The sequence below is a fragment of the Stutzerimonas sp. C6.4V genome (assembly GCF_058536345.1).
In genome coordinates this window covers 594,021-650,252 of the sequence record NZ_JBZUBM010000001.1, presented here as the reverse complement: position 1 = coordinate 650,252, position 56,232 = coordinate 594,021, and the positions used below count along the sequence as shown (strand labels likewise).

Sequence of the window (56,232 nt, the reverse complement as noted above, 5' to 3'; positions counted from 1 at the left end):
GTCATCGACCCGGGCCTTGTGCTTGTTCAGCGTCTCCTGTTTCGACAGATTGCCCTGGATCAGCACCCGCCTTCGCCATTCGCGCTCCAGTCCATCGAAGACGTCCTGCATCTGCTTGCGCGACGAGAACAGCACCAGCGTGCCACGTGAGCCTTCGACCAGGTGCGGTAGATCTCGCACAATCGCAGCGGTGTGCGCGGCTGCATCACGCGGATCGGCGTTGAGATTGGGAACCCGCAGCACGCCGGCGTCGGCATGATGGAACGGGCTCGGCACAACCGCCGTCACCGCACAGCGGGGCAACCCAGCCCGCATCCGGTAACGGTCGAAGCTGTTCAGTGCCGTGAGGGTTGCAGAGGTCACCAGCGCGCCATAGCAGACGTTCCACAGGTTTCGCCGCAATGTCTCGGCGGCGAGAATCGGGCTGGCGTTGACCTCGATATCGAACAGCGCTCCGCCGTCGGCCAGGGTCAGCCAGCGTGCCATGGGCGGGCTGTCCTCCGGATCATCGACGGTAAACGCTGTCCACAATTCCCAGTTGCCTTGCGCGCGGGTGAGCAGACTGCCGAACAGTGGATACCATTCCTCCGCCTGATGGCTGGCGATGCCGACACCCGCCTCGCCATCCATGGCCTCCTTGAGCAGCTCTGCCAGACGCGTGAACAGATCTGTCAGTCTGGCAAAACCTTTCTTCAGCTCGACGCCAAGTTCGATCAGGTGCTCCGGCACGACACCGCCGACAAACCGGTGGCGTGGCCTCTCCCTGCCCTCCATGTCTTCGCCAGCCTTGAAGTCGGCCAGTTGCTCGCAGGCGCTGAACATGAACTGCTGCTGGCTTCGCAAATCGCGAGCGATTTCAGGAACGGCCTCGATCAGGCGCCCCAGGTCACCTGGCAGAGGATGTTGCGCTAGTAGCTTGGTCAGGTTCTTTTCTACTTGCGCGAGCCAGTCAGCAGTAGAGCGCAGCCGTGTGAAGTGGGCAAAATGGCCGATGGCCTTGTCCGGAAGGTGGTGCCCTTCATCGAACACATAAAGTGTGTCGCGCGGGTCAGGCAGGACAGCACCGCCACCGAGGGCAAGATCGGCAAGCACCATGTCATGGTTGGTGACGATGACGTCGACCTTGGTCATCCCTTCCCGCGCCTTGTAGAACGCACATTGCTGGAAGTTTGGGCAATGCCGTCCGGTGCACTGGCTATGGTCTGTCGTCAGCCTTGCCCAATCAGGATCGGCAAGCTCTTCGGGCCAGCTGTCGCGATCTCCGTCCCAGCGATTGCCGGCAAGCTTTTCGATCATGCTGCCAAACAGCTTCTGGCTGCGCTCATCCACATCGAGGCGAAACCCCTCTTCCTCGAAAAGCTGAGCCGTAGCGCTTTGCGCCTGGCCTTCCTGCAACAGTACATCGAGTTTGGACAAGCAGAGGTAGCGACCACGACCCTTGGCCAGCGCAAAAGAAAAACTCAGCCCGCTGTTGCGCATCAGGTCCGGCAGATCCTTGTGGACGATCTGCTCCTGCAACGCGACAGTTGCAGTGGCGATGACCAGGCGCTTGCCGGCAGCCTTGGCCGTCGGAATGGCCGCCAGGCTGTAGGCGACCGTCTTGCCGGTGCCGGTGCCCGCCTCGACAGCCACCACAGCGGGCTCCCCGTCGCGGCGCCCTTCGTCGTCGGCCTTTATCGCACCGAGAACTTTCGCGATTTCCGCAATCATCAGGCGCTGGCCATAACGAGGTTTCAACCCCTTGGCCTCGAGAAAGCTTGAATAGGCGCCCTGGATCTGGGTCTTGAGTTCGGTGCTAAGCATGGGCGCGAGCTGTATATATTTTCAGTATTCCGAGCGGGTGGCTATGATAACGCGCGCTCAGCCATCCGCCACCGGAGATTTCCTAGATGACCCCTTTCGCTCTGCTCTACTCGCTTCACGTACTGGCCTCTGTGGTCTGGGTGGGCGGTATGTTCTTCGCCTGGATGGTGCTGCGCCCCGCCGCCGTTTCGGGACTTCAGGCGCCTGAGCGGCTGACGCTTTGGGTCGAAGTATTTCGCCGGTTCTTTGCGTGGGTCTGGGCGACGCTTCTGGTTCTGCCGATAAGCGGTATCGGCATGTGGCACATCAAATTCGGCAGCATGGAGGCTGCACCGCGCTACGTGCACGTCATGGCGGGTTTGTTCGTAGTGATGCTGGCACTTTTTCTTCGCATCCAGCTGTTGCATCTGCCGCCGCTGAAGCGCGCCGTTGCGGCGCAGAACTGGCCGGATGGTGGTGCCGCTCTCGGACAGATCCGAAAGCTGGTTGGCGTGAATCTATTGCTGGGGATGGCTGTAGTGGTTCTGGCGAGCGCTCGTCCCTTGTTCTGATAACCGCGAAAAAACCGGGCTGTCGCCCGGTTCATTTGTTTCCAACCAGCCGTTAAGGACGAGCTTCGACCGAAGCCTCAACGCGACGGTTGATGGCTCGACCCAGCTCAGTCGAGTTGTCAGCGACTGGCCGCGACTCACCGTAGCCAATGGCTTCTAGACGGTTGGCCTCGACACCGTAGCGCTCAACCAGTGCGTCACGAACCGCCTGGGCCCGGCGCTGGGAAAGGCGCTGGTTGTAGGCATCGGTACCAACAGAGTCGGTATGGCCTTCCACGGTCGTCGAAGTTTGCCCGTACTGCTTCATGAAATCGGCAAGTACTTCGATATCGTCGTAGGCGTCCTCACGGACGGTAGCCTTGTCGAAGTCGAACTTCACGTCCAGCTCGACCCGTACCGCTTCCAGGACTGGCTCAGGCTCGGGCTCGGTCACCGGTGCTGGCTCCACGGTCTCTACCACGGCCACCGTTTCCTGCTCGGTACCGTTAGCCCAGCAATACGCCGCAGCCATACCGCCACCAATCAACGCGCCATAACCGGTATAGGTGCTGCTTTCAATCGCACCCAGCGCGGCACCGGTTACACCGCCGACAGCCGCACAGCTGGGCCAATCCTGCTTCTGCACCCCTGCACAGCCTGCCAGAAAGGTGGTCATTACAATCACGGGTACTGCTGTCCGTAAGCTACTCATCGGTAAAGCCTCCTAAAGTGGGATCGGCCAGAGCGCCATGCGGACGAGCATAAGCGACTCCAGTTATATCGAGACTAGGCCGGCACGCGTCGCCGCGCTAGTCTTTACGCTTTGGCCAGGCAACTTGGCACTGCTCGAACCCGTGCTCTGCGCCTGACAATGAGGATCCCGGCTTGATCGCAACCTTCTCACCCGAAAGTCCACAACAGGCACTAGCCGTGCTTCTGCAGCAATATGCTCCGGCACGGCTGCTGCACGTTGGCTATAGTGACTTGCCTGCCGTCGATGCCTTCTCCCGCAGCCACCCTGGCAGCGAGGTCACTCGAGCGCAAACTGCCCCGCTCCCCGATGGCCTGACGAGTCGCCGGTACGACCTTGCACTGATAGCCGATTGCCTGGAACAGCTGCCCAAGCGAGACGGCCTGCAGCTGCTGGGCGGACTCCGCAACCTCAATGCCAGTCGCATGGCGGTTCTGGTTGATCTGGATGCTTGCGACTGGCAGGCGACGGATTTTTACGCCCTGGCCCTGCAGGTCAGTGCTCGGTTTGAACGTGACGAACAGACCTTGACCCTCTTCACCTACGACCTGCTGGATTACAAGCAGGTTCCGGACTGGCTTAATGCGAAGTTCTGGGCCAATCCGCAGATGTTTGGCAAATACTGGTGGTGACTCGACCGTGATCAGCGAACCCTTCCAAGCGACCAGCTGCCCGTGCGGTAGTGGGAACCTGCTTTCGCAGTGCTGTGGCCGGTATCACGCCGGGCTTCCAGCCCCGAGCGCAGAGCAGCTGATGCGCTCACGCTATAGCGCCTATGTGCTGGGTCTGGTTGATTACCTGCGAGCAACGACCCTGCCCGCCCAGCAAGATGCTCTGGATCTGCAGTCGATGAGGGACTGGAGCGTGACAAGTACCTGGCTAGGGTTGGAGGTCGAAAGCAGCCAGCTGCTGGGTGGCCAGCCGGAGCATGCGTTGGTCAGCTTTACGGCCCGCTGGCATGATCGGGCGGGTGAGCATGCTCAGCACGAGCGTTCAGCGTTCGTGCAGCAAGACGGGCGCTGGTACTTCATCGACCCGACCGTCCCGCTTAAAGCCAGCCGTAACGACCCTTGTCCCTGTGGCAGCGGCCAGAAATTCAAGAAGTGCTGTAGCGTCTATATATGAAAAAGGCCGGCAGGCGCATCGCGCCAACCGGCCTGGCTTTGTCACTGACTACCTATTTCTCGACAAAGGCTCGTTCGATCAGGTAATGCCCCGGATCACCCATCCGCGGCGAAGCCTTGAGTCCAAAACTGTCCAGTACTTCACTGGTTTCAGACAGCATGCTTGGACTCCCACAGATCATGGCGCGGTCGTCCGCGGGATTGATCGGCGGCAAGCCGATGTCGGCGAACAGTTTGCCACTGCGCATCAGATCGGTCAGCCGCCCCTGATTCCTGAATGGCTCTCGAGTAACCGTCGGGTAGTAAATCAGCTTTTCCTTCACCGCTTCGCCAAAGAACTCGTTCTGTGGCAGATGCTCGGTAATGAATTCCTGATAGGCCACCTCGTTCACGTAGCGCACGCCGTGAACCAGTATGACCTTATCGAAGCGCTCGTAGGTTTCCGGGTCCTGGATCACGCTCATGAACGGCGCCAGACCGGTTCCCGTACTCAAGAGATAGAGATGCTTGCCTGGCAGCAGGTCGCCCAGCACCAGGGTGCCGGTTGGCTTGCGGCTGACCATCAAGGAGTCGCCTTCCTTGAGGTGCTGCAGCCGTGACGTCAAGGGTCCGTCCTGAACTTTGATGCTGAAGAACTCGAGATGCTCCTCGTAGTTGGGGCTGGCAATGCTGTACGCACGCATCAGGGGTCGCCCCTCGACTTCCAGGCCGATCATCACGAACTGGCCATTTTCAAAGCGCAGGCCCGGGTTGCGGGTGGTCTTGAAACTGAACAGCGTGTCGTTCCAGTGATGCACACTGAGGACTCGCTCGACGTTCAGGTTGCTCATGTAGGTGTTCCCCTTCTAGCGCGCGTTCCGCGCGTCGACATTTGCGGCAGTGTATAGTCACCGTTAATATCCGTTAAACGAATATTAACGATATATGTTATCGGTTATATAGATATGCATTTCACTTTACGCCAGCTTCAGGTGTTCGTCGCGTTCGCGCGCCATGAAAGCGTCTCACGTGCTGCGGAGAGTCTCGCCTTGTCACAATCGGCGACCAGTACATCCCTGGCCGAGCTCGAACGACAATCCGGTTGCCAACTGTTCGACCGCGCCGGCAAGCGGTTGTGGCTGAATGCAATGGGTCACCTTCTATTGCCTCAGGCGGTTGGCCTGCTAGACCAGGCCAAAGCCATAGAGGACCTGCTGGCGGGCAAGACCGGGTTCGGCTCACTCAGCGTCGGCGCGACGCTCACCATAGGCAACTATCTGGCAACCCTGCTGATAGGCAGCTTTATGCAACGCCATCCGGAATGCAGGGTAAAGCTCCACGTCCAGAACACCGCACATATTGTCCAGCAGGTTGCGCAACATGAACTTGATCTAGGTCTGATCGAGGGAGATTGCCGCCACCCCGATATCGAAGTGTCGCCCTGGATCGAGGACGAGCTGGTAGTGTTCTGCGCTCCCCAGCATCCGCTCGCCGGCCGGAAGGATGTGAGCCTGGATGCGCTTTTGCGCGAAGCCTGGATCCTTCGAGAGCAAGGATCGGGGACTCGGCTGACGTTTGATCATGCCATGCGCCATCATCCGGCAAAGCTCAACATTCGGCTTGAACTGGAACACACCGAAGCGATCAAGCGGGCAGTCGAATCGGGACTGGGGATCAGTTGCATCTCGCGCCTGGCTCTGCGCGACGCGTTCCGCCGGGGCAGCCTCGTGGCAGTCGAAACACCCGAACTGGACCTGACCCGACAGTTCTACTTCATCTGGCACTCGCTGAAATACCGGACCGCCGCGATGCGTGAATTTATTGAGCAGTGTCGCGCGTTGACTGCAGGCGTTCGCCGCAGCGACCAGATCGTATTGCCGACCATCGCCTGATAAGGCGCCTCAACCGACTGGAATGGAACCCATCTGCTGCAATAACAACGCCGCCTGGGTGCGCGTACGTACGCCCAGTTTGCGGAAGATCGCCGTCACGTGTGCCTTGATGGTCGCCTCGGAGACGTTCAGCTCGTAGGCGATCTGCTTGTTCAACAGGCCATCACAGACCATCGTCAGGACGCGGAACTGCTGGGGTGTAAGACTGGCGAGGCCCTCGCTGGCGGCTTTGGCCTCCGGGCTCACATAAGCCACGTCCTGAATGTTGCTGGGCCACCAGGCATCGCCGTCGAGCACTGCCCGCACGGCTTGCTGAATGGTTTCCAACGAACTGGACTTGGGAATGAAACCACTGGCACCGAACTCCCGTGAGCGGGCAACCACGGCAGCATCCTCCTGAGCCGAGATCATGACCACCGGCAACTGCGGGTACTGTCCCCGGAGCAGCACCAGCCCGGAAAAGCCGTACGCGCCCGGCATGTTCAGATCCAACAGGACCAGATCCCACTCTGACGTCTGATTAAGGAGCGCCTCCAGCTCGGCGATGCTGGCTGCTTCCGACAACCGAACGCCGTCGCCCAGCCCAAGCGTCAAGGCTTGCTGTAACGCGCTGCGAAAAAGGGGGTGATCATCGGCAATGAGGATTTCGTAAGCAGCCATGGGCAGACCTATAGTTTTTATTGGCGCTTGCATCGGCAGAGCCGATCCCGACGACGTCGGCAAGAACCCGAACCATAGCTCGGGGCCGATGTGATGATATCGCGCCACCACCCGAATTTCGATCGCCGGCCTACAAAAAGAGCGGCGCAAGCATGGCGCCCATGCAAAAGGTGGTCAAGCACGTCGGTTTGGTGCAAAGTTTCCGGCTGCCCTCCGCCGAGCATCCTCCATGCGTAACCAAGCCCTTCGCGCCGACTTTCTGATGCTACTGACCGCCATGATATGGGGGTCCGGCTTCGTCGCTCAGCGAATTGGCATGGACTATATCGGGCCCTATCTGTTTACCGGCCTGCGCTTCATGCTGGGTGCGATCGTCCTGCTGCCACTGGTGCTGCGCCAGGGCCGCGGCGCGGCCCGACACGAACCCTTCTTGCAGCGCAGCCTACTGCTGGGCGGCCTGTGCATGGGCCTGGCCCTGACCCTGGGCATCAATCTGCAGCAGGTTGGCCTGCTGTTTACCAGTGTCACCAACTCAGGCTTCATCACCGGTCTCTACGTCATCGTCGTCCCCCTGCTGGGTTTGATCATTGGGCAGAGGACCGGCCTGGGAACCTGGCTCGGCGCCATCCTCGCCGTACTTGGCATGGCGCTGCTGAGCATCGATGAAGACTTCCAGGTGGCCTCCGGGGACTGGATCCAGCTTGCCGGAGCCTTTGTCTGGGGCCTTCATGTTTTGCTTGTGAGCTTTTTCGTGGGACGGCATGACGCGATCCGTCTGGCCTTCATTCAATTCGTAACCTGCGCCGTGATCAGCCTGATGCTTGCAGCGCTGTTCGAGGAGGCGAGCCTCAACGCAATCTGGCTGGCTGTCCCGGCGTTGATCTATGGCGGCGTGTTTGCGGTAAGTGTGGGTTACACCCTGCAAGTGGTTGCGCAAAAGCATGCGATCGCCTCGCACGCTGCGATCATCCTGTCGCTCGAAGCAGTGTTCGCAGCCATCGCGGGCGCCCTGTTTCTTGATGAAAGCCTTAGCCTGCGAGGCTACATAGGCTGTGCGCTGATGTTATGTGGAATGCTCGCTGCCCAACTCTGGCCGCGCCAGCCAGCCGCTGTTCTGGCAGCCGAAAAAGCTCAACCCGCCAAGCCCTAGCACTGGCCGCTCAGCAGGTTGCAAACGCCGCCAGCGTCTGATGCACGACATCGTTCGGATCGGGCTGGCGTTGATGCTTGGCGCCCAGGTAATGATCGGTGAAGGCATCGAGCCAGGCATCGAGCGCTGCGGAAGCCTTTGCGTCCCCAGCCAGGCCAAGGCACAGTGCGGCCACCTCAGCGGTGCACAAATGCTCGCTGCGCGTGGACCGCCGCAAGCGGTAACGGGACAGCACCTCGGCCTGCAAGCTCAGCACGGGCAGATGTTTGAGATAAGGACTCTTGCGAAACATCTTGCGCGCTTCGGTCCAGGTGGCATCGAGCAGAATGAACAGGGGCCGCGTTTGAATCTCCGGGGTTACGGAACAGACCACGCGCTCGGGTTGCGCATATTCGCCGGGAAATACCACGTACGGCTGGTATTGCGGGTCAGCCAGCAATGCCAGCAAGGCTGGATCGACACCCGTGCGCGCCCAGGTGAACGCATGTGTGTCCGTCACGATATCCGCGATCAACCAGCCCGTATTGCTCGGCTTCAACGGTTCGATGTCGTGCATGATCAGGCACACCGCACTGCTGGCTTCAACTTCCGGACGCAAATTGCACAGGCAATGGCTGATGGCAACACGGCAGCGTCCGCAACGAGGCGTGCGTGAACCACGGGCAATGAACGGCTTGGTGCTACGCGCGAGACGCGCTTCCCGCAACCGGGCTACAGCATGAGGCATGGCGGTGGCGGCTCATTGCGAATGGGCAGGCAGTCTACCAGCCTTCCCGCGGCGCGAAGCAGGTCACTGAACCGCCCTGTCAGTGGTCGGTCGAACGACGGCAGTCACCAGGAGATCACCATGCACCGTCTGATACCGTTCGTCCCGCTTTGCCTCGCTCTGTCTTTCGTCCACAACGCCTCCGCACAGGACCAGCCGCTCGACCAGTTGCTGGAAAAGGTCGCACGCGAAAGCAGCATCGGCACGCCACGCGCCATCAATTCGGACTTGCTTGACGAAGGTTACAGCGTCGATGGCAACCAGTTGGTCAATCATCTAAGCGTGCAGCCCCGGCATGCGGCACAGATGCGTGACAATCCAAAGCAGGTCCGCTCGCAACTGGCTGCCAGCGTCTGCAACAATCAAGGACTACGCGAACTGATGAGCCAAGGCGCAGTGCTGCGCTTCGAGTTCAGCGAGTACCAAAGCAAGAAGCCCATCACCACCGAGCGCTACCGCGCTAGCGATTGTTGATCGAGGGTCGCAGACCGATACCTTCCAAAGGCGTTGGGCCGGAGATAGCCGATCAGGTCGTCACTGCGCTCATCGCCCCGGTCATGGGCAACCTTGTCCTGCGCCTTGCCTGATGCCCTCCTCGCAACCACGCGATCGCAGCAAGACAGGCACTGAAGCCAGGCCAACAACCAGCGACGCTTCCTGATATGCGTCAAGACGCGAACATAGCCGAACCGGCACCCTGAACCTATTCGTAAAGGTGGGGACGTTTATGGCTTTGCTCAGTTTTCTCGGTGCCATCCAGCAGGTCACCGGCTCGTGCTACCTGATCGAGACCCATGGCGGCGCACGCGTACTGCTGGACTGCGGCATGCATCAAGGGCGGCGGGAAGAAGAAGCAGGCAACCGGGCCGCTTTTGCTTTTGATCCTGCAGCCATCGACGCCGTGGTGATTTCTCATGCCCATATCGACCATAGCGGACTTCTCCCAAGGCTGGTCGCAGCTGGCTATCGGGGACCGATCCACGCCACGGCTGCTACCTGCCAATTACTCGAGCTGATGCTTCTGGATTCGGCGAGCATTCAGGAAAAGGATGCCGAATGGGAAAACAAGTGGCGTGCGCGGCTCGGCAAGCCGGCAGTCAAGCCGCTTTATACACGCGTGGACACCGAGCGCATGCTGAAACAGCGCACCCCGCACGCGTATGCTGAGGTTTTCGAGGCAGCACCGGGTATCACCGTGACCTTCTTCGATGCAGGGCATATTCTCGGGTCGGCGATCGTTCAGATGGATATCGTCGACTTCGACCGGCAGAGTCGACTGGTATTTTCAGGCGACCTGGGCAATGACACCTCGCCCCTGATGCATGCGCCAACAGCGCTACGCGAAGCAGATGTGGTACCGATGGAATCCACCTATGGCGATCGGGATCATCGTGACCACGAGGCGACCATTGAAGAGCTCGCGGGAATACTTCAGCAAGCACACAAAGACGGCGGAAACGTGCTGATGCCGTCTTTTGCCGTTGGTCGCACTCAAGACCTGATCTACTATCTAGGGCAGCTCTATCAGCAAGGCCGCTTGCCTCAACAGGCCGTTTTCCTCGACAGCCCAATGGCGATCGGCGCCAATTCCATCTATTCATCGTTTAGCGAACAGCTGGACATCAGCCTTACCAGCCCGGAGCAGGACGGCTGCCGTCGCCTCGAGAAATGGCTTCCCATACTCAAAACTACCCCCACCCCCGAAGAATCGATGACCATCAATCGCTTCAAGAGCGGCGCGATCATCATTGCCGGGAGCGGCATGTGCAGTGGCGGTAGAATTCTCCACCACTTCAAGCACAACCTCTGGCGCACGGAATGCCATGTGGTGATACCGGGGTTTCAGGCTAGTGGCACCCTGGGACGAGCACTGGTCGACGGAGCAAAGACCGTCAAGTTGCTGCATCAGCGCATCGCCGTTGGGGCCCGGATTCATACGCTCGGCGGGTTCTCAGCCCATGCAGGTCAGTCTCAGCTGATCGAATGGATCGACAATTTCCAACCGCAGCCTGAGCTCTACCTGGTCCACGGCGAGCTCGAAAAAATGCTGGTATTGCAGCAAGCCCTGAAGGAACGTCAGGGACTGAATGCCCAGATTCCGGAACCTGGCGATCGCATCGCGCTCTGAAGCGCAGGCGCAACAGCGAGTAGGTGAGCCGCATGACGGCATCTACAGCCGCGTCGTAACCGGAGATCTTCGCTAAAGGTTCCTGCGGCCCCGCTGAACGCTGGGACGTCCGACTGTTTTACGCATGCCCAGTGCAAAATGGCACCAAGGCCGAGCAGCTCGAAACCACCTGCTTTGCCGGACATCGCTTTCAACGGCCTGCTAATCGATGGCCAGGTCCATGATGAAAAAAGAGAACCTGATATGCCTTTTGAACCGGACCATTATCTGTCGAGACATTTCAAGACCAGCAGTGCTGACCTGAACCAAAAACTCGACGAGCTGGTTGCGCTTGTTGTCCCTCCGGCCAGTCAGAACCAGCCCCTCTATCGCGAGATGCTCGTGACCGTCATGCGCATGGCCCAGGCGGATCGGAGCCGTTGGGATGCCAAGATCCTCTTGCAGACCATGCGGGAAATGGAGCATGCGTTCGGCCGACTCGATCAATTCAAGCGACGCCGCAAGGTCACTGTTTTTGGCTCGGCGCGCACGCCGGTTGAGCACCCACTCTATGGCCTCGCCCGTGAACTCGGACAGACGCTGGCACGATACGACCTCATGGTCATCACCGGCGCAGGTGGAGGCATCATGGCGGCTGCGCACGAAGGCGCCGGCACAGATAACAGCCTCGGCCTGAACATCACCCTACCCTTCGAGCAACACGCCAATTCCACCGTGGACGGCACCGACCATCTGCTGTCTTTTCACTTCTTTTTCGTGCGCAAACTTTTTTTCATCAAGGAAGCCGATGCGCTAGTGCTATGCCCGGGTGGGTTCGGCACGCTGGACGAGACCCTTGAGGTTCTGACCCTGGTCCAGACGGGCAAGAGCCCGCTCGTGCCCATCGTCCTGCTGGACGAACCAGGCGGCTCGTTCTGGAAGGACATGCTGGACTTCGTACGCAATCAGCTACAAGACAACCGCTACATCCTCCCCAGCGACATGGGGCTGGTACGCCTGGTTGATAACGCCGAGGACGCTGCAGCTGAGATCAATCATTTCTACGGGAATTTCCATTCGAGCCGCTGGCTCAAGGACCGCTTTGTCATGCGCATGAACCATGTGCTGACCGACGCTGCAATGACGTTCATGAACGAAAGCTTTGCTGACCTGTGCCTGGAGGGCCATTTCGAGCAGCAGGCGTGCTGTGAAATGGAACTGGATGAGCCGGAGCTGCAGGCGCTACCACGGCTGAGCTTTGTATTCAATGGCAGGGACCATGGCCGCCTGCGACAGCTCACCGACTTCATCAACGCGAAAGAACACTGGGCAGCGTCACTGCGGCCAGATGATTGAATCTCAGCTAGGGCGAGCGAGTTTCTAGTGCCCAAGCGAAGGTGAACGCTGGTGCGGCCAGATCAATCGATCGAGCCGCCCCGCAAAAGACGACCGATGAGCTCCAGGGGATAGCCGCGATAACTGAGAAAGCGGCCCTGTCGGGCTCTTTCGCGCTGATCGCCAGGTAATTCGCCGAACTTGCGCAACCAGACCTCATGCAGCTGGACGTTCCAGTCATAACCGCTGCTACGCAATGCCTGCTCGACCATTTCCCGGGGCACGCCACGCCGGACCAACTCCTCACGTATTCGAAGGGGGCCGTAGCCGGCATTCGCACGCATCCGAACGAAGCTTTCCAGATAGCGAGCCTCGCTGAGCAGCCCCTCATCAGCCAGCTTGTCCAGTGCAGGCTCGATGAGTTCGTCCGGTGCGCCGCGTGAACGCAGCTTGCGGCTCAGCTCGATGCGACCATGCTCGCGACGGGCTAGGAGATCCATTGCAGCCCGCCGCACAGCGGCCGGGCTATCAAGCACAACCGGCATACAGATTAGAGATCGGCTTCGGCCAGGTCTTCAGTCACAGGGTTGGCCTTGGTATTGGCCGCAACCACCAGCAGCTTGTCGCGGATCTGCTGCTCGATCTCCCGACCGATTTCCGGGTTCTCCTCGAGGTACTTGGCAGCGTTGGCCTTGCCCTGGCCGATCTTGCTGCCCTTGTAGGCATACCAGGCACCCGACTTCTCGACCAGGCCCTGCTGTACACCCAGATCGATAACCTCACCATTACGGTAGATGCCCTTACCGTACAGGATCTGGAATTCGGCCTGACGGAACGGTGGCGCCACCTTGTTCTTGACTACCTTGACGCGGGTTTCGCTACCAACCACTTCGTCGCCCTCCTTCACCGCACCGGTACGGCGGATGTCGAGACGGACCGAGGCGTAGAACTTCAACGCATTACCGCCGGTGGTGGTTTCCGGGCTACCGAACATCACGCCGATCTTCATGCGGATCTGGTTGATGAAGATGACCAGGCAATTGGCGTTCTTGATGTTACCGGTGATCTTGCGCAACGCCTGGGACATCAGGCGGGCCTGCAGACCCACATGGGTGTCGCCCATCTCGCCTTCGATTTCCGCCTTGGGCACCAGGGCCGCCACGGAGTCGACGATGATCACGTCAACGGCATTGGAGCGCACCAGCATGTCGGTGATTTCCAGCGCCTGTTCACCGGTATCCGGCTGCGAAACCAGCAGGTCGTCAACGTTGACGCCGAGCTTGCCGGCGTAGTCCGGATCAAGCGCGTGCTCGGCGTCGACGAAGGCGCAGGTGGCGCCCAGCTTCTGGGCTTCGGCAATGACTGACAGGGTCAAGGTGGTCTTACCCGACGATTCCGGACCGTAGATTTCAACGATTCGGCCTTTCGGCAAGCCGCCGATGCCAAGCGCGATGTCCAGGCCCAACGAGCCGGTGGAGATGGAGGGGATCGCCTGACGATCATGATCGCCCATGCGCATGACCGCGCCCTTACCGAACTGCTTTTCGATCTGGCCCAAAGCCGCTGACAAGGCACGCTTCTTGTTCTCGTCCATTACAATCCTCACTTGATCAAGAGGGCCAGAGGCCACGACAACTGTATAAGTAGACAGTATTAGAGCATAGGCAAAATCGAGCGCCTAGTCCTCCAACGGATTTTCTCCTGCTGCCAACCGGATCAATCCGACGAGCGCGGCCTCTATGCTCTGTTCACGGATGGCCTGCCTATTGCCGTCGAAATTGAACCGCTTGGCGAATCGCTCCTTACCAGAGGCCCAGGCCAGCCACACGGTGCCGACCGGCTTTTCCGGCGATCCGCCTCCCGGCCCGGCAACGCCGCTGACGGCCACCGCATATTGGGCACCACTGGCCTGCTGCGCGCCGCGCACCATTGCCTCGACCACCTCGCGGCTGACCGCTCCCACCTCGGCGAACAGGCTTGCCGGCACCTGGAGCTGACGGGTTTTCTGCGCATTGGAATAGGTGACGAAACCGGCCTCGAACCAGGCCGAGCTGCCGGCGACACGGGTGATGGCCTCGGCGATGCCTCCGCCAGTACAGGATTCGGCAGTGCTTACCTGTGCCGACTGTTGCTGTAGTGCGCGGCCCAGCTGCGCGGCAAGATCGGTCACGCGGGACATGGCAGCTCCAGATTTGGATGTTGGATGTTGGATGTTGGATGCCTACCTTAGCAGCCCGGCCTCCAGCAGGTCAGCACATCCAGCCGCAGGCCCACCTGGATGGATTCAACGGACCTTCCAGTGGCGCTGCATTTCCAGAAACAGAAACGAGGCGGTCCAGGTAATCAGCACCAGCCCAGTAAGGGCCTCGATACCGGTCAGGAACCGAATAGGCCCGACGGGGTGGATATCCCCGAAACCGACCGTGGTGAACGTGGTGAAGGAAAAGTAGGCGCAGTCCAGCAGGCTGCCACCGAATTCGCCGGCCAGCTCGCCCCAGCCGGGCGTGTGATGCATGAAGTAGTAGGCGAAGGCAAATACCCAGACCTCGACGGCATGCGCCGTGAGAGCCCCAAAAACACCGAAGACGATTCCTACTCGGTGCTGAAAGTGCGGGCTCGGCTTGTAGGCTGAGAGCCGGGACAGAAACTCATAGTGAATGGCCACCGCTACCGCAACGACGAGGATATTGGCCACGACCACAACCAGCAGGTTTGTCGGTGCGCCCGGCGCACCTTGCAGAGCAGTCATCAGTTACTCCCTGAGCGCTATTCAATCCGATCGCTACGCAGGCGCCAGCTGCCAAGATGCCGCATCGCTCCCTGCGTGGCCCATGATAACCTTCCCGGTTTGTTTCGTTCGGCGCATCGACCACCCGCCTCTGCCAATTACATCGCCCGGATAGAGCCTCGCCTGCGCCCATCTCCTCCAAGTATCGAGCCATATGTCACACGATCTGTCCCATCACACACCCATGATGCAGCAATACTGGAAGCTCAAGCGCGAGCATCCAGACCAGTTGATGTTCTATCGCATGGGTGATTTCTACGAGCTGTTCTACGAAGATGCAAAGAAGGCTGCCAAGCTGCTGGACATCACGCTGACCGCGCGCGGCCAGTCCGGGGGTAACGCCATCCCCATGGCGGGGATTCCGTTCCACTCGGCCGAGGGCTATCTCAGCCGACTGGTCAAGCTTGGCGAGTCGGTGGTGATATGCGAGCAGATCGGCGATCCGGCCACGAGCAAGGGCCCGGTAGAACGCCAGGTGGTACGAATCATCACGCCAGGGACGGTCAGTGACGAGGCACTGCTCGACGAGCATCGCGACAACCTCCTCGCAGCTCTGGTCGGCGATGAAAAGCTGTTCGGACTGGCTGTACTGGACATTACCAGCGGCCGCTTCAGCGTCCAGGAGTTCGGCGGCTGGGAAACCCTGCTGGCCGAGGTGGAACGCCTAAATCCAGCTGAACTGATGATCCCTGATGACTGGCCGGCCAACCTTCCGCTCGAAAAGCGTCGTGGCGTGCGGCGCCGTGCACCCTGGGACTTCGACCGCGACAGTGCCTTCAAGGGCCTCTGCCAGCAATTTGGCACGCAGGACCTGAAAGGCTTCGGCTGCGAGAAGCTGACCCTGGCGATCGGTGCTGCAGGTTGCCTGCTGACCTATGCCAAGGAGACCCAACGCACCGCCCTGCACCACTTGCGCAGCCTGCGCCACGAGCGCCTCGACGACACCGTCATCCTTGACGGCGCAACCCGACGCAACCTGGAGCTGGACATCAACCTTGGAGGCGGACGCGACAACACCCTGCAATCGGTGGTCGACCGCTGCCAGACTGCCATGGGTAGTCGACTACTCAGCCGCTGGCTGAACCGCCCGCTGCGGGACCGCAGCGTTCTCGAAGCCCGTCAGGATTCGATCACCTGCCTGCTCGATCATTACCGCTTCGAGCAGATCCAGCCACAGCTGAAGGACATCGGCGATCTCGAACGCATCCTTGCCCGCATCGGCCTGCGCAATGCCCGTCCACGCGACCTGGCACGCCTGCGGGATGCGCTCGCAGCCCTGCCACAGCTTCAGGAGGGGCTGCGCGAACTGGTGGCACCGCACCTCAACCAGCTGGCGACGATCATCCGCACCTACCCGGAGCTCGCGGCGCTGCTCGCAAGGGCGATCACAGACAATCCGCCTGCCGTGATTCGCGACGGCGGCGTCCTGAAAACCGGTTACGACGCCGAGCTGGACGAGCTGCAGTCGCTTTCGGAGAACGCTGGCCAATACCTCATGGACCTGGAGACGCGGGAAAAAGCCCGTACCGGCCTGGCCAATCTCAAGGTTGGCTACAACCGCGTGCACGGTTATTTCATCGAGCTGCCAAGCAAGCAGGCAGAATCCGCCCCGGCCGACTACATCCGCCGCCAGACACTCAAGGGTGCCGAGCGCTTCATTACGCCGGAACTGAAAGAATTCGAAGACAAGGCGCTATCGGCCAAGAGCCGTGCCCTGGCCCGTGAAAAGCAACTCTACGAAGAATTGCTGGAGCAGCTTATCGAGCACCTCGCCCCGCTGCAGGACAGTGCCGCAGCACTGGCTGAACTGGACGTGCTGAGCAACCTGGCCGAACGGGCATTGGCGCTGGACCTGAACCGTCCGCGCTTCGTCGAGCATCCATGCCTTGTAATCGAGCAGGGCCGCCATCCGGTAGTCGAGCAGGTGCTGCAAACGCCTTTCGTTGCCAACGATCTCCAGCTCGACGATGACACCCGCATGCTGGTCATCACCGGCCCGAACATGGGCGGCAAGTCGACCTACATGCGCCAAACGGCGCTAATCGTGCTGCTGGCGCAGATCGGCAGCTTCGTGCCGGCCAAGACCTGCGAACTGTCGCTGGTCGACCGCATCTTTACCCGTATCGGTTCGTCGGACGACCTGGCCGGCGGCCGCTCCACCTTCATGGTGGAGATGAGCGAAACCGCCAACATCCTGCACAACGCAAGCGATCGCAGCCTGGTGCTGATGGATGAAGTCGGCCGCGGCACCAGCACCTTCGACGGCCTTTCCCTGGCCTGGGCCGCCGCCGAGCATCTGGCCAAGCTGCGCGCCTTTACTCTCTTCGCCACCCACTACTTCGAGCTGACCGTGCTGCCGGAAAGCGAGCCGGTTGTGGCCAATGTGCATCTGTCGGCTACCGAGCACAACGAGCGGATCGTTTTTCTGCATCACGTCTTGCCGGGCCCGGCGAGCCAGAGCTACGGACTGGCAGTGGCACAGCTGGCCGGCGTCCCTGGCGAGGTCATTCAGCGCGCACGCGACCATCTGTCGCGGCTGGAAACCACCAGCCTGGCACATGAAAAACCGAAAATAGCTGCCGGCGAACCTGCACCACCCATGCAGAACGACCTGTTTGCAAGCCTGCCGCATCCGGTCGTAGAGGAATTGGGGCGGATCAATCCCGATGATATGACCCCGCGCCAGGCGCTGGACCTGCTATACAACCTGAAAACGCGAGTCTGACCGCTGCAAAAGCTGATAGAATCGCGCGCATTTTTGGATATGTGCGGCATTTGCCTGGTGCCGCCATAGCCCCGCCGAACGGGGGCGTCATTGCAACGCCACCTGACACGCCCGAGGAGATAGCTAGAAATGACCTTCGTCGTCACCGACAACTGCATCAAGTGCAAATACACCGACTGCGTGGAAGTCTGCCCAGTCGATTGCTTCTACGAAGGCCCGAACTTCCTGGTAATCCATCCGGATGAGTGCATCGACTGTGCGCTCTGTGAACCCGAATGCCCTGCCCAGGCGATCTTCTCGGAGGACGAGGTGCCAGATGATCAGCAGGAATACATCCAGCTGAACGCCGACCTGGCGGATATCTGGCCGAACATTACCGAGAAGAAGGACTCGCTGCCCGATGCTGAAGAGTGGGATGGCGTGAAGGACAAGCTGCAGTATCTGGAGCGCTAACGTCCAAAAAAATGCCCGCACGAAGCGGGCATTTTTTATTCCAGTCAATCAGACGCCATCGACGCCTTTCTTTACCGTATCTTTGGCTTCGCCTTTGACTTGCTGAGCGTCACCTTTGACTTCTTGACGCTGGCCTTCGCCCTTCATGCGCTCATTGTCGGTCGCCTCGCCCAGACCCTGCTTGGCCTTGCCGACAGCTTCATTGAGGTTGCCTTTCATCTTGTCTTCGGTACTGCTCATGGCGTTTCCTCTTTTCCGTTGGTTACGTTAAGTGGACCAAGCGAACCGCTGGATAGTTTCGCTTTCCCGAGGAGCGGTAGCCGTTCAGATGTCGATATAGGCGGGACGCTCAACCCTTGCGGGCCTGCACCAGATGATTGAACAGCGGGCGTCCGGCAAGGTGCAGAAACACCGGCGCGCCAGCGATGAGATAGAAGTAGAAGGTCACGAAACGCCAGATCATGATAGCCGCCGCAGCGGTCGGTTTGCCTACCAGTGGTGCAAGCAAGGCCGCGGACGCCAGCTCTGCACTCCCCGCCCCACCGGGCAGCAGGCTCAACTGTCCTGCGGTCAGTGCCAGCAACTGCACGATAAAGGTCCACGCCCAGGCAAGCTGGCTTCCAAGCCCATACAACGTGAGATAAAGCACGCTGTAGCGCAGCAGCCAGTGCAGCGTGGTGAGCAGGAACACCCAGAGCAGAATCGACTTTGGCAGTCGGAAACACTCCAGTAACGCATTGCGGAAACTCAGTACCTTCCGCGCCCAGTAGCGTTTGCGAGGGGCTTTCATGCCCAGACGGCCGATCAGCCAGCCGTTGAGCAGAAACACCTGACGATGAAAGCGCCCGAGCAATGCCAGCAGCACCATGACTCCGACCAGCAGGGCCGCGCTGAAGCCCAGCAGGCTGCCGATGTAGGCGTTCAGCGAATGGGTCACTGCATAGATCAGTACCCCCGCCAGCGCGCAGAAAAAAAACAGCAGGTCCGCCAGCTGCTCGACGGCATAAGTCGCTGTGCCCTTTGCCGGTGCCACGCCCTGACGCAGCAGCAAGGCCATCAAGGTCAGCGGCCCGCCGGCGCCGCCGGGCGTGGCGCAGATGGCGAACTCAGTGGCGATCACGATACCGAATGCGCGCTGCTGACCGAGGCGACGGCGCCCAACCAGCAGCCGTAGCCGCAGTGCGTTGAGATACCAGCCCAGCATGATCATGCCAAGCATGAGCAGCAGCAGCCCCGGCGGAAAAGCAACGAGCCGCTCGAACAGGCCGCTGCCGCCCAACAGGATCGGAACCAGAGCCGCCATCAGCAATCCGCAGAACAACAGCCACCACCGCCCGCTCACGCCGCGATGCTCTCAATACGCCCATGGCGAATCAGCCAATCGATCTTGGTTACCGGTTCACGCCCGTCTTTGAGCAGCCGTATCAACAGATCAAGCCAGTATCGATGAGAGAATTCGTGGCGCATGTCGACCGGATGCAAACCCAGCCTCAGTAGCGGTCCCTGCCGATGCCGGTTGAGCATCTTCTCGCTGACCAACCGCGACATGCCTCGGCGCCAGGCACTGCGTGCACTCCAGACCAGGCCCGGCGCATCGATTGCCCGGTAGTCTGGCAATAGATAGAAGTGTGCCGGATCGCTGGTATAGATCAAATCGGTCGCTGCCAGGGCCTGGCGAGCACCCGTGCCTAACAACCAGGCCGGTGCAACGAAGCCGTGTAACGGCCACCCGTTTCTCTCAAACAGCCCAATTCCCTGTTCGAGGCGCCTGGCCGACTCGTCCCGGTCCAGCGGGTAAAACTCGCCTTCATGGGTAAACACTCTACGCATGAACCAATCACGCGGGGTACGCGGCGCGGGCGCTTCATCTGCGTGGTAACAGCCATGAAGAATCAGTTCGTCACCACGAGCCAGCCGCCCCTCGAGCATGGCGCGAAACCTGACATGGTCTTCCAGCCGATTGCGGCGGTGAAAATCGGGCACCACCAGCCAGCAGATCGGTACCTGGCCAAGCGCATCGACCGCCTGGACGAAGGGTTCATAGTCGGGCCAGGTTTCCGGTGCCACATCATGCAGCACCAGCATCAGGCTGCGCTCAGCCATGCACGGCAACCGGCAGCTCGACGGTGCCCAGCACAGCGTGATAGTGCGCCAGCAGCCCGGCGACAACCGCATCCCAGGCATGATGCGCCTCGACATGCTGACGAGCCTGCATACCCAGCAGCCTCGGGTCGTCTTCGAACAGCTCGCGTACGGTCTGCGCCATCGCCAGCGGGTCCAGCGGCCGACAGAGCCGGCCAGTGTGAAACGGCACCAGCTCGGGAAGCGCACCGGCACGGGTGGCAATGACTGGAATACCGCTGGCCATGGCTTCGAGCGCCACCAGGCCAAAGGTTTCCTGATTGCCGGCATGCAGCAATACATCACTGCTGGCCATGTAGCGCGCAACATCGGCCGCTGGACAGAAGCGGTCGATCACCGACACGTTGGACGGCACGCGATGCGGCATGCTCGAGCCCACCAGCAGGAGGTGATAGGGCTTGCCAAGCAGTCGCGCGGTATCCAGCAGGACATCCAGGTTCTTTTCGCGCGAGCCCCTGCCGGCAAAGATCATCAGCCGGGTATCGTCATCCAGGCCCAGCTCGTGGCGGATCGCGGGGTCGCGCCGGCCAGGCTGGAAGGTATCCAGATCCACACCCAGCGGCTGGACATAGACGTTGTCGACTCCCAGCGAGAGCAATTTTTCCGCCATCACACGGCTTGGCGCCAGCACTCGGTCGAAGCTGCCATAGAGCCGCGAGACGTAGCCGTTCATGTTGGTACCCAGCCAGCCGCCGATACGGTTGCTGACCAGCAGCGGCAGGTCGGAATGGTAGAAGCCGATCACCGGCACATCCAGACGCCGGCCGGCATCCAGCGCTGCCCAGGCGGTCATGTAGGGGTCGCCGACTTCGATCACGTCAGGGCGCAAGGCGCGCAGCTGATTACGCCAAGGGGCACGCCGAACCGGGAAACGGTAACCCTTACCGAACGGCAGCGCCGGAGCCGGGATCTGGTAGATGCCGCCGTTATGGCTATAGCTGTCGCCAGGCACGAGGATGCTGTGGCGGACGCCTGCGTATTGCTGCAAACGGCGGTGCTTGGCTTCGAGATAGGTGCGCACACCGCCGCTGGCGGGTGCGTAGAACATGGTCATGTCAGCGATATGCAAAGTGGAGCGTCTCCGTGAGATCTCGATGCAGAACCTTGGGAGACGGTGTCAGCCAGCGGTGATCAGCCGCCTGCCTGGCGGACGGATGCCCGGCCACTGCCCGAAAGATTCTGCAATGAAATCAATGGACCACCGACCCAGGCGGTTGTTCGCCAGCGATATCAGCCTATTCGCTGACAGGCACCTTCACGACGCTAACCCTCCACGCGCTTTTCCCCATGGCCCTTGCCTTCGACCGAAGCATGCTCGATCACCGCGTTCATCTCTGCGCCAAATAGCAGTACTGCAGCGGAAATATAGAAATACAGCAGCAGTACGATGACCGCCCCGATGCTTCCATAGGTCGCGTCATAGTTGCCGAAATTCTGCACATAGATACCAAAGGCTACGGACGCGGCGATCCAGACGATCACAGCGAGGACGGACCCTGGCGTAATGAAGCGGAACTGCTGCTCCACGTCTGGCGTGACGTAATACAGCACCGCCAGGACCAGCATCATCAGGATCACGACAACCGGCCAGCGCAACCAGGTCCACAGCGTGACCACGATGTCCTTAAGCCCTACCTGGTCCGCCAGCCATTCGATCACCTGCGGGCCGATGATCATCAAGGCGGCGGTTGCCAACAGCACCAATGCAAGGCCAATGGTGTAAACGACCGACAGCAGGATCAGCTTCCAGGTCGGACGGCCCTCCTCGACATCGTAAGCCTTGTTCATCGCATTCATCAGCGATCGGATGCCTATGGACGCCGACCACAGCGCCACCAGTATCCCGAAGGAAAGGAAGCCGCTCTTCTGCTGTTGCATCTCGTCTATGACAGGATTGACGAGATCGAGGGCATCGGGTGGCAGCACCAGCGATACCTGCTCACGCAGCCAGGTAAAGAATTCCTGCAGATCCAGAAGCCCGAGCAGCGAGATCAGAAAAAGCAGGAAGGGAAAAAGCGAAAAGATGGCGCGGTAGGCCAATGCCGAGGCATAGGTGGTCATGTCGTCCTTGCTGAAGTCCTTGAAGGTGCGTTTCAGCAGCTCGAAGCCACCGATGCCACCCGTATTCAGCATGCCCATGCTTAGTCTCCCCGCGATGATTAAAGTCGAAGCCGTCAGAAGTGGGACGACCCGACCATGCAAGAGTTCGGCCCGCGCGACAGGATTCCTGGGGCAGTGATAGCCAACAGCGAATTAAGCCAGCGGGTGCGTCGGGGAGGAACTTTCGCGCCCTTCGACGCTCTTGATGGAGTCGCCATTGCACAGCCCGATGGCCGCTTGCACCAATCGGCCGCCCACCCGCGAATCGCTGACTCAGCACATTCACAACAACGGCAGCTGCAACCCGGACGCCAGATATGGTTCATGTCGCGATCAGCGGCAGCAGGAGCACCAGATGAAATCGGCCTACGCCACGGACGCACCCCAGCCAGGAATGAAAGCCGACCTCGTCAAGTACGCCAGACTCATCCTGACCAAAGGCAGTGGCGCTGGCGCTACGCTCGGCCTGAACATCCTGCTGGCTCGCCTGCTGGTCCCAGAGCTGGCCGGAACCGTGTTCTTTTGCGTGGCCCTTGGCATTTTTCTCTCACTGCTTGCAAGGCTCGGCCTCGACATTGCCTGTCTGAAGACGATTTCCTCGTTACAGGACGAGAGGCAACGCAGTTATTTCGACAGGGCCTTGATGCTCTGCGCCCTGATGAACATCCCGGCGTTTCTGATCGGTCTGGCGGTGGTGTACTTCTCGAAGACCACACAGCCCTATTTCGCTCACGCGGCTGTCCTGTTCGCGGTCACCGCGCTTAGCCTGTCGCTGTTGAGCATCGCCAGCGAGACCTTGAAAGCCAAACACAAGACCAGCGAAGGGCTGTTCTGGCAGACCGCATTCCAGCCGGCGCTGACCCTGCTTCTGGTGGCCATCACCGGGAACGACCTGACCACAGTGGTAACCTGCTTCGTGGCCAGCTATGGGTTGGCCATTCTCGGTTCGATCTGGCGTGCCCGCACCAGCCTACCCAGTTCGGGATCGGAGCCTGCACTCGGCTGGCGCACGATGCTCGTTCTTTGCGTACCACTGATGCTGATCGCCATCATGAACAGCATCATCGAGCTCTCCGACACCTTGCTGCTCGGGGTGTTGCGCTCGGCCAGCGAAGTCAGCGTCTACTACATCGCCGCCAAGATTGCGGCACTCTCGACCACGCTGCTGTTCATCATCAACGGCACCATTGCCCCGGATATATCCAAGCGTTGGGCACGAAACGATCGTGCCGGCGCCTTTGCCATCGTCCGCAAATACTCGCGCTTCATGCTGGCCCTGGCGCTGATGATCTTGCTCGCGATCGGCCTGCTGCGTGAGTACATCCTCGCCGTGTTCGGCCCTGAGTATCGAGAGCAAGGCGTCTATCCGCTGCTGGTACTGGCCGTTGGGTATTTCTTTGTGCTGGCGGCGGGTCCGCTGGGGATCTTCATGACCATGACCGGCAACCACCGGCGCTACCTGCATAACAACATCGCCGCCTGCGTGATCAATCTGGTCCTCAACCTGATCCTGATCCCACGTTACGGCGTCAACGGCGCCTGTTTCGCGACGGCTGTCGCGCTGGCGATCAAGAACACCCTGCTCTACGTGCAGTTCAAAAACATCGAAAGGAGTCCGACGCCATGACTGACCGGGTAAAGGTAATTGCTTACGGGGCCTATGACCGGCACAACTATGGCGACCTGCTCTTTGCAATCGTTCTCAAGCATTATCTGGAAGCGGATGGCCGTTTTTCCGTGCTGGTCGCCGCGACCAAGAAGTCCAACCTCTCGAGTTACGGTGCACTGCCCACCATTCCCTTGAAGAAGGCGCTGGAGGCCACCCGCCAGCAGTCGAAAACCATGCTTATCGTGGCCGGAGGCGAATGCCTGACGGCCCAATGGGAAAGCATCATTGGCTACCTGGCACCGCAGGCGATCTACTACCCGATCAAGGCCAGTCCCTATCTGATCGGCCACAAGGCGTTCATACGTCTCAGCCGAATGTTCACCTCGATTCCATCGGACATTCCGCTCGTTCTGGGCGAGCGCGACCTGCCCGGCTACAAGGTGATGTACAACAGCGTCGGCGGAAACGAGATCAGCCGCAAGAAGCCGCTGATCCATGACGCAATCGAGCGCAACCTCAAGGACTGCACCTATGTGTCGGTACGCGACCGGGAGACCTCGGCCGAACTGGACAAGCTCGGCGTCGAACACAACCTGGTGCCGGACAGCGCAATTCTCATATCCGATATCTTCGCGCAGCAGACCGATCCCGCCGAGCCCGGCCACATCGTTTTCCATATCTCGGATCATCACGCCAAGCGGCGCATCGAGGCCATTGCCCAGCAGCTGACCGAACTCAACGTCAATACCGGTCTGAAGATCGCATTGCTGACCATCGGCAAGGCTCCCGGTCACTCCGACGACGAACCACTCGACAAGCTGCACAGCCTGCTTGGCGATGAGCGTGCCTACCGTGTCGACAGCGGCAAGATCGAAGACATCATCCACTGCATAGCCACCAGCAAACTGTATTGCGGCACCAGCCTGCACGGCGCAATCACAGCGCTCGCCTATGCCGTTCCGCAGATCGCGTTGCTGCCGCAGCGTGTGGTGAAGTTGTCCAGCTTTCTAGAAACCTGGGTACCCAAGCAGTCCTGCGGATTTGCCGAGGTCCCTCAGATCAGCCAGATCGGTACCAACCTGATCAAGGTTTTCGGCGACACCCAACGGACCGAACTCCGCGCCGTTGTCGAAGCCATGAAGGGCCGCGTGAGGGCCAATCTTGATCATATGGTTGCGCTCTATGACGAGGTACCGACCTCTGACCCACAGCCTGATGCAGACGAACAAAAGCCATCGGCATTGATGGCACACTGATCTCGGATCGATGGGTTCTCTAGTACTTAGCGACCGCTGGGCAGATTATGGCGCCAAGAACGATGCAAGTTCCTTTTCGAACGGAACTGAATTCCAGGCGTACAATCTCAGCCCTGATCGTCAGAGCTATCCATACGTTCCTTGTGGAAAAGCCTGAAGGGAGCCGAGCACGACAGGAGAACGACGGCCAATGGCAAGCAACGTCCGGAGCAGGGACCTTGAAATAGAAACCATCAGGGGCCTGGCGCTGTTTCTGATGGTTGCGGGACATGTGATCGGCTATACATCGACGCGCGGTATGGAAGTAGCCGACGACTCGGCGCTTCGCTATCTGTACGACTCCCTGATCGACGTTCGCATGCCGCTATTCACGGCCATCTCCGGCTTCGTTTATGCCCTACGTCCGGTAGGCAAAGCTACCTCACTGTCGCACTTCTACTCAGGCAAGGTACGACGGATCATCGTCCCGTTGTTTGTCGTATCAACCCTGTTCTTCATTTCCCAGATGCTGGTGCCGGGTACCAACAACACACGCTCGTGGAGCGAACTGCCAGGCATCTACTTCTCCGGCTACGCTCACTTCTGGTTCCTGCAAGCCGTCTTTTGCATTTTCATCCTGGTCTCGCTGCTGGAGAAAATGGGTTGGCTCGACTCCCCCAAGGCACTGCTGGCCGCCCTCGCGATTGCAACTGGCACATCGCTCTATTCCGACGCCTTCCCTGGATTCTTCAGCCTGAGCAGCGCGGTGAGGCTGTTACCCTCCTTCCTGCTGGGCATGGCACTCTGCCGCTTCCCCAAGCAATACATCACCCCCTCGAGTCTCGCTGCGATCGGCGCGCTGCTAATCACGGTAGTACTCATCGACCAGGCAGAGCTTCTGGCAGCCATATCGCTCGACGAGATGGAAACTACGGCAGTCGGGACCCTGCTCGGCCTGGCGGCCATCTATCTGTTGATCGCTCGCCGCTTCTTCTTCGCGCCACTTGCTTGGCTGGGTTATTACTCTTTCGAGATCTACCTGTTCCACGTATTCGGAACTGCTGGCACCCGCATCGCCCTGAACAGGCTCTCGATCGATAGCCAGTGGCTGATGTTCGTCGCAAGCATGCTGGTCGGGATGACCTTGCCTGTGCTTTTGAAAAAGATGGTGGAACGCTACGGAAGACTCAATCTCATGCTGTTCGGTACGTTTTCGAAAAAAAAGAGAACAGCAGCGGATCTGGATATCGACGCAGCCAAGCCACCTATTGAACGCCCGTTAGGCTGACAGGGGCATTCGTCAGGCTGCTGGAAGCCGCTAACCAGACAGATGCCTTGTGGCGCGCCAACACAGCACCAAAAACGCCTCTATCTATTGCCCAGCCAGCAAACTTGATGGCTTCGGCCATCCCATTTATGCCTTGCCTGACGTAGAAGCCATACGCCGCACCACGTCGTAACAGCACAAATCGGGCCCTGGCCAACCGATCCCGATCTCGTGAACCCCGGCGTAGCCCCATTCAGAAACGAAAAAGGCCCGCATCGCTGCGAGCCTTGATATCAGTGGTGCCGGTGAGAGGAGTCGAACCCCCGACCTTCGCATTACGAATGCGCTGCTCTACCTACTGAGCTACACCGGCGCCGGGCGGCATATTATGAAATTTCGCCGGTACGGACTCAAGCCCGCACCGGCGATTGGCGCCTTATCGACCGAGGTCGAGCAGCGTGCAGCGTTTACATACCTGCCGAGGTCGAGCCCGAGGTGCCGGTGCCGGTCGAATTGGTATTCGAACGATTGCCGTCACTATTGCTCACGTCCTGCTTGACCTGGTTCGCGACTTCTTCACCTTTGGCGGAGACCTTCTGATAGCCCTCCTCCGCCTTGTGCCGAAGCTGATCGGTCATGCGGTCGCTTGCCTCTCCCAGCATTTCGTCTTCGCGACGCGAGGGTGGTACCGAAGCGGCAATCAGGGCACCAATGGCAATGCCAATCGCGCCAAGCGCCAACGGTTGCTCTTGCAGAAGCTGGTTGAATCCGCCACGTGCGCGATCAGCGCCACCACGCAGTCGCGTCGAAGCCTGGCGACCCGAGTCGCTGGCCCGAGTACGGGCATTGCCCAGCGACTCCGAAACGCTTTGAGTCATCTGGTTGGCTTTCTCTTTCAGCCCTGCCCCCTGTTGCTTCATGCCTGAAGTTTTGGCGGACAGCTTTTCGCTCATCGACGGCCCACTCGAGCCGGTGTTGTAACCGGTCGAGGTTACGTTCGAATGAGGCTGGCGATTCTGCCCGGCCATCATCCAGATCAAACCGATCGAGGTCAGCACGGTTGGTACCGGATTGGCTTTGACCGTGTTGCTCAGGTTGCCAAAGAACTCGCCGCCGCCACCCTTGACGTATCCCAACGCGGTATCGATCAGTTCACCGGGAGACAGCTTGTTTTCCAGCGCATGGACGATATTGCCGATCTCGGTGCGTGTCTGGTCGATCTCGCGCTCGAGCTCGTCCGGATCCTTCTGCGCTTCGGCATCAATCTGATTGCGTGTACTCATGATGTGTGCCCCTTGACAGCTTCTTTATCCTTGTTGACCGAATGGATGGTGCGCTCAGGCTTGAATGAAGAAGCCTGAAACTTCTTCTTGCCTGCCGACACCATGATCAATCCGATAACCACCACCACAGCGCCAACGATGAGTGCGGCAAGCCACGGTTCCACCACGTTGCTCAGGCCGTATACGGCGGACATCAGCAGAACGATGAAGCCGCCCAGAAGCACTGCACCACCAGTAGCGACGCTACCAGCGCCGGCCTTGGTCGCTCGGATCGACTCGCTCACTTCAGCTTTCGCCAGCGCCAGTTCCTTGGTGATCAGGGATGGCACCTCGTGGGTCAACTGACGAAGCAGCCCACCCACGGACGTATCGTCAGTGCGCACCCCTGGCTCGACGGTTGTTGTCGAAGTCGAGGTCGTTGTCTTACGTGCTTCACTCATGGGAAAAGTCCTCCGTCAGTACCCTTGCCATCGCGGCTGGTAGTTGTAGAACCAGTACTGGAGCCTGGATTGGAGCCAATGCCCAACCCATTGCTGGTATTGGCGCCTGTGCCAGTTCCCGTGCTGCTCGAGCCCGCACCGAGGCCGGAACCAACTCCGGTACCGGAGCCCGTTCCTATACCTGAGCCGGTGCCTGTTCCGGTTGTGGGTCGTGACGTGCTGGTTGCGGACGAACCCCCCGCATTGCTGACGCTACCGATTGTGCCGGGTCGCCCGGTATCCAAACGATCGTTGAGGTCAGCCTGCGCCGAGCTGTGGCTGCCTGTGCTCGCTACGCTGTTGGTGCTGTCAAAGTCGCTGGCGGTATCGTGATGGCCGTACTGCCCTTGAGCAGCTCGCTTGCCGGATGCCCGGGCGAACCGGGTCAGACCGAAGCCAAGCGCAATGCTCCCGGTGATAAACAGCGCGGGATTGTTGCGAGCCAGACGATTCACGTCCTGCAGGATCTCGTCGACATTCTTGCCGCGCAGATCGTCAGCAAACTGGCCCATGCTTTGAGCCATGCCCGAGACATAGCTGGACAGGCCAAGACGATCCTGGCCCTGCAGCTCATCAGCGGCGGCTTTTGCGCTCTGGGCAACCTTTTCAATCTCATCGGCAGCGGTTTCCCGATAGCCTTCCAATTGATTCTTGCCCTGAGTTTTGACCTGATCGCCAGCCTGTTTGGCCTTTGCTTTGGCGTCCTCGGCCGCATGCCCGGCCGAGCCTGTGCCGGAGCTGGAACCCGGGTTCGGTCCGGAAGAATGGCTACCGCTAGAACCGGTAGATGGGTTGGTCGAGCCTGTCGTGTTGCTCGTGGAGTTGGGGCCGGTCTTAGGTTGGCCACCGTAACCAGTGATTTCTTCGTCGGGTGTAGTCATTTGATTCACCTTTAATATGGCTTGGCCGGAAGACCACGGTCCGTAGGGACACAGCAGGAGCGGTTAGCCGCGAGCCGTGTATTTCGGTGCGCACATATAAGGTGACCGGGGGCAATTTTTTGAGTTCCGTACTTTCTGGATGGCGCCAAGCAGGGCATTACGGGAAATAGAAAGCCTGTACCCGAGCCAGTCGGCAGACGCCGGGTAGTGGCAATATGCACATTAAACGAGGGTACCCCGCATCACGCCTGTGTTTAAGCGCAACGGTACGATCAAACTAAACGGAGCAAGTTGCAGCTTGTGTATGTATCAATGCCAGGCATTCTTTTTTTCCCGGAAGAGCTGAGCGAAGCCGCAGCCGACGAACAGCATTGTTATGCCACGGCGGTAAATAGAAAAAACGGGCCCGAAGGCCCGTTAGATGTTCCAGCAATCTTTATTGCAGCGGACCAATAGTGGAGCAGGTCTTTGTCGTTGCGGCATGCTTTTGCAGCGGTGCCAACTGAGGTCGATGCTTACCACTGGTTACGTCCAGCGCCATGATGTTCTCACCCCAGCGTGGACCGGCTGCCCAGTAGGTGCTCGGAATGCAGTTCTGGTTCAGGTAGGCCAGCAGGTTATCGGTAGCGACAACGGCAGACGGAGAGAAATCCGGGATGCCATGCTCACCAAGGAAACCACGCAGCTTGTTCTGCTTCAGCCACTCGACCCACGGCTTGACCCGCTCGACACCCAGCATGGGTGCAAAGGTTTCAGTCTTGCTGCGATAGGTGCCCGAATAGTCGCTATCAAGATACTGGTGCGCTTCGTAGACCAGGTTGTTCTTCGGGTCACGCATCCAGGGATCGTTGATCAGCTGGGTGTTGTACTTCTGCCAATGGAAGGCACTGGAGTAGCGGTCTCCGGCAATCATGATCCACTTGCTAGGGTCGACCTTGCGGATGGCCTGGCCAGCGGCCTGCGCAGTCTGCGGCCAAAGGTTGTTACCCGTATTGTAGGGTTCGTTCATCAAGCCGTAGCCATACAGCGCCGGGTGCTTGGAAACCTGTACGGCGATCTTGCGCCAGGTTTCGGCGAACTGCGCGCGCGGTACTTCTGGCGAATTGATGACCTTGCCGTAGTAACGGTAGTAGTTGTGCATATCAAGGATGACCTTGATGCCGTACTTCTGTGCATAGTCCAGCGATTGCTTGATGCGGCCCAGCTCTGCTGCGTCCAGCTCGGTACCGAGCTTGGGCTGAATGCGTTCCCAGAGGAAGCCCAGGCGTACCAGCTTGAAGCCAAGACCAGCGTGACGCTTGTAGTAAGACTCGTCAGCGTAGGTGTAGCCCTTGTTGTAGATGCCAGGAACGGTGCCCGGATCGAATACACCCGAACCAAAGTTGACGCCAACCAGGTCGATACCGCTTCCGCTGCCGACGACCGGTGTAGTGGGGGCCGGTGCTGGAGCGGGTGCCGTGACCACAGGAGCTGGCGTTGGGGCAGCGGCTACCGGCGTGCTGGCGGAAGTGCCGGAGACAACGCTGATGGTCTTCGGATAACCAACGCTGGCGGCTGAAAGTGTGGATCCGCTGAGCATCACCGAAAGATGGGCACCCACGTCATAGACGGCGGCGACCTTGCGTACCTGGCCGTCAGCCAACTTCACCGAAGCACCGACCACGAATGCGGCCTTGTTTGTAGTGGTATCCGGAATCGAGAAGCCCGCCGCCTTGCGGTAAATGCCGTTTTCCCAATCCGCGTTGGTAAAGCTGTTCATGGAAGCGGTGATGGTACTGCTGGCCGGAGCAGTAGTAGGCGCTGTCACTGCCGGGGCGGTAGTGACCGGCGCAGCCGTAGCAGGCGCACTGGGTGCTGCAGCGGTCGGTACAACCGTAGTGACCGTGCGAGGTGCGCCTACCTTGGAACCGTCAAGCAGTCCGCCGTCCACATACACACTGAGGTTGACGCCAACTTTGTAGACCCTGGTGATCTTGCGGACCTGCCCGTCGGCAAACTTGATCTGCACGCCCGGCTTCAATGCGGCGATGGAGGCTGAAGTGGCCGGCACGGACAGGCCGGCTGTACGGCGCCAGACACCATTAAGGAAATCGTTGCTGGTGAACTTGTTGATGGTCGAGGTAAAGGCAGTCGAGGTAGACGCGCTGACTGCAACAGCAGCGGTTGCTTCACCGGTAAGAACAACACCGCTGAAAAGCGCTGCGAGTGCGATGGAACGAACAAGTACCCGAGGGGCACCAGCAAATACAGTGATAGACATACAGTCTCTCCGGAACTTAATACTTCTAAAGGCCGGAGCCTTTAAAAAAGTAGCGGGAGGTTAATTAAGTCGTTCAGGCGCTTACTGGGCAGAAGTCTCACTACGCGCAACCGGACGAACCGTGTGGCAAAGGAGCCGGATTACCTGAGGGAGACCCGGCAATCCGTTGCGTGGCGTCTTTATAATAGGTTTAGAAACGGATTCAAAATCTTTATGTCGGGATTAGATCGCCAATGTACCGCCACAATTTTGACCGGCCATTGATGTGCTATTAAGAGATGGCAATCTGATATTGCGCTTAATAGCCGACGAGCCGCTTTAAATCGCTTCGATAGTTTTTAGTCGGCGTCATTTTTTTGTTTGCCAGGCATCTGGAACCGCCGGATCGCTATATCCGGAATCTGACGAACGGTAGCAGCAACAGCCCTTCATCTCCGGTCCGCTTAACCAGAGCAGGAGCGAAATCGTGCAGGCTTCGCCCAATCCCATCGAAGCGACGAGGGCAGCGATGACAGAGCAAAAATTCAAGGTGGGTGACCGCGTCCACTGGAACTCCGAAGCCGGACAGATCACAGGCCATATCACCAAGGTGCTGACCCAGGACACCGAATTCATGGGCCGCACTCGCCGGGCCAGTCCGGACGCGCCTCAGTACGAAGTGCGTAGCGACAAGACTGATCACCTGGCCATGCACAAGGAAAGCGCACTGACAAAGGCGGACTGAGCGGTGGCCCCACTTACCGTCTGGACCATCGGCCACTCGACACGTACCACGGAAGATTTCATTGCGCTGCTACAGCACTATCGGATCGCCGCAGTGGCCGATGTCAGGCGCTTTCCCGGTTCGAAGCGCCTGCCACAGTTCATGTCCGACACGCTGGAAGCGTCACTCGCTCGCTGCGGTATCGGTTATGAGTGGATCGAAGAGCTGGGTGGCCGACGCCGCGCACCACCAGAGCCATCGGCAAGCGCATGGCGTAACGCCTCGTTTCGCGGCTACGCAGCACACCTGGAAAGCGAAGAGTTCGAAACAGGTCTGCAGAAACTGCTCCGGCTGGCAGGCAACCAGCCAACCGCAATGATGTGTGCCGAGGTGCTCTGGTGGCGGTGTCATCGGTCCATGGTGTCGGACGTATTGAAGCTGCAAGGGATTGAAGTCCTGCATATCCAGGACGAAAAGCACCTGACGCCCCACCCTTATACTTCGCCGGCGCGACTGGATAACGGGCGACTGGCCTATGCGGATGCGGGAGTGCTTCTGAAAACAGGGCAAGGGAGCCAGCCAAGAAGCTGAAAAGCCCCGGATTCTGATAGCAGACACCAGCAACGCTCTGAGCAGCCCGATGTCTGGCTGCAGATCCGCCCGTCTCGCGCGTTTACTGGCATGGCCAACTGGAACTTTGAGCAGTAGCAGGCTTCTTACAATCCGAAACAATTCAGCCAAATGACATCACAGGCCCGACATGGTCGGGTTCGCACGGAATAGCGCGCGCTTTCAAGCGGCTCGCTCATAGGAGGAGCGTCCATTGTCTAGCCTAGGTTTCACGGGAAAGCTGATTGCAGCCAGACATCGCCTAACGGGCGGGTCGTCCGGCAGCGTCTTCAAGGGTATGGCGACCCTGGCGCTCGGCGGTGGGCTGGCAAAGGTTATAGGCCTGGTTTCGATTCAGGTTCTGACACGGATCTACAGCCCGGAACACTTCGGCGTCCTCTCGGTCTTCACCGCCCTGCTACTGATATTGACCCCGCTGATGACGCTGCGCTACGAGCTCGCCGTCCCGCTGCCCAGCAGGGACGGCACTGCCATGACGTTAATGGCGGTCTCTACCGTACTCCTCACTCTCATGACACTGTTATTAGGGCTGCTGCTCTGGCTGGCCGGCCCCACCCTGTTGGCCGTGATATCCATGGAGGCGATTGCACCCTACCGCGCCATGCTGATCATTGGCCTCTTCTGCACAGGTCTTTATGAGGTGTTGCTGATATGGGCAGTGCGCCGTCGCGCCTATCCGGCCATCGCACGCACACAGCTGCGCCAGAGTGTGGTGGGCGCGGTGGCGAAAATTGCGCTGGGGATGCTTGGGCTGATGCCGGGAGGTCTTCTGGCTGGCCAGGTCGTGGGGGCTGGTGCGGGAACAATGACGCTGATTCGTACATTCCGCGCCGATGTGAAACGCCATTGGCGGCAGGTCACGCTAAGACGTGCCTGGCGTATCTTGCGGCATTACAGGGCCTTTCCAGCCTATCGCCTGCCTTCGCAGCTCCTGCAGGTGTTCGCCAGTCAGTCACCCTTGTTGCTCACGGCGGCATTCTACGATGCCGAAACGACTGGACAGCTCGGCCTGGCACTGATGACCCTGGCCCTGCCCATGCAGCTGCTGGGCTACACGACGAGCAAGGCTTATTACGCCGAGATCGCCTCATTGGGACGCAAACGCCCCGTTGAGGTCCGTGCCGTTACCCGTTCGGTCATTAAACGACTGCTCGCACTTTCGATCGCACCTTCGCTGATACTGCTGGTGTTTGGCGAGGGGCTGTTTTCACTCGCATTCGGACGGCAGTGGGAGCTGGCGGGAGAACTGGCAGCGGTGCTGGCAATCTATCTGCTGTTCCAGTTCATCCATGCGCCGGCGTCTCACTTGCTGTCACTGTTCGACCGCCAGCGCTTGCTTCTGATGCTCAATGTGCAACGCACCGTCCTGACGGTTGCCTGCTTTGGCTCTGCGCAGCTTATCGATCTACCGATTACCTCGGTCGTGCTGCTCTATTCGGTTACGCTCTCGGCCCACTATCTGTTCAGCTTGCTGATGTCGCTACGGGTGATTCCGCGGTGACCGCTGCGTAGGCATCGATGCTTCAGTCCCGGCGCGCCATACCCGCATGGTTACTCACGGCTACTCTCGCTTGAGTTCGCTCCAGCCACCCATGCGGCGCGTCCCCGAGAACGCGTTGCGTAGCAGGTAATAAAAGAACACTGGTATCCCTACCGCGTAGCGCTTGAACAAGCGGCGTGGCTCGATGAGCATGCGAAACGCCCACTCCAGCCCGAACCTGCGAAAGAACAACGGGGCACGTGGGAAGCGCTGCGCAGAGAAGTCCAGGATGGCCCCTCCGCAAATCAGCAAGCCGCGGCAGTCCATCGCTTGTTGCAGATAAAGCGCCACCTGTTCCTGCTTGGGCATACCCATCGCCATGACGATGATCGGGAAACGCCCCGGTACGTGGTGCTTCTGATAGAACTCCAGATACTCCTCTTCACGCCTGAAGCCATCGATCGCGTGGAAGGTCCGGCCGCCGAAAAGCGTTCTGGCGCCGTCGCTAAGCCACGGCTCGCGCGTGCCCATGGCAAACAGCTCGTAGCGTTCCTCCGACTTGGCAACCAGCTCTTCGATGAGGTCCGGAATGAAGTCAGACCCGTTCAGATTGGCCTTCGGATCCACGCCGTTGAACAGACAGGCCACCTTGATGCCAATCCCGTCACGCAGCAGATAATTCACCTGCATGAAGCTTTTGAGGATCGTCGGATTACGTTGGGCAATGTTGTACCCGTGCTGGTTGAGGAAACCAAGAATTGTCGGAGACTCGCGTCCATGAAGCTCGGACATAAAAGCACCGGTATCAGCCTCATCCAGTAGCTCCAGCTTCCCTATGAGGGGATCCATTCTTCTGGCGAGCGGGTTTTTCATATAAAGCTTCTCTGTCTGCATATCAAAATTTTTAGCGGCGGTGCTGCCAGCCGCATCAGTCTGACGCCGCAAAATCGTGCCACTACAGATTCGCCCAGGCGCAGGGAACAATGCGTGCCGCTTTCGGACAAACGAAGCAGTGCGGTGATGGCACTTCTCTCCAACGGGTAAAACGGGATCTGAAATGACAGCGACACGTAATGGCTCGATTCGGTCAAAAGGAATGCTCCTCGGACTCCTGCTTTCACTCGGTAGTGCCGCAAGCGGGGCAGAAAATATCGATCTGATCGGGCTGAACATCGGCGGAGCCGGCTTTGCCAGCGGTCACATACCCGGCAAATACAATACAAATTATTTCTTCCCTGCCCCCAACTACCTGGAAAAGTGGAAGAAAGAAGGAATTCGGACCATTCGGTTTCCAATTCTCTGGGAACGCCTGCAAAGCGAACTGAACGGTGAGCTCGACAAAGACTATGCACAGCTGATCGAAAATACCCTGCAGCAGGCCGCCGATAACGACATGGGCGTGATTCTCGACATCCATAACTACGCGCGGTATCGCAAGCAAGTAATAGGAACTGATGCGGTCCCCATAGCGGCTTATCAGGACTTTCTGGAGCGTGTAGCCAAGCGCTGGAAAGACCATGAAGGCCTTTACGCCTACGACATCATGAACGAGCCACATGGTGCTGCGAATGACTACTGGCCGGCAGCTGCACAGGCGGGCATCGACGCCATCAGAAAGCATGATCGGGAACGCCCCCTGCTAATCGAGGGAAAGTCATGGTCAAGCTCATATCGTTGGCCTAAATACAACGATCCATTGCTGCAATTGAAAGATCCCTCCGATAAGTTGATCTTCTCTGCCCATGTGTATCTCGACAAGGACAGCAGCGGACAGTACAAAGATCCGCTTGACAAGGATTTCGATACGATGCGTGGCGTCGAACGCGTCAAACCCTTTGTTGAATGGCTGAAACGAAACGGAAAACAAGGCCATATTGGCGAGTTTGGTATACCCGCGGACGAGCCCCGCCTACTGGAGGCGATGGATCACATGCTGGCGTACCTTCAGGAAAACTGTATCCCGATAACCTATTGGGCGGCGGGATCAGCCTGGGGTAACTACAAACTATCCATAGAACCCCACAAGGACGGCAGCCACCGACCCCAGTGGGAAATACTCAGCAAGTACATCGGTCAAGGCGACTGCAGCCGTATCGGGCCGACACCTTGAACATCTGCTAGTTACAGTTGGCATCGACTTGCTGCCGATGCCAATCCATCAAACCTTTTCTGGCGATGCGGGTGACAACTTGGCCAGCAGGGACTTCGCCTTGCCAACCAGCCGTGCCTTCAATCGATGCCCCTTTCTGACCGTGCTGGCTTTGAGGTTATAAACCTGGCCAGGCACATACATCTCGTTTGTCTCGATGCAATAAACGGGCTTGCCGCTGAGCTTCATGATTTCATGCGCCTGTTTCTCCTCACTCTCGACAAACAAGCGCGTGAGTGGATGCTTGGCGTAAACCTCAGCCTTGAATTTCGCGTGGATGCTCAATCGGCGCCGCTCTTCCGCGGTGGGAAGGTCCAGCATATGCAAGACACCGTATTCCACACCGTTGCGCTGTAGCCATTCCTCGGTTTCGGCGCGGTATTTTTCCAGACGGCTTGTGACGAGATGAGCGACCTTGACCGACGGGATGAACAACGGACGTGTGCATGCCAGAAAATCTCGGTATTTGGGACCGTCGTCGTTTTGCATTACGTCCGGATCCACACAAAGCACACCATCGATATCCAGGCAGGCGTGCTTCAGAAACTCATGATGCATGATGTTCCACTCGAACACCCGCGGCTGCTCCACCAGTTCCAGATGCATATCAACCAGATGCTGATTATGGCGTTCCGCAAATACCGCCATGGTCACTACATCCCTGGCGTAAATGGCCTTTACCTGCTCCACGGCGGCAAACATGGACTTGGCCGAAGAAATGCTATCGTCGACCAAGAGAATTTTCTTCGCATCCTGCGGTTTAACCAGCTCGGCATGCTTGTAGGTGCGTGTGGTGCCTTTTTTCAAATCGTCGTTGCGCAAGAACGAATAGAGGTCCGTCAACGGCAGGTTCTGTTTCAGAGCAATGATGCTCGCCACCAGCATCCCGCTACGCGGTATACCCACAACCAGGTCTATATCGTTCGGAATCTTTCCAGCACACTCGGTGCTCAGTTGGGAGAGGTGGCTAAGGCTTCGGTAATTCATTGAACACGCTCCTGCGCCCTGTTCTTTTATATAGATCCAACCTGAAGGGAGATACTACCTGCCTACTAGCGTCCCAATGCCGAGCGCAACAACTTGCCATGCGTGTGCAGGTAGTGCAGTACATACAGCGCGAACGCATTGGGCGCTGAGTAATTGAGAAACCGCTTTCGGATATCCATGTCCTCGCGTATCGCCTCGAAGCGGCGTTTGTGCGATACGCCCGTGGTATCGAATATGCACAGAGGGAAAGACAACTGCATGACATCGCGTTGAAGATCGAGCCCTTGCAGAAATTCAAGTAACAGACAGTAGTCAGCAGACAACTTGTAATCGAGCCGAAACGAGTAGTTACGCAACCGCTGGTTCTCGAAATACATCGTCTGATGGCTCGCCGGCAAGCCAAGGGGCGCGCGCTCGATCGGTCTGGCGCTCACTGGCTCCAACGCACCTTCTGCATTTTTGCGGTAGAAGTTGCCGTAAATGAATGCCGGCGCAATTTCAGCGCGGGACAGTTCCTCGTTGATCCTCGAGAGCACTTCCGGCCCAGCCAGGGAATCCCCGCTGTTAAGAAACAAGGTGTAGCCCGGCGTTTCGATTGCCCGCAGACGCCCCTTGTTCATGGCGTCGTATATACCTTTGTCGGGCTCGATGGTTATCTCCGCCTGCGCGTCGTCCAGGTCACGAAGCCACTCTCCGCTGCCATCCTTCGACGCACCGTCAATGACAATCCAGCGAAAGTTCCGATAAGTCTGGCCAACCAGGCTCCGATAGGTTTCCTTAAGGCCGTCCAGGTTATTCCAGTTAATAGTTACGATACTGAAACTGACCATAATTTACCTGCCCCAAGTTCGTCGAATAAAAAGAATCAGCCACTTGCTGTTTGGCGTAATAGATAAAGAACGCTGCGGACATTCCGTATAGATCGCCCGAAAAGGTCAGGCCGTTGGAAAGCACAAAGTTCAGCATGCCAAATACGAAGGTTACCTGTACTGCAGAAAGCAGGCTGCCCTTGTCGTGACATTGGCGCATGATCCAGAGATATCCACCGTAGTACATGGCTAACACGACCAACGCAAGGAAGCCAAAACGGTAATAAACTCCAAAGACGCCAACATCCGAAAGATAAAAGTGGGAGTTGTAGAGAGTGGAGAATCCACCCTTCCATTGCAGCGACAGGGCCCCCATGCCTATGAAGTTATTCTCGCGAATAGCGTCCACAATCGTTGCGATGGTTACGTCCCGGACGCCAGGGCCGGTAGTCGCCTCGAACAACAGGACATGGAAGCGCTCATACTGGGCGACATAAAACTCTGGAACGAGAAAATACGAAACCGCCAGCACAGCGATAGCCAGCACGCTCATTTTCATCAACGAATCGATACGCTTGCGGAAGATCCACAGCCCCGCAAGCGCCCAGACCAGCATGGTCTGTCTGGTCTGCATGACCAGCCAGAGATAGGCGGCAAAATACAGCAGTATGAGCAACTGCCCGGTGGTGACACGCTCCCTCATGTTGTACATCAGCATGAATGCGGAGATGCTGACGAACGCCGAACCGATGCGGAAACGGTTGGGTCGCAGGATGTTTTCAACTTGCGACCAGTCGTCGACCGTAAAGGACGCAACGGTATTCGTCGGGATGATGCCCAGGTAGTAGCTGAAACCAACGGTGGCGCAGATCAGGGCAACATAGAGCACATATCTGCCCAGCTCCTCCTGTGTCGGCGCGGCCATCACCAGCAGGAACAGGGTCGGGAAAAAAACCAGGTACTCGAAGAATCGCCGCTCTTCCAGCAGGCCATAGGGCATGGGCTGTCCGAAATTGAGATAGGCCAGCGTCGCCGACAGTAGCGGCAACAGCACCCCCATGAACAGGATCCAGAGGCTGGTCTTCGATTGGTACACCCATTTCCAGGTGGCGAACAAGCAGGCGGTTGCACCTATCACGATCAACAGGAACAGCTCCCGGAAGTACGGAATCCCGGCCTTCTTGTCATCCGTAAGGAAGAAGCAGGCGGAGTTCAGCAACAACAGGATGAACAGCAGATTCTTGTACGCCAGAACTTTCCTTAACAAGCGCTATCCCCAATTCCAATTGACGTGGCGAAACACAGAACCAGACCGCTATGGCTGGTCGACCGAGACGGGCTATGCACCCGCTCTGGAAATATGTGCCATGGATGGACCACAGCGATCATGAAAAGGTCCGTTGCTGCTCAACTCAACGGACGGCTACTGGCGTTTGCGCCGCTCGTCCCCAAGACCTGGCCGGCATGCCTGATTGCATCCCGGCGGAGTGAAGCGGCACCGGCGCGCACCCTGGGCGCGCCGTTATCACAGGCTAGTGACGAGCCTGGTGCTGGTTTTCCACGAACCAGCGATAGGCATCGCGCAAGCCATCTTCAAGACTGATGCTCGATTGCCAGCCGAGCGCCTTCAGTCGGGATACATCCATCAGCTTGCGCGGCGTACCGTCCGGCTTGCTGCTATCGAAAGTCAGCTGCCCCTGGTACTCGGTGACCCGCGCGATAGTCTCGGCCAATTCGCGGATGCTGCAGTCGACCCCGGTGCCAACGTTGATGTGTGAAAGCATCGGCTGGGTATGGGCCTGGTAGGTTTCGTCGTCCAGTTCCATTACATGGACGCACGCAGCTGCCATGTCATCCACATGCAGAAACTCGCGCTGCGGTTTGCCGCTACCCCAGATCACCACTTCGTTGTCGCCGCGCTGGGTCGCTTCGTGGAAGCGCTTCAACAAGGCCGGCACCACATGACTGTTTTCCGGATGGAAATTGTCGTTAGGGCCATACAGGTTGGTCGGCATCACGCTGCGATAGTCGCGGCCGTACTGGCGGTTATAGCTCTCACACAGCTTGATGCCCGCGATCTTGGCAACGGCATACGGCTCGTTGGTGGGCTCGAGCACGCCGGTCACCAATGCCTCTTCCTTCATCGGCTGCTCGGCAAACTTCGGATAGATGCAGGACGAGCCGAGGAACAGCAACTTGTTGACGTCGTTGCAGTGCGCCGCGTGGATGATGTTGGCCTCAACCATCAGGTTCTGGTAGATGAACTCCGCCGGATAGGTGTTGTTGGCGTGGATGCCGCCAACCTTGGCCGACGCCATGTACACCTGATCGATCCTGTTCTCGGCGAAGAAGGCATTTACCGCAGCCTGATCCACCAGATCGAGCTCTTCACGACCACGGGTGACGAGGTTGGTATAACCCAGCGCCTGCAGGCGGCGGACAATTGCCGAGCCCACCATGCCGCGATGTCCCGCAACGAAGATATGTGCGTCACGATTCATGTCTAGTTCTCCACACTCACTGGAATGTCGAAGCCATGCTCCTTGAGCAGGGCGTGGCGCTGGGCGACCTTGAGGTCTTCGCGGACCATCTCGGCGCACATTTGCTGCACGGTGATCTCCGGAGTCCAGCCAAGCTTCTCCTTGGCGCGGGTCGGGTCGCCAAGCAGGGTTTCCACTTCGGCCGGGCGGAAATAGCGCGGATCGATGCGAACGATCACGTCACCGACCTTGAGTGCTGGCGCCTTATCTCCTTCGATGCCGGCGACGACAGCACGTTCGCTCACCCCGCTGCCCTCGAAGCGCAACTGGACGCCCAGCTCTGCAGCCGACCATTGAATGAATTCGCGTACCGAGTACTGCACCCCGGTTGCGATGACGAAGTCTTCAGCCTGTTCCTGCTGCAGCATCATCCACTGCATGCGCACATAGTCCTTGGCGTGCCCCCAATCGCGCAGCGCATCCAGATTGCCCATGTGCAGACAGCTCTCCAGGCCCTGCGCGATGTTGGCCAGACCACGGGTGATCTTGCGGGTCACGAAGGTTTCGCCGCGGCGTGGCGACTCGTGGTTGAAGAGAATCCCGTTGCAGGCATACATGCCGTAGGCTTCGCGGTAGTTGACCGTGATCCAGTAGGCGTAGAGCTTGGCCACCGCATAAGGCGAGCGTGGATAGAAGGGTGTGGTTTCCTTTTGCGGGATTTCCTGAACCAGCCCATACAGCTCTGAGGTGGAGGCCTGGTAGAAGCGGGTCTTCTTTTCCAGACCCAGCAGCCGAATGGCCTCGAGGATGCGCAAGGTGCCCATGCCATCCACATCTGCGGTGTATTCGGGCGACTCGAAGCTGACCGCAACATGGGATTGCGCACCGAGGTTGTAGACCTCGTCCGGCTGTACCTCCTGGATGATCCGGGTCAGGTTGGACGAGTCGGTCAGGTCGCCGTAATGCAGAACGAAGTTCTGGTTCTCGACATGGCTGTCCTGGTAGATATGGTCAACGCGCTGGGTGTTGAACAGCGAGGCGCGACGCTTGATGCCATGGACTTCGTAGCCCTTTTCCAGAAGCAATTCCGCCAGATAGGAGCCGTCCTGCCCGGTGACACCAGTGATCAACGCTTTTTTTCGTTCCATGTGCTTTACCTGTGCAAGGCTGTTGAAGGGGTTGGTCAAATTGAACTCTCAGCTGGACCGAGCGCTTTTGATCATCATCTGGAGGCGCTCGAGGAAGCCGACGCAAATCACCGGCAGGGAGGGAAACTTGTAGAAGAAACGATAGGTGTCGTACTGCGTTCGCGGGGCGCTCAGCGAAGCGGCATCTACCTCGGCCGCATCGATCAATGCGATGCCTTCCCCTGCCACGTCATGCAGCACGCTCAGCTCCATCGGCTTCATCGACAGGCTGAAGCTGTGCAGGCCGGGTTTGGTTGTCCGCGTCAGTTGCAGCCCGCTGCGGCATTCCTTGCAGCCGAACAGATTGACGGTGAAATCGTGCTCGGCCAGTTTTGGATTCAGCCGCTTCAGGGTTGCCGGCAGCAACTCGCAAAAGGCGTCATAGACCGCGAGCGAACCATTGAAACGCGGGAAGTGGTAGTCGATCCGCTGTTGCTGGATGGCCACCTGGAAGCGCGACGAGGCGATGTAGAAATGTTCGCCCGGATCGCCGAAGTTGGTTGTCAACGAGCGGTAGGGATACACGAAATACAGGTCGCGGCTGATGATGTAGGCGTTGTACAGCTTCAGCCATGACGATTCCGGCCAGCTGCGGATATCCCCGGGAATCCCCTCGATACGGCTGATGTCGGTGCCGTTGCCTTCGAGCCACTGACGGAAACCCTGCCAGTGCTTGCGCGACCAGGCCTGCCCCCAGGACGCTGCCAGTTGCATGAAGTAGACATCCGAATTGCCGTCGTCGATGGGCGTGAACGGCAGGTTGGCGGTCTGGTTGAACTGTTGGCTGTACAGACTGATGCCAGCGATGCGCGGATCGTCGTCGTAAACGCTCAACGCCTGGGTCGTGTACTCATAGAAGAATGGGGAGACAAACAGATCGTCCTCAAGCACCAGCACATCACCGTACTCCTCGGTGAGGTCACCGCAAGCCAGGACGTGATTGCGCAGGCCCATGCGCTTCTCGCGATGGATAACCCGCTTCTCTCCGTGCGCCCAGGGATAGGCTTCGGCGATACGCAGTGGCTCCAGCGTGCCTGAGTTGTCCAGACTGATCACCAAACGGACATCGCCGGCGGGGTAATGCGCCTTGCTCAGGGAGTCCAGCAGGCGCAACAGGCTCTTGGGCCGGTTGTAGCCAATGACGACTATGGTGGGCAGGTTTGCTGTCATAGGGGATCCATAGCACTCGAAAATTGGGTTGCGAGCCGCATCAAGCCGGCCCTTGTTGGCGCACGTACCAGCGTCGTGCCGCGATCGTGACGATGACCACCAGCGACAGGTAGATCACGATGCTGGCTGCAGCGAAGGCCTGCACGGTGGCCAGTGCATCGCCGATCACAACGGCGCCGCCAAACAGGGCGAGCACGCGCAGGCTGGTGCTGAATATTTCGAAAAGAAGAAAACGTCCCTGCAGCGACAGCGCCGGAACGGCGACCACGCAAGGCCTGGAAATGAACACGACGTACTCTGCCAGCGCCAACCAGCGTGCGTACTCGCCTGCCACCTGCCACTGCTCACCGAACACCAGCGAGAACATCCAGGGGCCAAGCACGGCAACCGCCGTAAACGGAATGAGGCCGACCAGCGCCAGAGCAGTGGTGGCCTTCAGCAGCATCGCCGCCACCGGCTCCTGATCGTGGATCGCCCTGGTGATGCGTGGGTAATAGACATCAGCGACCGACTTGCCGATCAGGTTGGTTGGCATGCTCAACGCCTGCTTGCATAAGGCGAAGAACCCTGCAGCCGCAGGACCGAAATAGGCCGCGAGCACGAGCGTGGGCAAGTGTTGCGATACGGCGTTGATCAGCATCACCGGAGCGCGGAACCGCGGAAAATCGCTGTGCCGGCGCGCCAGTTCCAGCAGTGGCGGAGAACCACCCTCCTCGCTGGCGTGTTTATCGGCGTCTGCACGGCCACGCCACATGGACAAACCGAGCATCGCCGCATGCAACGCCTGCTGCAGTGCCGTGGTGCAAACCAGCATCAGCGCCGAGGACTGCACCAGGCCGGCAACCGTACGCAGACTGTTGAACAGTAGCGAATTGACTACCGCGACCCGGGCGGTGATGTGGAACCGCTGGGTTCGAAAAAGCCACTGCTGGCAGATCTCCAGCGCAGCACCACTGAACATGACCAGCGGAATCAGCATCAGGTAGGGCTGGATGATCTCGATCTCCAGCGCCACCGCCAACCGGTCTCCAAACTGGATCAGCCCCAGCGCGACCAGCGTCGCAAGCACCATCGCCGTCATCAGCGATAGTCGCACCAACCCACGCGCGTCCCCGTCGCGCTTAGGCAGCACGATGGCGATGGGATAGGTCAGTGCAGCGATGGGGATCAGCATCAAGGTCACGCTGAGAAAGGTCCCCAGTACCCCATAAGCCTCGGGTCCGTAGATCCGCGTGATGACCGGCATGAAGGCCAGGGTGATAGCCTGTGCCCCCGCAGTGCCGGTCACAACGGTGAGGATGTTGCGCAACAGCCGGCTGCGCATGCTTCCTTGCAGCAGCGCGGCGAACTTGCCTCTGGACGAGGTCATGTTGTGCCCGGCGCTGGGCTGGTCGATGGCGCTCACGCGTACTCCCTCGCTCAAGCCTGGACGGGCTGGCGACCGATACCGTAGTAGCTGAAGCCTTCACGCTTGACCTGCTCGCGGTCGTACTGATTACGTCCGTCAATGATCAACGGCGTATTCAGCAAACGCTTGAGCGCGCGGAAATCAGGGCGGCGGAACGGCTTCCATTCGGTCACCAGGCACAGCGCGTCTGCATCGATAGCGGCTTCATACTGACCTTCGACGATCTGCAAACGCCCTTCGGCAAACCAGCTTTCCGGGAATTCACGGCGCGCGGTTTCGCGCGCAACCGGATCGAACGCGCGAACCTTGGCTCCTGCATTGATCAGGCTATTGATCAGGACGACGCTCGGTGCCTCACGCATATCGTCAGTGCCAGGCTTGAATGCCAGGCCCCAGACAGCGAAGGTCCGACCGTCGAGATCACCGTTGAAATGAGCTGACAGCTTGTTGAACAGCGAGTGCTTCTGCTGATCATTACGGGCCTCGACAGCCTGCAGCAGCTTGGGCTCGAAATCGTTCTGATGAGCGATGTTGATCAGCGCCTTGACGTCCTTTGGAAAGCAGGAGCCGCCGTAACCGCAGCCGGCATAGATGAAGTGATAGCCGATACGTTCATCCGAGCCGATGCCCAGGCGAACGTTTTCCACATCGACATCCAGCCGTTCGCAAAGGCTGGCAATCTCGTTCATAAAGGAAATCTTGGTGGCAAGCATGGCGTTCGCCGCGTACTTGGTCATCTCCGCGTCGCGGATGCCCATGAACATGGTGCGCGGACGGTTGCGGATGAAGGGTGCGTAGAGCGCGCTCATCACCTGACGGGCGTGATCATTGTCGGCACCAATGACGATACGATCCGGATGCATGAAGTCGTTGACCGCCGCACCCTCCTTGAGAAATTCCGGGTTCGAGACCACCGAGAATTCGATCTCCGCACCGCGCGCCTGGAGACGTTCGGTAATGGCTGCACGCACCTTGTCTGCAGTACCGACCGGAACGGTCGACTTGTTCACGACGATCGCCGGGCCAGTCAGCGTATCGCCGATCTGGCGCGCCACTTCCAGGACGTAACGCAGATCGGCGGACCCGTCTTCACCCGGCGGCGTGCCCACAGCGATGAAGAACACCTCGGATTGCTCGACTGCCTCGGAAAGCGACGTGGTGAAGTGCAAGCGCCCGGACTCATGGTTCTCGGTGACGATTTCCTCGAGACCCGGTTCGTAGATCGGCAGAATGCCCTGCTTCAGGTTATCGATCTTGGACTTGTCTACGTCGACGCAATAGACGGTGTTGCCCATCTCTGCAATACAGGCCCCGGTTACCAGCCCAACGTAGCCGCTTCCAACGACGGTAATGTTCATAACAGGATCCTCGATTCAAGAGTGAAACAGGCGAGCCTCGGCGCGACCCACATCAAGGGGGCCGGGGCGTAATCGTATGTGGGCAGACATAATTCGGACCGGGCTCCCACACTGGCGACACCCGGCCACTCAGGCGAGTCGGCTTAGACCGTTTGCTCGCTGTAACCGTAAACGTCGTAATAGCCACGGAACTGACCGTTCTTCTTGGCTTTTTCGATATCGACGTGGTTCAGCACGATGCCCGCCAACGGCGCGCTGCTGTTCTGCAGCTGACTGATGCCCTTCTGCACATGGGGAATGAGAGTACTGTCGGACTTGACCACGTAGATCACCGCATCCGCGAGGGTGGACAGCACCGCAGCATCGCTTACGGCCTGGCTTGGCGGTGAATCGATAATGATCCGGTCATAGCGGCCCTTCAGCACTTCAAGCAGCTTGGCGAAGCGTGGCGAAGACAACAGTTCCAGCGGGTTGGAAGGCACGGCACCGGCTGCAATCATGTCGACGTTGCCAACGGTGTGGATGCACTCCTCTAGCTTGGCGTTGCCGCCAATAAGGTTGACCAGTCCCGGCGCCCCCTGTTTGAAATCGAATGCCTTGTCCAGCGTCGCGCGACGCAGGTCGGCGTCGATCAGCAGCACGCGATGCAGCTGGCCCATGGCAAATGCCAGGTTGGCTGACACCGAACTCTTGCCTTCGCCCGGCGCGGTCGAGGTGATGACCAGCACCTGCCGAGGCTGACTGGTTTCGGTCAGCAGCAGGTTGGTGCGAATGGTGCGCACTGCCTCGCAGAAGCGCTTGTCCCCGCTGCGTTCGAACAGATGACTGACTTCCTTGCGCAGCTTGCGCGGTACCTGCGGAACGATGCCCATGACCGGCAGGTTCAGCTTGGCTTCGATTTCCTCGGAGCTCTTGAAGGTATTGTCGAGAATTTCACGAATGATGGCCTGGGCGATGCCGAGGACCAACGCCAGGAACAGCACCACGGCCATGATCAGCTGCGCATTGGGCGCAGACGGCTCGGTCGGCGGAATAGCAGCATCGACGATCCGTGCATTGGTGGAACTCAGGTCCGAGGTGGCAGTGGTTTCCTGCAGGCGGGTCATGAAGGTGTCATACAGCGCACGGTCGCTTTCAACCTCACGCTGCAGGTCGCGCACCTTGAATTCCTTGCGGGATATATCCTGGATGCGGTCCTTGTTCTCATTGAACGACGCACGCAACGAGTTCTCGTTGGCCACCGCCAGCTGATAGTTACGCTCGATGCTCGCAACCACCTGCTCGACCTGCTGACGCAGGCTCGCCGTTGCTGCATTAAGGTCGGAGCGTGCCGAAACCATGGCCGGGTGACGGTCACCGTAACGACGCGAGAGGTCTTCGACCCGCGAACGGGCATGGGCCTGGTCAGCCTTGAACTGCTGGATAAGGGGATGGCCGAGTACCGCAGGTACGCTCGCCAGACGCTCCCAGCCCTGGCTGCGCATGGATTCGACCTGCCGGTACTGGCTTTCGGCCTCGGCACGCTGACGGCGAGCATCGATCATGCGGTCACCTGTCAGCGACAGCTCATTGGCGCTGATGGTGCCCACGCCATCAAGATCGACCAGCCCTTCAGCATCGAGATAGGCCTGCAGGCGATCTTCGGACGCCTGCAGGTTTTCCCGCAAGGACACCAGTCGATCGTTCATCCAGCCGGCTGCGGTCATCGACATGTCGACCTTGGCTTCCAGCTGGGCTTCGATATAGGCCTGCGCCAGCTGGTTGGTGGCTTGAGCCGCGGTCAACGCGTCGGCCATGGATACCGACAGGTAAACCAGCTGGCTCTTGCCTTCCACCCACACCGTAGTGCGGTTCATGAAACGCTGGGTCGCAAAATCCAGGATCTGCGCTTCGGTCGGCGGTTCGACTTCTTCACCCGTGAACATGCGCTTGATAGCGCCGATGTCAACCAGCGGCTTGGGCTGCTGACGCAGATCGAACTCGGGATGCTCGGTCAGACTAAGGTCCCGAACCACGCGCTGCGCCACGCCACGGCTCTGCATCAGGCTGAGCTGGGTCTGCAGGTATTCGCTGATCTCCTTCGGCGCATCCGGTATCTGGAACGACAGCACCGGCGTTCCCTTGGTCTCGATGAGCACCGTGCCAACAGCCTGGTAGATGGGCGTCATTCGAGAGACAAAAAACCCGGCCAGCCCACCGATGATCGCGACCAGCAGGATGATGCCCCACTTGCGTGACCAGATGGCATGCCAGATTTTTTTCATGTCGATGAAATCGCTGTCAGGACTGCCTGTGGGTCGCTGCCAAGGTCGATCCGGGCGAACTGGACTGTTCATGATCAAAAGAATCCTTCATCAATGTTGATCGTATCGCCGGGGCGAACCAGGGTATTCATAGTGGCTTTTTCTTCCGCACGGCTGCCTTGCGAGCCCCGTACGATGGTCATGCGTTTGGTAGATGCACGCTCGGTCAGGCCTCCAGCCAACGCGATGGCGCGATCCAGCGTCAGCCCGGGCTGGAACGGATATCCCCCCGGGTTTTTCACCTCGCCGGCAATGTAGAACTCCCGGTAATTGGCAACGGACACCGAGACGCGAGGATCAACGAGAAAACCATCCTTCAGTTTCTCGACAAGGATGTTGCGAACCTCACCGGGCGTCTTGCCGTTGGCGTCCACCTCGCCGATGAAGGGAAAGGTGAAGGTACCGGCATCGGTCAGGCGGATTTCTTCAAAGGTCAGATCCGGCTCGCCATGGACGTTGATACGGATGACATCCCCCGAGCCGAGCTGGTATTGCGCGGCAGTGGCACCGGCGCTGAATGCCAGCAACAGCAGCAGCGAAAAGAATTTGAATATGTTCGGGATGCGCATGTACGGCTCCTCCTTAGGCACTGGTTTAACCTCCTACCTGGCCTCAGAGGCTCAGGTCGAAACTCAGCAGATAAACGTTTCGGTCGTAATTTTCGGTACTCAGCGTGGAATCGTTTTCCGTCCTGAGATACGAAAGCGTAACGTCCACCCAGCGATCCGGAGACCATGTGACGCCAGCGCCGTAACCGGTGCGTTCGTCGTCACGATTGATGCCCTCGTATTCCCGGTCCGAGAAGCGATAGAGCAGCTCGGTCGCTACCTTGGACGTCCATTCGTGCTCCCAGGTGGCGATGGTGGTCCAGTCGTTGATGGTGCTGGCCCCGTCATCGCCCTCGTCGAACGCGCGGCGAGAATTGATCTTGAATGCCGAATAGCTGCGCGGCTTGTAGGTAACGCCGACTTCCCACATGGGACTGGTGAAGTCCTCACGCAGGTCGCTGTCGAAGTCCTTGCGCTCGGCACCAAGCTTGAGCGTACCGGAGGTCTTCGCCGTCGCGTCCCAGCTGGCACCGCCCAGCAGGGCTATGTTGGTGCTGTCGCGCAAGGCACGGGAAAGCTTGTAGTCATGGTCGGTGTGGCGCACTTCGACCAGCGAGCGGGTGCGCGAGCCGAGCCGATGGAACCAGATGGAGTTGAACATCAGGCTGTCACGGTCTTCGGTCGCATTGATGTTGCCGCTATTGTGATAGCGACGCTGCTCGTAATGGGTACCGAATTCCAGCTGGTTGAGGGCACTGCGCGCACCGAAACGGTATGCGGCCCGCGCGATGGCACTGCTGTACTTGTCGTTTTCGGTAATGGTTTCGGTATCAGCCGTCTCTTCCACGCGATGGTAGGACAGGCCCCAGCTCAGGCGATGGCGGGAGGTGAACTCCATAGCGCTTCTCAGGCTGAGGTGGTGGTCGGTATTGCTGGCTTCGGAATCCGAATGAAAGATGTCGCTGTTGAACGAGTACTCAAGCTCATACTCGCTATTACGGTTACCGGTACCCAGCAGGAAAGTAGGGTTAATTCCTGTAACCCAGGAGGACTGCTCATTGTCGGCAAGCCCACGATAGTTGTCGTCATAGCTCTCGCGCACCACCAGCGTCGGGGTGAACTCGAACCCGCCGATCTCGATGTCCTGCGGGTCACTCGCTGCCCAGCTATTGGTGGCAGCAAGGCACAATAGCGATACGCCTGGTAGCGTGATCTTCCTCATTTGGAATCCCTTCTCGGAGATAAATTGGTGTTCATACCCGCCTCTGGCCGCGACGCCTGGATGTTGTGAGGAGGCATAGACACGCAACAGACCGCAAATATCCCTAACAGTTGCACATTCGCTGCACGACACGATTCACAACCCTTGCAGGCTCCCTCGCCCATACGCTCTACCCTCTCGCTTAGGGCACGCTACCGCCCTGAACGCAGGCAGCCCGTCTGAATGCAGACGCCCCGATCAACAACCCACAGGACCGTCCGCAGCACTGATCGATAACCAGACCGCCGACACGAATTAGCTTGCTTGGATCTTGTTGTTGGTGGCAGCGCTGCCGCGCCTTGTTGTGCGAATGCTTAATCGCTGCGCTATTGCCAGCGCCTAACCAGTCCAGAAGGGGACGCGGCAGGGTGGTCGCTGACCTGTCGAGGCGGTACTCAGAGCGAGCCCGAATCCTGACGACGTTCGCACTGGTACTCCGCCGCGCTCACCTGTTGCCTCTGAACCTGGCGAGCAGGCCTTTACCAGACAGGACCACTTCGATATCCGGGCGCTCTTTCTGGACCTGGTGCGTTCTGTCAAGTTCCACGCCGTTACATCCAGTAATACTGGCGACAGAGCGAATGGAGCTCCGGTCCGGGTCCCGGAAGGGATCGTTCAGCTGAAGGCTGCCTGGAGCGGCTATAAAGAAGCCCGCGCCGCATGGGTGCGGCGGACTGCCTTTGAAGAAGGAGCTACCGCAACCTGCATGTCACGGGAGCGCCTGGTGAACCGCCGGAGGTCAGGCGCGCTCGATGCGGTCGGGATGGATGACGATACGGCCCTGCTTGTACAGGCCGCCGATGGCTTTCTTGAAGTTGCCCTTGCTGACGCCAAACAGGCGTGCGATTTCATCCGCAGGGGACTTGTCGCTCACCGCGAGGCTGCCCTGGTTCTCCTGCAGCTTCTGGAGGATCAGCGCCTGCAGCGCATCGGCCGCCTCGCTGCCCACCGGTTGCAGGCTCAGGCTGATCTTGCCGTCGGCGCGCACTTCCTTGATGTAACCCTTCTCGCGGATGCCGCCGCGCAGAAACTTGAATGCCTCGTTCTTGTGAATCAGACCCCAATGCTTACCGTTGATAATCGCCTTATGCCCCAGATCGGTTGCCTCTACGACCAGCAGATCGACGGCCTCGCCGACCCTGTAGCGCGCCGGGGTCTTGTCCAGGTAGCGGTCCAGCCGCGCCGTGGCGGTGATGCGGCGGGTGTGCTTGTCGAGGTACACATGAACGACGCAGTAGTCGCCCTCCTTTAGGGGTCGCTTTTCCTCGGAATGGGGTAGCAACAGGTCCTTGGGCAAACCCCAGTCGAGAAACAATCCGATCCGGTTGATCTCCGCAACCTTGAGACTGGCGAATTCACCGACCTGGACCCTGGGTTTCTCGGTTGTGGCGATGAGCTTGTCTTCACTGTCTAGGTAGACGAACACATTCAGCCAGTCGTCCACTTCGGTCGGCGTATCCTTCGGGATGTAGCGGTTGGGCAGCAGGATTTCGCCATCCGGCCCTCCGTCCAGGTAGAGACCGAAACCGGTGTGTTTGACAATTTGCAGGCTGTTGAAACGCCCGATTGCAGCCATCTCACGAATCCTCTGGGTCGAAGCCGGCGATTCTAGCAGGCCAGTTGCCCTGCGGTGCGCCGCCTACTGCGGCAATACGTGGGCTATGTCGGGAGTCGCACGCCCCCGGCAGGTAACTGCTCATGCCAGAGCCGCTTGGCAGATGGGAAAACCGAACCTCCGGTCAGCTTCACCAACACGCTCACCCATCGGCCCAAGTGAAAATCGACATAAATCGAACAAAATTTAGCCAGATCTGTATAATGTCCGGTTCGACTGACCAAAGGAAACAGATGACGATGGCCGCCAAGACCACATCCGCCAAGCGTAAACCCGAACCCGCCAGCGAAACCAGCGAATCGCTCGCCAACCAGATGGCCGCCTTCCTGAAGGCCGGTGGCGAAGTCCAGAAGATCCCCAACGGGGTCAGTGGTCAGACCCAGGGCCCATCGCGGCAGATCACTATCAGCAAGAAGTAAACGCAGCCGATAGCCGAACACGCGAGCTTCCGCCCTCCTGTTTTGACGCAGCAGCTCGCAAGGTTCCCTCCCCCCGCGACACCCGAGAATTACATGACTGACCCGATCCGCTTGTCCAAACGCGTAGCCGAACAATTCGGCTGTTCACGGCGCGAGGCCGAGCTTTATATCGAGGGCGGCTGGGTCAGCGTTGATGGTCAGGTCATCGAGACGCCCTTCTTCAAGGTAGATGCCCAGCGTGTCGAGTTGCTACCTGGCGCAACTGCAACCGAAATGCCGCCGGTCACCCTGCTGTGGCACAAGCCTGCCGGAGAGCCTACCGCGAGCGAGCCCAGCGATGCGCAGCGGCAACTGGCCAACGCCAGCCACTGGTCCGGCGACCCTTCTCAGCTCTCCCCTCGCGAACGACATCTGGTGCGCCACACCGCGCTCCTGCCGCTTGAGCCGCACGCCAGCGGCCTGGTGGTGTTCAGCCAGCAACGCGAGATCATCCGTAAACTGGGCGACCCACGGGACAAGCTCGAACAGGAATACGTTGTAGAGGTAGCTGGAGAGCCCGAGGATGGCGGCCTGGAGTTGCTTGCCAAGGGTATCGGTCATCGCGGTCGGATCCTGCCCAAGGCCAAAGCCAGCTGGCAGAACGAAACCCGACTGCGCATCGTGCTCAAGGCACCGCAGGCAGGTGAGATCCGCCTGCTGTGCGAGGCCATCGGGCTGCAGATGCTCAACTGCAAGCGCATCCGTATCGGCCGCCTGTCGATGGCGAAACTGCCAGTCAACGAGTGGCGCTTTCTCGGCGAGCACGAACGTTTCTGACCGCAGCCACCCGGCTGCCCTTTGGCAAAAGCCCACGCCCAACCCGCCTTGACCTATGCTGGTTGTAACAACAGCTAAGGCATCCTGCTGCTTTCGTTTCAGCAGTGATCAGTACCGTTCAGGCATTCCTTCAGGAAAGGTGAGCCATGCAGAAAATCGTCCTGGTGATGGTGCTGGCACTGCTGCCTCTGTTTGGCAGTGCAAAAGAGCGCATCGAAGTCTGGACCTATCACCTCTCGCCTCCCTTTATCGTCGATGACAGGCACGGCCTCTCGCATGACTTCGTCGATTGGCTCAACCAGCATCCGCTGAACGATCAACGCTTCCTGTTCGAACTGATCACGCTGCCGCGCAAACGCATCGACATCCATCTGGCGAAGGGCCGGCCGGGCGTACTCCTGTGGGCCACGCCGAGTTTTTTTACCGCGGCATCGACCCGGCATGCCAAATGGTCGGCGCCGCTCCTTATGGATCAGCAGGATTTCGTGTCCCTGCCGGACGCCCCCTTCGATTACCTAACGCCCGAATCCCTTCATGGCCGCACGCTGGGAGGCGTACTCGGTCATCGCTACGAGGGGCTGGAAGCCGATATCGCCCGCAAGAAGATAGAGCGCCAGGACGTGCGCACGGACCTGCAAAATATCGAGAAGCTGTTGTCCGGGCGAATCCACACCTTGTTGATCTCACGCTCGACCCTGTTTTACTACCGTAAGCAGCACGACTTCGGTGACCTGCACATCTCAGCGCGCCCCCTGTATCGCTTTTCCAGGCATGTTCTGCTGACCGATTCGCTGGGCGACGCTGTTACTCTCTACCTCAACGAGGTCCTCGAGCAGCTGCCAGATGACCCGCAATGGCAAGTCCTGCTGCATCGCTACGGGCTGATGCCCATGGCACCCCAACAATGAGATGCTGTGCTGAACAGACGCGCGGCCTGCTGGTCAGAACGCGCTGATACCCAACCAAACAAGAGAACAAGGCTGCGATGAAGAAAGCTCTGGTGATAGGACTGCTCATGACCCTTGGCGGCTGCGCCTCACAGTCCTGCGACGAACCAGCCAGCGGCAGCGCATGCCGCGCCGAGCGGCTGCTTTACCAGAATGACCTGATGCAGGCCAAGATACTCATCGCGGTGGGTGACGAAGACGGCTATGAGCTGGCCGGTGCGCTGCTCGACCGCAGCGCGCGCCTGGATGAGCGTGGCGAAACCGAGTTCTATCAGGCCCTGCTACTGATTCGGCAAGGGCCGCAGCAATCCGAAGTGCTGCGCCTGCTCGAACAGGCCCGCGCCAAAGGCCACCCACATGCGGTTGCCTTGCTCTACAAGATCTATGACGAGCCTTATCTGATCGATGAGCGCGACGCCGACAAAGCCGAACAATACCGCATGGAATATGCCGAACTGGACGTGGCGCAAAGCGGTTACCCGGACTTCGACAAGGCGTTGGAGCTGGTTTCGCAGCTGGTCGAGCCCCCTCCATCGCCTTCCGAATCTGAAATGCTCTGCCCCAGCCAATGCCAGTGACCAACGCTCAGGGCGTAGGGGTTTGCGAGACCCTGGGGTCTTGCTCTCCGTCCAGTACGGCCTGCGCTTCTGCCTCGGTGGCATAGGGCCCTGCAATCGTCTGGCCGTCGATCTCCACCACCCAGCAGGTGACCCAGGTCGGACGCCAGCCCTGCGGTACTTCATCTCCAGTCAGATGCCTGATCCTGCGTTGCATAACCACCTCCGCTGATTGTTTTCAGGTATGCAGGGCCCGCGCCTGGCGTTGCCCTTCTTCTGGGACCACAGCAGCCGGCGTTTTTCTCGCGGAAACAAGCCGTTGCTGTTCTTCCCGAACTGCCGGGAGCGTTCGCGGCTCTACAGAAGTGCTCTGACAACAACCGTAGACCAGACGAGGACTCCGATGCAGATCCGCCAAGCGATTGGGCGCGCAACGATCATCATGCTGGCATGCGCAGTGCTGGTCGGCTGCAGTCGCATGAACCTGGCCTACCGCAATCTCGATCTGCTGATCCCCTGGACGCTCAACGACTACCTGGACATGAACCGCGAGCAGCAGACGCGCTTTCGCGAGCAGCTACGGCAACACATCAGCTGGCACTGCCGAACGCAACTACCCGGCTACCTGGACCTTATCGAGCGCTTGCAGGTCGAGGTTCGACAGGGCGCGCTGGATGAACCGGCGCTCCGCGCGCACTCCCACGAAGCGCAGCGGGCGATCCAGGCGATCGCCCTGGAAATCACGCCGACCACTGTTCAGCTGCTGCGCGACCTCAGTGAGAGGCAGGTGCGTGAACTAGAAGAACAGTTCGAAGAGGACCGCAGGGAACGGGAGAAGAAATACCTGCAACCGCCGCCAGAGGAGCAGATCCGCCAGCGGGCCGAGCGTATGCAGGAACGTGTCGAGCAATGGATCGGCAGCACCAACGCGATGCAGCGCCAGCGCATCCTCGAATGGGCGCATGTGCTCGGTGAGCAGAACCGGCTCTGGATAAACAACCGATCCCAATGGCAGCGGGCGCTGGTCGACGCCATCAGGGACCGGCAACAGCCAGGGTTCGACCAGCGCATCGCCAGTTTGCTGCAAGACCGCGAGGTCTATTGGACCGAGGCATATCGCGCCGCCTTTCCGCGCATCGAGCAGGCCACTCTCGATCTCATTGCCGATCTTTACGAACGGGCCGATGCGCCCCAGCGTCGCCATCTCGACGAAAAGCTGCAGGACATGCGTCGAGATCTCGGCTCGCTGGATTGCCTGCCCCCTCGCTGAGCAGCCCGGCTCGCAGGGGCCATTACCGCGATCACCGGCCCCCCTGACGTCACCCGCGACGCTTGGCGAGCAACAGCCCCAGGACGCCTGCAGCAGCGATGCCTCCGGCAAGCATCAGGTTGCGCTGGCGCTTTTCATCCCGGCGCCAGCCACCATCAATACGCCGTTCGCCAAGGGCAGGATGAAACAGATTGCCGGACGACGGCGCGACACGGTCGGCCCGACGCAGGGCTGCCCCTGTGAGCAGGCCGGACAGGCGATCGAAACCCGGCGTGATGAAGTGCGCGAAGCGCAGCAACGTGGCGCTCAGGCCCACTGAAGTCGTATGCCGCGGATGCAGGGCAAGGCTGACCATCGCATCGGCGACCTGGCGCGGGTCGCACAAGGGAGGCGGCGGCTGCAGGGAACGGCCGGCGAAATTGCCCCCATCGCGGAAACCGGGCGTGTCCACCATTGACGGATAGACGTCGCAGACATGAATGCCCGGCCACTGCGCCAGCTCGCCGCGCAAAGCATGGGAAAACCCGCGCAGCCCGAATTTGGCAGCCGAATATGCCACCGCATAGGGCTGCGGCACCCAGCTGCCCACCGATAGCGTGTTGATCAGTATTCCGCTGTTCTGCTGCTTGAAATACGGCAGGACCACATGGGCGCCGCGCAGATAGCCGAGCAGGTCGGTCTGCACCACTTGTTCGTGAGCGTCCAGCGGCGTCTCGTCGAATGCCCCAACGGCGCCTACCCCGGCATTGTTGACCCAGATATCGATGGAGCCGTGGCCGAATTCGGCGGCGGCGCTGGCCAGTTGTTCGACCGAGT

General features: G+C 59.3%; 55 protein-coding genes and 1 tRNA gene (2 of these 56 running past the window's edge). 22 read left to right on the top strand and 34 right to left on the bottom strand.

Going from position 1 to position 56,232, the window contains the following annotated elements:
* On the bottom strand, nt 1-1,803 hold the 5' portion of the coding sequence (dinG, locus tag AC4LFW_RS03080) for an ATP-dependent DNA helicase DinG (RefSeq protein ID WP_491817707.1). The gene continues 342 nt to the left of window position 1, outside the view; the window shows 1,803 of its 2,145 coding nt (coding positions 1-1,803); its start codon is at nt 1,801-1,803; the stop codon falls past the left edge of the window.
* An 86-nt stretch (nt 1,804-1,889) separates the two neighbouring features.
* On the opposite strand from dinG, the gene AC4LFW_RS03075 reads away from it, so the two are divergent.
* Nucleotides 1,890-2,354, top strand: coding sequence for a CopD family protein (locus tag AC4LFW_RS03075; RefSeq protein ID WP_491817705.1), 465 nt, complete (start codon nt 1,890-1,892; stop codon nt 2,352-2,354).
* A gap of 52 nt (nt 2,355-2,406) precedes the next feature.
* Here the strand turns inward: AC4LFW_RS03075 and AC4LFW_RS03070 are convergent, their stop codons facing one another.
* Nucleotides 2,407-3,045 (bottom strand): OmpA family protein, encoded by a 639-nt coding sequence (locus AC4LFW_RS03070; RefSeq protein ID WP_491817703.1) that lies wholly within the window; start codon nt 3,043-3,045, stop codon nt 2,407-2,409.
* A 173-nt stretch (nt 3,046-3,218) separates the two neighbouring features.
* Here AC4LFW_RS03070 and AC4LFW_RS03065 point away from each other — a divergent pair, with 173 nt between their 5' ends.
* Nucleotides 3,219-3,716 (top strand): DUF6231 family protein, encoded by a 498-nt coding sequence (locus tag AC4LFW_RS03065; protein ID WP_491817701.1) that lies wholly within the window; start codon nt 3,219-3,221, stop codon nt 3,714-3,716.
* Between the two features lie 7 nt (nt 3,717-3,723).
* The gene (locus tag AC4LFW_RS03060) at nt 3,724-4,209 is read left to right on the top strand and encodes a YchJ family protein (RefSeq protein ID WP_491817699.1); all 486 of its coding nucleotides are present in this window, start codon (nt 3,724-3,726) and stop codon (nt 4,207-4,209) included.
* Nucleotides 4,210-4,261: 52 nt separating this feature from the next.
* Here AC4LFW_RS03060 and fpr read toward each other — a convergent pair whose 3' ends face one another.
* A complete protein-coding gene (gene fpr / locus AC4LFW_RS03055; protein ID WP_491817697.1) occupies nt 4,262-5,038 on the bottom strand; it encodes a ferredoxin-NADP reductase in 777 nt (258 codons plus the stop codon).
* A gap of 114 nt (nt 5,039-5,152) precedes the next feature.
* Here fpr and AC4LFW_RS03050 point away from each other — a divergent pair, with 114 nt between their 5' ends.
* Nucleotides 5,153-6,079 (top strand): LysR family transcriptional regulator, encoded by a 927-nt coding sequence (locus AC4LFW_RS03050; protein WP_491817695.1) that lies wholly within the window; start codon nt 5,153-5,155, stop codon nt 6,077-6,079.
* Nucleotides 6,080-6,088: 9 nt separating this feature from the next.
* Here the strand turns inward: AC4LFW_RS03050 and erdR are convergent, their stop codons facing one another.
* The gene (gene erdR, locus AC4LFW_RS03045) at nt 6,089-6,739 is read right to left on the bottom strand and encodes a response regulator transcription factor ErdR (protein ID WP_491817694.1); all 651 of its coding nucleotides are present in this window, start codon (nt 6,737-6,739) and stop codon (nt 6,089-6,091) included.
* A 229-nt stretch (nt 6,740-6,968) separates the two neighbouring features.
* Here erdR and AC4LFW_RS03040 point away from each other — a divergent pair, with 229 nt between their 5' ends.
* The gene (locus tag AC4LFW_RS03040) at nt 6,969-7,889 is read left to right on the top strand and encodes a DMT family transporter (protein WP_491817692.1); all 921 of its coding nucleotides are present in this window, start codon (nt 6,969-6,971) and stop codon (nt 7,887-7,889) included.
* Nucleotides 7,890-7,899: 10 nt separating this feature from the next.
* Here AC4LFW_RS03040 and AC4LFW_RS03035 read toward each other — a convergent pair whose 3' ends face one another.
* Nucleotides 7,900-8,616, bottom strand: coding sequence for a tRNA-uridine aminocarboxypropyltransferase (locus AC4LFW_RS03035; RefSeq protein ID WP_491817690.1), 717 nt, complete (start codon nt 8,614-8,616; stop codon nt 7,900-7,902).
* A 120-nt stretch (nt 8,617-8,736) separates the two neighbouring features.
* On the opposite strand from AC4LFW_RS03035, the gene AC4LFW_RS03030 reads away from it, so the two are divergent.
* The 3 genes from AC4LFW_RS03030 (at nt 8,737) to AC4LFW_RS03020 (ending at nt 12,118) form a co-directional block, all read left to right on the top strand.
* Nucleotides 8,737-9,129 carry a PA3611 family quorum-sensing-regulated virulence factor gene (locus AC4LFW_RS03030; protein ID WP_491817688.1) on the top strand — a complete coding sequence of 131 codons (393 nt, stop codon included), beginning with the start codon at nt 8,737-8,739 and terminating at the stop codon, nt 9,127-9,129.
* Nucleotides 9,130-9,382: 253 nt separating this feature from the next.
* Nucleotides 9,383-10,783 carry an MBL fold metallo-hydrolase RNA specificity domain-containing protein gene (locus AC4LFW_RS03025; RefSeq protein ID WP_491817686.1) on the top strand — a complete coding sequence of 467 codons (1,401 nt, stop codon included), beginning with the start codon at nt 9,383-9,385 and terminating at the stop codon, nt 10,781-10,783.
* Nucleotides 10,784-11,026: 243 nt separating this feature from the next.
* Nucleotides 11,027-12,118 (top strand): LOG family protein, encoded by a 1,092-nt coding sequence (locus AC4LFW_RS03020; protein ID WP_491817685.1) that lies wholly within the window; start codon nt 11,027-11,029, stop codon nt 12,116-12,118.
* A gap of 62 nt (nt 12,119-12,180) precedes the next feature.
* Here AC4LFW_RS03020 and recX read toward each other — a convergent pair whose 3' ends face one another.
* The 4 genes from recX to AC4LFW_RS03000 all read right to left on the bottom strand — a co-directional run bounded on the left by recX (nt 12,181) and on the right by AC4LFW_RS03000 (nt 14,807).
* Nucleotides 12,181-12,642, bottom strand: a complete 462-nt coding sequence (gene recX, locus AC4LFW_RS03015; RefSeq protein WP_491817683.1) for a recombination regulator RecX — start codon at nt 12,640-12,642, stop codon at nt 12,181-12,183.
* Between the two features lie 5 nt (nt 12,643-12,647).
* A complete protein-coding gene (gene recA, locus AC4LFW_RS03010) occupies nt 12,648-13,691 on the bottom strand; it encodes a recombinase RecA (RefSeq protein WP_491817682.1) in 1,044 nt (347 codons plus the stop codon).
* Between the two features lie 84 nt (nt 13,692-13,775).
* Nucleotides 13,776-14,276: a CinA family protein gene (locus AC4LFW_RS03005; protein ID WP_491817680.1), complete on the bottom strand. Its 501-nt coding sequence runs from the start codon at nt 14,274-14,276 to the stop codon at nt 13,776-13,778.
* Between the two features lie 105 nt (nt 14,277-14,381).
* Nucleotides 14,382-14,807 (bottom strand): potassium channel family protein, encoded by a 426-nt coding sequence (locus AC4LFW_RS03000; RefSeq protein WP_491820108.1) that lies wholly within the window; start codon nt 14,805-14,807, stop codon nt 14,382-14,384.
* A gap of 232 nt (nt 14,808-15,039) precedes the next feature.
* Between AC4LFW_RS03000 and mutS the strand changes: the two genes are divergently transcribed.
* Complete coding sequence (gene mutS / locus AC4LFW_RS02995) at nt 15,040-17,610, top strand: DNA mismatch repair protein MutS (protein ID WP_491817678.1); 2,571 nt, start codon at nt 15,040-15,042, stop codon at nt 17,608-17,610.
* 129 nt (nt 17,611-17,739) lie between these two features.
* Nucleotides 17,740-18,063 (top strand): ferredoxin FdxA, encoded by a 324-nt coding sequence (gene fdxA, locus AC4LFW_RS02990; RefSeq protein ID WP_491817676.1) that lies wholly within the window; start codon nt 17,740-17,742, stop codon nt 18,061-18,063.
* Between the two features lie 48 nt (nt 18,064-18,111).
* Here the strand turns inward: fdxA and AC4LFW_RS02985 are convergent, their stop codons facing one another.
* From AC4LFW_RS02985 to AC4LFW_RS02965, 5 genes are all read right to left on the bottom strand, one after another.
* Complete coding sequence (locus tag AC4LFW_RS02985; protein WP_491817675.1) at nt 18,112-18,303, bottom strand: CsbD family protein; 192 nt, start codon at nt 18,301-18,303, stop codon at nt 18,112-18,114.
* A 109-nt stretch (nt 18,304-18,412) separates the two neighbouring features.
* A complete protein-coding gene (gpgF, locus tag AC4LFW_RS02980) occupies nt 18,413-19,405 on the bottom strand; it encodes a glucosaminyl phosphatidylglycerol flippase (RefSeq protein ID WP_491817673.1) in 993 nt (330 codons plus the stop codon).
* Complete coding sequence (gpgD, locus tag AC4LFW_RS02975) at nt 19,402-20,166, bottom strand: N-acetylglucosaminyl phosphatidylglycerol deacetylase (RefSeq protein ID WP_491817671.1); 765 nt, start codon at nt 20,164-20,166, stop codon at nt 19,402-19,404. The genes gpgF and gpgD overlap by 4 nt, the downstream gene beginning before the upstream one ends.
* A complete protein-coding gene (gene gpgS / locus AC4LFW_RS02970) occupies nt 20,159-21,274 on the bottom strand; it encodes an N-acetylglucosaminyl phosphatidylglycerol synthase (RefSeq protein ID WP_491817669.1) in 1,116 nt (371 codons plus the stop codon). The genes gpgD and gpgS overlap by 8 nt, the downstream gene beginning before the upstream one ends.
* A gap of 194 nt (nt 21,275-21,468) precedes the next feature.
* Nucleotides 21,469-22,344: a YihY/virulence factor BrkB family protein gene (locus AC4LFW_RS02965; RefSeq protein WP_491817667.1), complete on the bottom strand. Its 876-nt coding sequence runs from the start codon at nt 22,342-22,344 to the stop codon at nt 21,469-21,471.
* 316 nt (nt 22,345-22,660) lie between these two features.
* On the opposite strand from AC4LFW_RS02965, the gene AC4LFW_RS02960 reads away from it, so the two are divergent.
* From AC4LFW_RS02960 to AC4LFW_RS02950, 3 genes are all read left to right on the top strand, one after another.
* Nucleotides 22,661-23,932, top strand: a complete 1,272-nt coding sequence (locus AC4LFW_RS02960) for a lipopolysaccharide biosynthesis protein (protein WP_491817666.1) — start codon at nt 22,661-22,663, stop codon at nt 23,930-23,932.
* The gene (locus tag AC4LFW_RS02955) at nt 23,929-25,170 is read left to right on the top strand and encodes a polysaccharide pyruvyl transferase family protein (protein WP_491817664.1); all 1,242 of its coding nucleotides are present in this window, start codon (nt 23,929-23,931) and stop codon (nt 25,168-25,170) included. Before AC4LFW_RS02960 ends, AC4LFW_RS02955 begins: the two co-directional genes overlap by 4 nt.
* A gap of 190 nt (nt 25,171-25,360) precedes the next feature.
* On the top strand, nt 25,361-26,437 hold the full coding sequence (locus tag AC4LFW_RS02950) for an acyltransferase family protein (RefSeq protein ID WP_491817662.1): 1,077 nt from the start codon (nt 25,361-25,363) through the stop codon (nt 26,435-26,437).
* A 276-nt stretch (nt 26,438-26,713) separates the two neighbouring features.
* On the opposite strand, the gene AC4LFW_RS02945 is transcribed toward AC4LFW_RS02950, so the two are convergent.
* The 5 genes from AC4LFW_RS02945 to AC4LFW_RS02925 form a co-directional block, all read right to left on the bottom strand.
* A tRNA-Thr gene (locus AC4LFW_RS02945) sits at nt 26,714-26,789 on the bottom strand.
* Between the two features lie 94 nt (nt 26,790-26,883).
* Entirely contained in the window at nt 26,884-27,699 is an 816-nt protein-coding gene (locus AC4LFW_RS02940) for a DUF3618 domain-containing protein (protein WP_491817660.1), read from the bottom strand.
* Nucleotides 27,696-28,139 (bottom strand): phage holin family protein, encoded by a 444-nt coding sequence (locus AC4LFW_RS02935; RefSeq protein ID WP_491817658.1) that lies wholly within the window; start codon nt 28,137-28,139, stop codon nt 27,696-27,698. Before AC4LFW_RS02935 ends, AC4LFW_RS02940 begins: the two co-directional genes overlap by 4 nt.
* On the bottom strand, nt 28,136-29,059 hold the full coding sequence (locus AC4LFW_RS02930; RefSeq protein ID WP_491817656.1) for a hypothetical protein: 924 nt from the start codon (nt 29,057-29,059) through the stop codon (nt 28,136-28,138). Before AC4LFW_RS02930 ends, AC4LFW_RS02935 begins: the two co-directional genes overlap by 4 nt.
* 436 nt (nt 29,060-29,495) lie before the next feature.
* Nucleotides 29,496-31,319, bottom strand: coding sequence for a glycoside hydrolase family 5 protein (locus tag AC4LFW_RS02925; protein ID WP_491817654.1), 1,824 nt, complete (start codon nt 31,317-31,319; stop codon nt 29,496-29,498).
* A gap of 508 nt (nt 31,320-31,827) precedes the next feature.
* Here AC4LFW_RS02925 and AC4LFW_RS02920 point away from each other — a divergent pair.
* From AC4LFW_RS02920 to AC4LFW_RS02910, 3 genes are all read left to right on the top strand, one after another.
* The gene (locus AC4LFW_RS02920; RefSeq protein WP_491817652.1) at nt 31,828-32,043 is read left to right on the top strand and encodes a hypervirulence associated TUDOR domain-containing protein; all 216 of its coding nucleotides are present in this window, start codon (nt 31,828-31,830) and stop codon (nt 32,041-32,043) included.
* Nucleotides 32,044-32,046: 3 nt separating this feature from the next.
* Nucleotides 32,047-32,613 carry a DUF488 domain-containing protein gene (locus AC4LFW_RS02915; RefSeq protein WP_491817650.1) on the top strand — a complete coding sequence of 189 codons (567 nt, stop codon included), beginning with the start codon at nt 32,047-32,049 and terminating at the stop codon, nt 32,611-32,613.
* Between the two features lie 232 nt (nt 32,614-32,845).
* Nucleotides 32,846-34,153, top strand: coding sequence for a lipopolysaccharide biosynthesis protein (locus AC4LFW_RS02910; protein WP_491817648.1), 1,308 nt, complete (start codon nt 32,846-32,848; stop codon nt 34,151-34,153).
* Nucleotides 34,154-34,213: 60 nt separating this feature from the next.
* On the opposite strand, the gene AC4LFW_RS02905 is transcribed toward AC4LFW_RS02910, so the two are convergent.
* Complete coding sequence (locus AC4LFW_RS02905) at nt 34,214-35,005, bottom strand: WecB/TagA/CpsF family glycosyltransferase (RefSeq protein ID WP_491817646.1); 792 nt, start codon at nt 35,003-35,005, stop codon at nt 34,214-34,216.
* A 184-nt stretch (nt 35,006-35,189) separates the two neighbouring features.
* Between AC4LFW_RS02905 and AC4LFW_RS02900 the strand changes: the two genes are divergently transcribed.
* Complete coding sequence (locus AC4LFW_RS02900) at nt 35,190-36,242, top strand: glycoside hydrolase family 5 protein (protein WP_491817644.1); 1,053 nt, start codon at nt 35,190-35,192, stop codon at nt 36,240-36,242.
* Nucleotides 36,243-36,290: 48 nt separating this feature from the next.
* Here the strand turns inward: AC4LFW_RS02900 and AC4LFW_RS02895 are convergent, their stop codons facing one another.
* From AC4LFW_RS02895 to AC4LFW_RS02840, 12 genes are all read right to left on the bottom strand, one after another.
* Complete coding sequence (locus tag AC4LFW_RS02895) at nt 36,291-37,268, bottom strand: phosphoribosyltransferase family protein (RefSeq protein ID WP_491817642.1); 978 nt, start codon at nt 37,266-37,268, stop codon at nt 36,291-36,293.
* 65 nt (nt 37,269-37,333) lie between these two features.
* The gene (locus tag AC4LFW_RS02890; RefSeq protein WP_491817640.1) at nt 37,334-38,098 is read right to left on the bottom strand and encodes a glycosyltransferase; all 765 of its coding nucleotides are present in this window, start codon (nt 38,096-38,098) and stop codon (nt 37,334-37,336) included.
* A complete protein-coding gene (locus AC4LFW_RS02885; RefSeq protein WP_491817638.1) occupies nt 38,070-39,296 on the bottom strand; it encodes a hypothetical protein in 1,227 nt (408 codons plus the stop codon). Before AC4LFW_RS02885 ends, AC4LFW_RS02890 begins: the two co-directional genes overlap by 29 nt.
* 313 nt (nt 39,297-39,609) lie before the next feature.
* Nucleotides 39,610-40,578: a GDP-L-fucose synthase gene (gene fcl / locus AC4LFW_RS02880; protein WP_491817636.1), complete on the bottom strand. Its 969-nt coding sequence runs from the start codon at nt 40,576-40,578 to the stop codon at nt 39,610-39,612.
* 2 nt (nt 40,579-40,580) lie between these two features.
* Nucleotides 40,581-41,705 carry a GDP-mannose 4,6-dehydratase gene (gene gmd / locus AC4LFW_RS02875; protein WP_491817634.1) on the bottom strand — a complete coding sequence of 375 codons (1,125 nt, stop codon included), beginning with the start codon at nt 41,703-41,705 and terminating at the stop codon, nt 40,581-40,583.
* Nucleotides 41,706-41,753: 48 nt separating this feature from the next.
* The gene (locus tag AC4LFW_RS02870) at nt 41,754-42,914 is read right to left on the bottom strand and encodes a glycosyltransferase (RefSeq protein WP_491817632.1); all 1,161 of its coding nucleotides are present in this window, start codon (nt 42,912-42,914) and stop codon (nt 41,754-41,756) included.
* A 40-nt stretch (nt 42,915-42,954) separates the two neighbouring features.
* On the bottom strand, nt 42,955-44,319 hold the full coding sequence (locus AC4LFW_RS02865) for a lipopolysaccharide biosynthesis protein (RefSeq protein ID WP_491817630.1): 1,365 nt from the start codon (nt 44,317-44,319) through the stop codon (nt 42,955-42,957).
* A gap of 14 nt (nt 44,320-44,333) precedes the next feature.
* Nucleotides 44,334-45,680: a UDP-glucose dehydrogenase family protein gene (locus AC4LFW_RS02860; protein WP_491817628.1), complete on the bottom strand. Its 1,347-nt coding sequence runs from the start codon at nt 45,678-45,680 to the stop codon at nt 44,334-44,336.
* A 143-nt stretch (nt 45,681-45,823) separates the two neighbouring features.
* A complete protein-coding gene (locus AC4LFW_RS02855) occupies nt 45,824-48,016 on the bottom strand; it encodes a GumC family protein (protein WP_491817626.1) in 2,193 nt (730 codons plus the stop codon).
* Nucleotides 48,017-48,018: 2 nt separating this feature from the next.
* Nucleotides 48,019-48,552 (bottom strand): polysaccharide biosynthesis/export family protein, encoded by a 534-nt coding sequence (locus tag AC4LFW_RS02850; protein ID WP_491817624.1) that lies wholly within the window; start codon nt 48,550-48,552, stop codon nt 48,019-48,021.
* Nucleotides 48,553-48,595: 43 nt separating this feature from the next.
* Nucleotides 48,596-49,753 carry an outer membrane beta-barrel protein gene (locus AC4LFW_RS02845; protein ID WP_491817622.1) on the bottom strand — a complete coding sequence of 386 codons (1,158 nt, stop codon included), beginning with the start codon at nt 49,751-49,753 and terminating at the stop codon, nt 48,596-48,598.
* A gap of 778 nt (nt 49,754-50,531) precedes the next feature.
* The gene (locus tag AC4LFW_RS02840) at nt 50,532-51,368 is read right to left on the bottom strand and encodes a CvfB family protein (RefSeq protein WP_491817620.1); all 837 of its coding nucleotides are present in this window, start codon (nt 51,366-51,368) and stop codon (nt 50,532-50,534) included.
* A 278-nt stretch (nt 51,369-51,646) separates the two neighbouring features.
* Here AC4LFW_RS02840 and AC4LFW_RS02835 point away from each other — a divergent pair, with 278 nt between their 5' ends.
* From AC4LFW_RS02835 to AC4LFW_RS02820, 4 genes are all read left to right on the top strand, one after another.
* A complete protein-coding gene (locus AC4LFW_RS02835) occupies nt 51,647-51,826 on the top strand; it encodes a PFL_1563 family small protein (protein WP_491817618.1) in 180 nt (59 codons plus the stop codon).
* Between the two features lie 93 nt (nt 51,827-51,919).
* Complete coding sequence (locus tag AC4LFW_RS02830) at nt 51,920-52,642, top strand: RNA pseudouridine synthase (protein ID WP_491817616.1); 723 nt, start codon at nt 51,920-51,922, stop codon at nt 52,640-52,642.
* 146 nt (nt 52,643-52,788) lie between these two features.
* Nucleotides 52,789-53,550, top strand: a complete 762-nt coding sequence (locus AC4LFW_RS02825; RefSeq protein ID WP_491817614.1) for a substrate-binding periplasmic protein — start codon at nt 52,789-52,791, stop codon at nt 53,548-53,550.
* A 77-nt stretch (nt 53,551-53,627) separates the two neighbouring features.
* Nucleotides 53,628-54,167, top strand: a complete 540-nt coding sequence (locus AC4LFW_RS02820; RefSeq protein WP_491817612.1) for a hypothetical protein — start codon at nt 53,628-53,630, stop codon at nt 54,165-54,167.
* A 7-nt stretch (nt 54,168-54,174) separates the two neighbouring features.
* Here the strand turns inward: AC4LFW_RS02820 and AC4LFW_RS02815 are convergent, their stop codons facing one another.
* Nucleotides 54,175-54,363 (bottom strand): hypothetical protein, encoded by a 189-nt coding sequence (locus tag AC4LFW_RS02815; RefSeq protein ID WP_491817611.1) that lies wholly within the window; start codon nt 54,361-54,363, stop codon nt 54,175-54,177.
* A 186-nt stretch (nt 54,364-54,549) separates the two neighbouring features.
* On the opposite strand from AC4LFW_RS02815, the gene AC4LFW_RS02810 reads away from it, so the two are divergent.
* Nucleotides 54,550-55,416 carry a DUF6279 family lipoprotein gene (locus AC4LFW_RS02810; protein WP_491817609.1) on the top strand — a complete coding sequence of 289 codons (867 nt, stop codon included), beginning with the start codon at nt 54,550-54,552 and terminating at the stop codon, nt 55,414-55,416.
* 49 nt (nt 55,417-55,465) lie between these two features.
* Here AC4LFW_RS02810 and AC4LFW_RS02805 read toward each other — a convergent pair whose 3' ends face one another.
* Nucleotides 55,466-56,232 carry the 3' portion of an SDR family oxidoreductase gene (locus AC4LFW_RS02805; RefSeq protein ID WP_491817607.1) on the bottom strand. It continues 208 nt past the right edge of the window, so the window shows 767 of its 975 coding nt (coding positions 209-975); the start codon falls outside the window, past its right edge; it ends in the stop codon at nt 55,466-55,468.

Excerpts from the sequence above, each read along its gene's own strand:
- AC4LFW_RS03075 (WP_491817705.1), top strand. The coding sequence starts at position 1,890 with ATGACCCCTTTCGCTCTGCTCTACTCGCTTCACGTACTGGCCTCTGTG.
- AC4LFW_RS03070 (WP_491817703.1), bottom strand. The coding sequence starts at position 3,045 with ATGAGTAGCTTACGGACAGCAGTACCCGTGATTGTAATGACCACCTTT.
- fpr (WP_491817697.1), bottom strand. The coding sequence starts at position 5,038 with ATGAGCAACCTGAACGTCGAGCGAGTCCTCAGTGTGCATCACTGGAAC.
- AC4LFW_RS03050 (WP_491817695.1), top strand. The coding sequence starts at position 5,153 with ATGCATTTCACTTTACGCCAGCTTCAGGTGTTCGTCGCGTTCGCGCGC.
- erdR (WP_491817694.1), bottom strand. The coding sequence starts at position 6,739 with ATGGCTGCTTACGAAATCCTCATTGCCGATGATCACCCCCTTTTTCGC.
- AC4LFW_RS03040 (WP_491817692.1), top strand. The coding sequence starts at position 6,969 with ATGCGTAACCAAGCCCTTCGCGCCGACTTTCTGATGCTACTGACCGCC.
- AC4LFW_RS03035 (WP_491817690.1), bottom strand. The coding sequence starts at position 8,616 with ATGCCTCATGCTGTAGCCCGGTTGCGGGAAGCGCGTCTCGCGCGTAGC.
- AC4LFW_RS03030 (WP_491817688.1), top strand. The coding sequence starts at position 8,737 with ATGCACCGTCTGATACCGTTCGTCCCGCTTTGCCTCGCTCTGTCTTTC.
- AC4LFW_RS03025 (WP_491817686.1), top strand. The coding sequence starts at position 9,383 with ATGGCTTTGCTCAGTTTTCTCGGTGCCATCCAGCAGGTCACCGGCTCG.
- AC4LFW_RS03020 (WP_491817685.1), top strand. The coding sequence starts at position 11,027 with ATGCCTTTTGAACCGGACCATTATCTGTCGAGACATTTCAAGACCAGC.
- recX (WP_491817683.1), bottom strand. The coding sequence starts at position 12,642 with ATGCCGGTTGTGCTTGATAGCCCGGCCGCTGTGCGGCGGGCTGCAATG.
- recA (WP_491817682.1), bottom strand. The coding sequence starts at position 13,691 with ATGGACGAGAACAAGAAGCGTGCCTTGTCAGCGGCTTTGGGCCAGATC.
- AC4LFW_RS03005 (WP_491817680.1), bottom strand. The coding sequence starts at position 14,276 with ATGTCCCGCGTGACCGATCTTGCCGCGCAGCTGGGCCGCGCACTACAG.
- mutS (WP_491817678.1), top strand. The coding sequence starts at position 15,040 with ATGTCACACGATCTGTCCCATCACACACCCATGATGCAGCAATACTGG.
- fdxA (WP_491817676.1), top strand. The coding sequence starts at position 17,740 with ATGACCTTCGTCGTCACCGACAACTGCATCAAGTGCAAATACACCGAC.
- AC4LFW_RS02985 (WP_491817675.1), bottom strand. The coding sequence starts at position 18,303 with ATGAGCAGTACCGAAGACAAGATGAAAGGCAACCTCAATGAAGCTGTC.
- gpgD (WP_491817671.1), bottom strand. The coding sequence starts at position 20,166 with ATGGCTGAGCGCAGCCTGATGCTGGTGCTGCATGATGTGGCACCGGAA.
- AC4LFW_RS02965 (WP_491817667.1), bottom strand. The coding sequence starts at position 22,344 with ATGGGCATGCTGAATACGGGTGGCATCGGTGGCTTCGAGCTGCTGAAA.
- AC4LFW_RS02960 (WP_491817666.1), top strand. The coding sequence starts at position 22,661 with ATGAAATCGGCCTACGCCACGGACGCACCCCAGCCAGGAATGAAAGCC.
- AC4LFW_RS02955 (WP_491817664.1), top strand. The coding sequence starts at position 23,929 with ATGACTGACCGGGTAAAGGTAATTGCTTACGGGGCCTATGACCGGCAC.
- AC4LFW_RS02950 (WP_491817662.1), top strand. The coding sequence starts at position 25,361 with ATGGCAAGCAACGTCCGGAGCAGGGACCTTGAAATAGAAACCATCAGG.
- AC4LFW_RS02940 (WP_491817660.1), bottom strand. The coding sequence starts at position 27,699 with ATGAGTACACGCAATCAGATTGATGCCGAAGCGCAGAAGGATCCGGAC.
- AC4LFW_RS02935 (WP_491817658.1), bottom strand. The coding sequence starts at position 28,139 with ATGAGTGAAGCACGTAAGACAACGACCTCGACTTCGACAACAACCGTC.
- AC4LFW_RS02930 (WP_491817656.1), bottom strand. The coding sequence starts at position 29,059 with ATGACTACACCCGACGAAGAAATCACTGGTTACGGTGGCCAACCTAAG.
- AC4LFW_RS02925 (WP_491817654.1), bottom strand. The coding sequence starts at position 31,319 with ATGTCTATCACTGTATTTGCTGGTGCCCCTCGGGTACTTGTTCGTTCC.
- AC4LFW_RS02920 (WP_491817652.1), top strand. The coding sequence starts at position 31,828 with ATGACAGAGCAAAAATTCAAGGTGGGTGACCGCGTCCACTGGAACTCC.
- AC4LFW_RS02905 (WP_491817646.1), bottom strand. The coding sequence starts at position 35,005 with ATGAAAAACCCGCTCGCCAGAAGAATGGATCCCCTCATAGGGAAGCTG.
- AC4LFW_RS02900 (WP_491817644.1), top strand. The coding sequence starts at position 35,190 with ATGACAGCGACACGTAATGGCTCGATTCGGTCAAAAGGAATGCTCCTC.
- AC4LFW_RS02895 (WP_491817642.1), bottom strand. The coding sequence starts at position 37,268 with ATGAATTACCGAAGCCTTAGCCACCTCTCCCAACTGAGCACCGAGTGT.
- AC4LFW_RS02890 (WP_491817640.1), bottom strand. The coding sequence starts at position 38,098 with ATGGTCAGTTTCAGTATCGTAACTATTAACTGGAATAACCTGGACGGC.
- fcl (WP_491817636.1), bottom strand. The coding sequence starts at position 40,578 with ATGAATCGTGACGCACATATCTTCGTTGCGGGACATCGCGGCATGGTG.
- gmd (WP_491817634.1), bottom strand. The coding sequence starts at position 41,705 with ATGGAACGAAAAAAAGCGTTGATCACTGGTGTCACCGGGCAGGACGGC.
- AC4LFW_RS02870 (WP_491817632.1), bottom strand. The coding sequence starts at position 42,914 with ATGACAGCAAACCTGCCCACCATAGTCGTCATTGGCTACAACCGGCCC.
- AC4LFW_RS02860 (WP_491817628.1), bottom strand. The coding sequence starts at position 45,680 with ATGAACATTACCGTCGTTGGAAGCGGCTACGTTGGGCTGGTAACCGGG.
- AC4LFW_RS02855 (WP_491817626.1), bottom strand. The coding sequence starts at position 48,016 with ATGAACAGTCCAGTTCGCCCGGATCGACCTTGGCAGCGACCCACAGGC.
- AC4LFW_RS02850 (WP_491817624.1), bottom strand. The coding sequence starts at position 48,552 with ATGCGCATCCCGAACATATTCAAATTCTTTTCGCTGCTGCTGTTGCTG.
- AC4LFW_RS02845 (WP_491817622.1), bottom strand. The coding sequence starts at position 49,753 with ATGAGGAAGATCACGCTACCAGGCGTATCGCTATTGTGCCTTGCTGCC.
- AC4LFW_RS02840 (WP_491817620.1), bottom strand. The coding sequence starts at position 51,368 with ATGGCTGCAATCGGGCGTTTCAACAGCCTGCAAATTGTCAAACACACC.
- AC4LFW_RS02835 (WP_491817618.1), top strand. The coding sequence starts at position 51,647 with ATGGCCGCCAAGACCACATCCGCCAAGCGTAAACCCGAACCCGCCAGC.
- AC4LFW_RS02830 (WP_491817616.1), top strand. The coding sequence starts at position 51,920 with ATGACTGACCCGATCCGCTTGTCCAAACGCGTAGCCGAACAATTCGGC.
- AC4LFW_RS02825 (WP_491817614.1), top strand. The coding sequence starts at position 52,789 with ATGCAGAAAATCGTCCTGGTGATGGTGCTGGCACTGCTGCCTCTGTTT.
- AC4LFW_RS02820 (WP_491817612.1), top strand. The coding sequence starts at position 53,628 with ATGAAGAAAGCTCTGGTGATAGGACTGCTCATGACCCTTGGCGGCTGC.
- AC4LFW_RS02815 (WP_491817611.1), bottom strand. The coding sequence starts at position 54,363 with ATGCAACGCAGGATCAGGCATCTGACTGGAGATGAAGTACCGCAGGGC.
- AC4LFW_RS02810 (WP_491817609.1), top strand. The coding sequence starts at position 54,550 with ATGCAGATCCGCCAAGCGATTGGGCGCGCAACGATCATCATGCTGGCA.